General features: G+C 72.5%; 44 protein-coding genes and 1 pseudogene. 29 read left to right on the forward strand and 16 right to left on the reverse strand.

The window, feature by feature from the left end; translation table 11 throughout:
• Positions 1-132: 132 nt before the first annotated feature.
• Complete coding sequence (locus ABZU74_RS29575; protein WP_355430603.1) at positions 133-1,353, reverse strand: MFS transporter; 1,221 nt, start codon at positions 1,351-1,353, stop codon at positions 133-135.
• Positions 1,354-1,488: 135 nt separating this feature from the next.
• Here ABZU74_RS29575 and ABZU74_RS29580 point away from each other — a divergent pair, with 135 nt between their 5' ends.
• The 4 genes from ABZU74_RS29580 to ABZU74_RS29595 all read left to right on the forward strand — a co-directional run bounded on the left by ABZU74_RS29580 (position 1,489) and on the right by ABZU74_RS29595 (position 5,077).
• Positions 1,489-1,938 (forward strand): MarR family transcriptional regulator, encoded by a 450-nt coding sequence (locus ABZU74_RS29580; RefSeq protein WP_355430606.1) that lies wholly within the window; start codon positions 1,489-1,491, stop codon positions 1,936-1,938.
• Between the two features lie 78 nt (positions 1,939-2,016).
• The gene (gene paaK, locus ABZU74_RS29585) at positions 2,017-3,339 is read left to right on the forward strand and encodes a phenylacetate--CoA ligase PaaK (protein ID WP_355430609.1); all 1,323 of its coding nucleotides are present in this window, start codon (positions 2,017-2,019) and stop codon (positions 3,337-3,339) included.
• A 10-nt stretch (positions 3,340-3,349) separates the two neighbouring features.
• Positions 3,350-4,456, forward strand: a complete 1,107-nt coding sequence (locus tag ABZU74_RS29590; RefSeq protein WP_355430612.1) for a nucleotide disphospho-sugar-binding domain-containing protein — start codon at positions 3,350-3,352, stop codon at positions 4,454-4,456.
• Positions 4,457-4,510: 54 nt separating this feature from the next.
• Positions 4,511-5,077 (forward strand): dienelactone hydrolase family protein, encoded by a 567-nt coding sequence (locus ABZU74_RS29595; protein WP_355430615.1) that lies wholly within the window; start codon positions 4,511-4,513, stop codon positions 5,075-5,077.
• A 39-nt stretch (positions 5,078-5,116) separates the two neighbouring features.
• Here the strand turns inward: ABZU74_RS29595 and ABZU74_RS29600 are convergent, their stop codons facing one another.
• A complete protein-coding gene (locus tag ABZU74_RS29600) occupies positions 5,117-6,046 on the reverse strand; it encodes an NADP-dependent oxidoreductase (protein WP_355430618.1) in 930 nt (309 codons plus the stop codon).
• A 50-nt stretch (positions 6,047-6,096) separates the two neighbouring features.
• On the opposite strand from ABZU74_RS29600, the gene ABZU74_RS29605 reads away from it, so the two are divergent.
• Positions 6,097-6,744, forward strand: coding sequence for a helix-turn-helix domain-containing protein (locus ABZU74_RS29605; protein WP_355430621.1), 648 nt, complete (start codon positions 6,097-6,099; stop codon positions 6,742-6,744).
• A 114-nt stretch (positions 6,745-6,858) separates the two neighbouring features.
• Here ABZU74_RS29605 and ABZU74_RS29610 read toward each other — a convergent pair whose 3' ends face one another.
• Positions 6,859-7,551, reverse strand: coding sequence for a hemerythrin domain-containing protein (locus tag ABZU74_RS29610; RefSeq protein ID WP_355430624.1), 693 nt, complete (start codon positions 7,549-7,551; stop codon positions 6,859-6,861).
• 90 nt (positions 7,552-7,641) lie between these two features.
• Entirely contained in the window at positions 7,642-10,926 is a 3,285-nt protein-coding gene (locus tag ABZU74_RS29615) for a BTAD domain-containing putative transcriptional regulator (RefSeq protein ID WP_355430627.1), read from the reverse strand.
• A 346-nt stretch (positions 10,927-11,272) separates the two neighbouring features.
• Between ABZU74_RS29615 and ABZU74_RS29620 the strand changes: the two genes are divergently transcribed.
• Positions 11,273-11,818, forward strand: a complete 546-nt coding sequence (locus tag ABZU74_RS29620) for a YciI family protein (RefSeq protein ID WP_355430630.1) — start codon at positions 11,273-11,275, stop codon at positions 11,816-11,818.
• Between the two features lie 26 nt (positions 11,819-11,844).
• On the opposite strand, the gene ABZU74_RS29625 is transcribed toward ABZU74_RS29620, so the two are convergent.
• A complete protein-coding gene (locus ABZU74_RS29625; RefSeq protein WP_355430633.1) occupies positions 11,845-14,106 on the reverse strand; it encodes an adenylate/guanylate cyclase domain-containing protein in 2,262 nt (753 codons plus the stop codon).
• 194 nt (positions 14,107-14,300) lie between these two features.
• On the opposite strand from ABZU74_RS29625, the gene ABZU74_RS29630 reads away from it, so the two are divergent.
• From ABZU74_RS29630 to ABZU74_RS29650, 5 genes are all read left to right on the forward strand, one after another.
• Positions 14,301-17,198 carry an AAA family ATPase gene (locus tag ABZU74_RS29630; protein WP_355430636.1) on the forward strand — a complete coding sequence of 966 codons (2,898 nt, stop codon included), beginning with the start codon at positions 14,301-14,303 and terminating at the stop codon, positions 17,196-17,198.
• Positions 17,199-17,336: 138 nt separating this feature from the next.
• Positions 17,337-18,107: a DUF5995 family protein gene (locus tag ABZU74_RS29635; protein WP_238670692.1), complete on the forward strand. Its 771-nt coding sequence runs from the start codon at positions 17,337-17,339 to the stop codon at positions 18,105-18,107.
• A 375-nt stretch (positions 18,108-18,482) separates the two neighbouring features.
• Complete coding sequence (locus ABZU74_RS29640; RefSeq protein ID WP_355430639.1) at positions 18,483-18,884, forward strand: hypothetical protein; 402 nt, start codon at positions 18,483-18,485, stop codon at positions 18,882-18,884.
• Between the two features lie 87 nt (positions 18,885-18,971).
• Complete coding sequence (locus tag ABZU74_RS29645) at positions 18,972-21,068, forward strand: amino acid transporter (protein WP_355430642.1); 2,097 nt, start codon at positions 18,972-18,974, stop codon at positions 21,066-21,068.
• A gap of 175 nt (positions 21,069-21,243) precedes the next feature.
• A complete protein-coding gene (locus ABZU74_RS29650) occupies positions 21,244-22,746 on the forward strand; it encodes a hypothetical protein (protein ID WP_355430645.1) in 1,503 nt (500 codons plus the stop codon).
• Positions 22,747-22,860: 114 nt separating this feature from the next.
• Here the strand turns inward: ABZU74_RS29650 and ABZU74_RS29655 are convergent, their stop codons facing one another.
• On the reverse strand, positions 22,861-23,820 hold the full coding sequence (locus tag ABZU74_RS29655) for a TIGR03557 family F420-dependent LLM class oxidoreductase (RefSeq protein WP_355430712.1): 960 nt from the start codon (positions 23,818-23,820) through the stop codon (positions 22,861-22,863).
• Positions 23,821-24,483: 663 nt separating this feature from the next.
• Entirely contained in the window at positions 24,484-24,690 is a 207-nt protein-coding gene (locus ABZU74_RS29660; RefSeq protein WP_007460667.1) for a hypothetical protein, read from the reverse strand.
• Positions 24,691-24,942: 252 nt separating this feature from the next.
• Here ABZU74_RS29660 and ABZU74_RS29665 point away from each other — a divergent pair, with 252 nt between their 5' ends.
• Positions 24,943-25,770, forward strand: coding sequence for a hypothetical protein (locus tag ABZU74_RS29665; RefSeq protein WP_355430648.1), 828 nt, complete (start codon positions 24,943-24,945; stop codon positions 25,768-25,770).
• A gap of 44 nt (positions 25,771-25,814) precedes the next feature.
• The gene (locus ABZU74_RS29670; protein ID WP_355430651.1) at positions 25,815-26,525 is read left to right on the forward strand and encodes an Asp/Glu racemase; all 711 of its coding nucleotides are present in this window, start codon (positions 25,815-25,817) and stop codon (positions 26,523-26,525) included.
• Between the two features lie 29 nt (positions 26,526-26,554).
• Here ABZU74_RS29670 and ABZU74_RS29675 read toward each other — a convergent pair whose 3' ends face one another.
• From ABZU74_RS29675 to ABZU74_RS29685, 3 genes are all read right to left on the reverse strand, one after another.
• Complete coding sequence (locus tag ABZU74_RS29675) at positions 26,555-27,763, reverse strand: low temperature requirement protein A (RefSeq protein WP_355430654.1); 1,209 nt, start codon at positions 27,761-27,763, stop codon at positions 26,555-26,557.
• A gap of 154 nt (positions 27,764-27,917) precedes the next feature.
• Entirely contained in the window at positions 27,918-28,850 is a 933-nt protein-coding gene (locus ABZU74_RS29680; protein WP_355430657.1) for a 5'-3' exonuclease, read from the reverse strand.
• 60 nt (positions 28,851-28,910) lie between these two features.
• Entirely contained in the window at positions 28,911-29,138 is a 228-nt protein-coding gene (locus tag ABZU74_RS29685) for a hypothetical protein (protein ID WP_355430660.1), read from the reverse strand.
• 165 nt (positions 29,139-29,303) lie between these two features.
• Between ABZU74_RS29685 and ABZU74_RS29690 the strand changes: the two genes are divergently transcribed.
• Complete coding sequence (locus ABZU74_RS29690; RefSeq protein WP_355430663.1) at positions 29,304-30,197, forward strand: winged helix-turn-helix transcriptional regulator; 894 nt, start codon at positions 29,304-29,306, stop codon at positions 30,195-30,197.
• A gap of 68 nt (positions 30,198-30,265) precedes the next feature.
• Here ABZU74_RS29690 and ABZU74_RS29695 read toward each other — a convergent pair whose 3' ends face one another.
• Complete coding sequence (locus ABZU74_RS29695) at positions 30,266-31,633, reverse strand: glycosyl hydrolase family 18 protein (protein WP_355430666.1); 1,368 nt, start codon at positions 31,631-31,633, stop codon at positions 30,266-30,268.
• A 202-nt stretch (positions 31,634-31,835) separates the two neighbouring features.
• Between ABZU74_RS29695 and ABZU74_RS29700 the strand changes: the two genes are divergently transcribed.
• The 3 genes from ABZU74_RS29700 to ABZU74_RS29710 all read left to right on the forward strand — a co-directional run bounded on the left by ABZU74_RS29700 (position 31,836) and on the right by ABZU74_RS29710 (position 34,705).
• Positions 31,836-32,951 (forward strand): Xaa-Pro peptidase family protein, encoded by a 1,116-nt coding sequence (locus ABZU74_RS29700; RefSeq protein WP_355430669.1) that lies wholly within the window; start codon positions 31,836-31,838, stop codon positions 32,949-32,951.
• Complete coding sequence (locus ABZU74_RS29705; RefSeq protein ID WP_355430672.1) at positions 32,948-34,090, forward strand: acyl-CoA dehydrogenase family protein; 1,143 nt, start codon at positions 32,948-32,950, stop codon at positions 34,088-34,090. Before ABZU74_RS29700 ends, ABZU74_RS29705 begins: the two co-directional genes overlap by 4 nt.
• 108 nt (positions 34,091-34,198) lie before the next feature.
• Positions 34,199-34,705, forward strand: a complete 507-nt coding sequence (locus ABZU74_RS29710) for an Lrp/AsnC family transcriptional regulator (RefSeq protein ID WP_355430675.1) — start codon at positions 34,199-34,201, stop codon at positions 34,703-34,705.
• On the opposite strand, the gene ABZU74_RS29715 is transcribed toward ABZU74_RS29710, so the two are convergent.
• Positions 34,635-35,246: a histidine phosphatase family protein gene (locus tag ABZU74_RS29715; protein ID WP_355430681.1), complete on the reverse strand. Its 612-nt coding sequence runs from the start codon at positions 35,244-35,246 to the stop codon at positions 34,635-34,637. The genes ABZU74_RS29710 and ABZU74_RS29715 overlap by 71 nt on opposite strands.
• A gap of 157 nt (positions 35,247-35,403) precedes the next feature.
• On the opposite strand from ABZU74_RS29715, the gene ABZU74_RS29720 reads away from it, so the two are divergent.
• From ABZU74_RS29720 to ABZU74_RS29730, 3 genes are all read left to right on the forward strand, one after another.
• Positions 35,404-35,598 (forward strand): CsbD family protein, encoded by a 195-nt coding sequence (locus tag ABZU74_RS29720; protein ID WP_355430684.1) that lies wholly within the window; start codon positions 35,404-35,406, stop codon positions 35,596-35,598.
• A 74-nt stretch (positions 35,599-35,672) separates the two neighbouring features.
• Positions 35,673-36,014 (forward strand): YnfA family protein, encoded by a 342-nt coding sequence (locus tag ABZU74_RS29725; RefSeq protein ID WP_355430715.1) that lies wholly within the window; start codon positions 35,673-35,675, stop codon positions 36,012-36,014.
• 350 nt (positions 36,015-36,364) lie between these two features.
• Positions 36,365-37,105, forward strand: coding sequence for a polysaccharide deacetylase family protein (locus tag ABZU74_RS29730; protein ID WP_355430687.1), 741 nt, complete (start codon positions 36,365-36,367; stop codon positions 37,103-37,105).
• 22 nt (positions 37,106-37,127) lie between these two features.
• Here ABZU74_RS29730 and ABZU74_RS29735 read toward each other — a convergent pair whose 3' ends face one another.
• Positions 37,128-38,300 (reverse strand): low temperature requirement protein A, encoded by a 1,173-nt coding sequence (locus tag ABZU74_RS29735; protein WP_355430689.1) that lies wholly within the window; start codon positions 38,298-38,300, stop codon positions 37,128-37,130.
• Positions 38,301-38,483: 183 nt separating this feature from the next.
• Positions 38,484-39,875 carry a lysine 2,3-aminomutase gene (locus ABZU74_RS29740; protein WP_355430692.1) on the reverse strand — a complete coding sequence of 464 codons (1,392 nt, stop codon included), beginning with the start codon at positions 39,873-39,875 and terminating at the stop codon, positions 38,484-38,486.
• A 153-nt stretch (positions 39,876-40,028) separates the two neighbouring features.
• Here ABZU74_RS29740 and ABZU74_RS29745 point away from each other — a divergent pair, with 153 nt between their 5' ends.
• From ABZU74_RS29745 to ABZU74_RS29785, 9 genes are all read left to right on the forward strand, one after another.
• The gene (locus tag ABZU74_RS29745) at positions 40,029-41,078 is read left to right on the forward strand and encodes a zinc-binding alcohol dehydrogenase (protein WP_355430718.1); all 1,050 of its coding nucleotides are present in this window, start codon (positions 40,029-40,031) and stop codon (positions 41,076-41,078) included.
• Between the two features lie 4 nt (positions 41,079-41,082).
• Positions 41,083-42,648, forward strand: coding sequence for an amidohydrolase (locus tag ABZU74_RS29750; protein WP_355430695.1), 1,566 nt, complete (start codon positions 41,083-41,085; stop codon positions 42,646-42,648).
• Positions 42,645-44,207, forward strand: coding sequence for a lysine 5,6-aminomutase subunit alpha (locus ABZU74_RS29755; RefSeq protein WP_355430698.1), 1,563 nt, complete (start codon positions 42,645-42,647; stop codon positions 44,205-44,207). Before ABZU74_RS29750 ends, ABZU74_RS29755 begins: the two co-directional genes overlap by 4 nt.
• Positions 44,208-44,287: 80 nt before the next feature.
• Positions 44,288-45,022, forward strand: a complete 735-nt coding sequence (locus ABZU74_RS29760; protein ID WP_355430721.1) for an OAM dimerization domain-containing protein — start codon at positions 44,288-44,290, stop codon at positions 45,020-45,022.
• Positions 45,019-45,426 carry a hotdog domain-containing protein gene (locus ABZU74_RS29765; RefSeq protein WP_355430701.1) on the forward strand — a complete coding sequence of 136 codons (408 nt, stop codon included), beginning with the start codon at positions 45,019-45,021 and terminating at the stop codon, positions 45,424-45,426. Before ABZU74_RS29760 ends, ABZU74_RS29765 begins: the two co-directional genes overlap by 4 nt.
• Positions 45,427-45,466: 40 nt before the next feature.
• A complete protein-coding gene (locus ABZU74_RS29770) occupies positions 45,467-46,804 on the forward strand; it encodes a glutamate mutase L (protein ID WP_355430704.1) in 1,338 nt (445 codons plus the stop codon).
• A 552-nt stretch (positions 46,805-47,356) separates the two neighbouring features.
• Positions 47,357-49,042 carry an apolipoprotein N-acyltransferase gene (lnt, locus tag ABZU74_RS29775; protein ID WP_355430724.1) on the forward strand — a complete coding sequence of 562 codons (1,686 nt, stop codon included), beginning with the start codon at positions 47,357-47,359 and terminating at the stop codon, positions 49,040-49,042.
• 34 nt (positions 49,043-49,076) lie between these two features.
• Positions 49,077-49,886: a polyprenol monophosphomannose synthase gene (locus ABZU74_RS29780; RefSeq protein WP_355430706.1), complete on the forward strand. Its 810-nt coding sequence runs from the start codon at positions 49,077-49,079 to the stop codon at positions 49,884-49,886.
• Positions 49,887-49,979: 93 nt separating this feature from the next.
• Complete coding sequence (locus ABZU74_RS29785; RefSeq protein WP_355430709.1) at positions 49,980-50,522, forward strand: FxsA family protein; 543 nt, start codon at positions 49,980-49,982, stop codon at positions 50,520-50,522.
• Between the two features lie 78 nt (positions 50,523-50,600).
• Here ABZU74_RS29785 and ABZU74_RS29790 read toward each other — a convergent pair whose 3' ends face one another.
• Both ABZU74_RS29790 and ABZU74_RS29795 read right to left on the reverse strand, forming a co-directional pair.
• A complete protein-coding gene (locus tag ABZU74_RS29790; RefSeq protein ID WP_030327608.1) occupies positions 50,601-50,942 on the reverse strand; it encodes an RNA polymerase-binding protein RbpA in 342 nt (113 codons plus the stop codon).
• A gap of 231 nt (positions 50,943-51,173) precedes the next feature.
• Positions 51,174-51,404 (reverse strand): annotated as a pseudogene (locus ABZU74_RS29795) (hypothetical protein); the annotation flags it as partial.

Genomic DNA, 51,404 nt, shown 5'->3' on the forward strand with positions numbered 1-51,404 from the left:
GCTAGTTTCGCCCCGCGAGGGTTGACCAGAGCTGTTGGCACAACTTCTCCAATGGCGGGAAGATGGCAGAGCGATCATCAGTGTGCCGCCGGGCCGGGCGACCGCCCGGCCCGGCGTGCTCCTCCCGACGGGTCAGACCGTGCTGTCCACCAGGCTCGCGTCGGCCCGGGTCGGCTCGTCGCGCCGGGCCATCCGCAGCGCCCCGAGGAGTACGCCCAGCCCGATGAGGGTGAGCGCGGCGCCGGCCCAGATCGGCGAGGTGTAGCCGAGCCCGGCGGCGATGGTCACCCCGCCGATCCACGCGCCCAACGCGTTGCCGAGGTTGAACGCGGCGATGTTCGCCCCGGACGCCAGGGTCGGCGCCTGGTGGGCGTACAGCATGATCCGCATTTGCAGCGGCGGCACCGTGGCGAAGCCGAACCCACCCATCAGCACCAGCGCGATGATGGTCAGCACCGGGTTCGTGGCGGTCAACGCGAAGCCGACGAGCACCACGGTGAGCACCGCCAGGACGGTGACCAGGGTGCGCGACAGTGACCTGTCCGCCGCCCGGCCGCCCAGCAGGTTGCCCGCGAAGAGCCCCACGCCGAAGAGGACCAGCAGCCACGGCACGGTGCTGGTGGCGAAGCCGCTGACCTCGGTGAGCGTGTAGGCGATGTAGGTGAACGCGCCGAACATCCCGCCGAAGCCCAGGACGGTGATCACCAGGGAGAGCCAGACCTGCGGGTGGGTGAAGGCTCGCAGCTCGCCACGCAGCCCACCGGCCGGGCGGTCGGCGTTCGCGGTGTCGCCGGCCGGGATGAGCAGGGCCAGGCCGACCAGGGCGACCACCCCGATGGCGGTGATCGCCCAGAACGTCGACCGCCAGCCGAAGTGCTGCCCGAGGAAGGTGCCGAACGGCACGCCGAGCACGTTCGCGATGGTCAGGCCGGCGAACATCATGGCGATGGCGCCGGCCCGGCGGGCCGGCGCGACAAGGCCGGCGGCGACCACGGCCCCGATGCCGAAGAACGCGCCGTGGCAGAGCGCGGCGACGATCCGGCCGGCCATCATCACGGCGTAGTCGCCAGCGACGGCGGAGAGCAGGTTGCCGATGATGAAGAGCACCATCAGGCCGAGCAGCACCGGTTTGCGCGGCAGCCGGGTGACCGCCGCGGTGAGGGCGACGCCGCCGCCGGCCACGCTGAGCGCGTAGCCGGAGATCAACCAGCCGGCCACCGGCTCGGTGACCGCGAAGTCGGCGGCCACCTCGGGCAGCAGCCCCATGATCACGAATTCGGTGAGCCCGATGCCGAAGGCGCCGATGGCCAGAGCGATCAGGCCGGGCGGCAGGGACTTGTGGCGTACGGACATGGTCTTCCCATCGGGAGAGGGCAGATATGCGGCGCGTGCAACTACACGCGCCGGCAACGAAATACTTGCACGCGCTTCATATCGGCGCAAGCGTGGTAATCTGGGCCCCGTTCCGATCACACCGAGGAGGCCGCGATGGGCATCGCCGACGACGCGGTCGAGATCCGCGCGCAGGGCTGGCGCACCCTCGCCGCCCTGCACGGGCTGATCGAGACCGCCCTGGAGCGGGCCCTGCAGGCCGGCCACGACCTCTCCGTCGTCGAATACACGGTGCTCGACGCGCTCTCCCGGCAGGACGGTTGGCACATGCGGATGAGCCAGCTCGCCCGCGCCGCCGCGCTCTCCGGCAGCGCCACCACCCGGCTGGTCACCCGACTGGAGCAGCGAGGCCTGCTCACCCGCATCCTCTGCGCCGACGACCGACGCGGCATCTACACCGAGCTGACCCCGGCCGGCTCCGAGCTGCTCGCCCAGACCCGACCGACCCACGACCGGGTTCTCACCGACGCGCTCGCCCGGGCGGAGGCCACCCCCGAGCTGGCACCACTGGTCGACGCCCTGCACCGGCTGCCCGCCACCCGCTGACCGCCGCGACGGCCCGTGCGACGGCGGGCGTACGGTACCCGCAGCCCCACCGGGACCGCCGCGCCAAGGAGGCAGCCGATGCAGGACCGCACCCCTCGCCCGGAGGAGCTGGAGCCGATCGAGCGCGCCGGCATCGACGAGCTGCGCGCCCTGCAACGCGACCGACTGCGCTGGTCGTTACGGCACGCGTACGACAACGTGCCGCACTACCGAGCGGCGTTCGACGCGGCCGGGGTGCACCCCGACGACTGCCGGAATCTCGACGACCTGGCCCGTTTCCCATTCACCGGCAAGGCGGAGCTGCGGGAGAACTACCCGTTCGGCATGTTCGCCGTACCCCGGGAGCGGGTCGCCCGCCTGCACGCCTCCTCCGGCACCACCGGCCGGCCGACAGTGGTTGGCTACACCCGCGACGACCTGCGCACCTGGGCGCGCCTGATGGCCCGCTCGATCCGCGCCTCCGGCGGCCGTCCCGGCGACCGGGTGCACGTCGCGTACGGCTACGGGCTCTTCACCGGCGGTCTGGGCGCGCACTACGGCGCCGAGGAGCTGGGCTGCACCGTCATCCCGGTCTCCGGGGGCATGACCGAGCGTCAGGTCATGCTGATCCGCGACTTCGAACCCGAGGTCATCATGGTCACGCCCAGTTACCTGCTGGCGATCGTCGACGAGATGCGCCGCCAGGGCGTCGACCCGCGTGCCACCTCACTGCGGGTGGGCATCTTCGGGGCCGAGCCGTGGACCGAGGACATGCGCCGCGAGATCGAGCAGCAGCTGGACATTCACGCCGTCGACATCTATGGGCTCTCCGAGGTGATGGGTCCCGGCGTGGCGACCGAGTGCGTCGAGACCAAGGACGGTCTGCACCTCTGGGAGGACCACTTCTACCCGGAGATCATCGACCCGGTCAGCGGGGCCGTGCTGCCCGACGGCGAGCGGGGTGAGCTGGTGTTGACCTCGCTGACCAAGGAGGCGATGCCGGTCGTGCGCTACCGCACCCGCGACCTGACCCGCCTGCTGCCCGGCACCGCCCGGCCGATGCGCCGGATCGAGAAGATCACCGGCCGCACCGACGACATGATGATCCTGCGTGGGGTGAACATCTTCCCCACCCAGATCGAGGAGCTGATCCTGCGCACCCCGCAGCTGTCGCCGCACTTCCAGTGCGTCTTGGATCGGCAGGGCCGGCTGGACACCCTGACGGTGCGGGTGGAGCGGCGGGCCGGCGTCGCCGTGGACGCCGCCGAGCGGGCCGGTGGCACGCTGGTGCAGCTGGTAAAGAACACCATCGGCGTCAGCGTGGCTGTCGACGTCCTCGCCCCGGACACTGTGGAACGGTCGATGGGCAAGATGCGCCGCATCGTCGACCAGCGGCCTGCCTCGCTGTCGTCGTCGACATAGGATCCGGCGCATGCGCGTGCTGGTGGTCTCCGCCCCGCTCGTCGGGCACGTCTTCCCGCTGGTGCCGCTCGCGGTCGCGCTGCGCGACGCCGGCCACGACGTGCTGGTCGCCGCCGGCGGCGGTGGTCTGGCCGCCGCCGACGCCGGCCTGCCGGTGCACGACATCGCGCCGGGCTTCGACTTCGGCCGGATCGCGCTGCGGGTCTTCCCCCGCCATCCGCTGATCGCGCGCGCGGAGCTGGCTGGCACCGCCGGCACCCGGGGCGCCGGCCTGCTGTTCGGCGCGCTCAACGACCGGCTCACCGACCCGGTGGTCGCGCTGGCCGCCCGGTGGCGACCGGATCTGGTGCTGTACGAGCCGTTCGCGGTCGCCGGTGCGGTGGCCGCCGCGCGCCTCGACGTGCCGGCCGTACGCCAGGAGAACGCCCTCTTCGACGGCCGGGACCTGGTCCGCGCCACCGTCGCCCGACTCGGCGGCGCGCTGCGCCGGCATGGCCTCACCGAGCTGCCCGCGCCGGCCGCCGCCCTCGCCGTCGCCCCGCCCAGCGTTGCCGCGCAGGACGGCTGGCCGATGCGCTACACGTCCTACGTGGGCGGCGGTGAGCTGCCGGCCTGGCTGCGCGAGCCGGGTGAGCGCCCCCGCATCCTGGTCACCCGCAGCACTCTGACCGGCCCCGGCGAGCGGGGGCCCATGCCCGCCGTGGTCGCCGCCGCCGCCGAGGTGGACGCCGAGATCGTGCTGGTTCGCCCCGACGAGCGGTCGGCCCGCTCGGTGCCCGGCAACGTGCGGGTGGTCGACTGGATCCCGCTCGACGAGGCGTTGCCGGCGAGCGCGGCGCTGGTGCATCACGGTGGGGCGGGCAGTGCCCTCGGTGCCCTCGCCGCCGGCCTGCCCCAACTCGCCACCACGGGCCCGGGGGACCGGCGGCACAACGCCGAGCTGGTGGCCCGCCGGGGCGCCGGTCTGGCGTTGCGCCCCCGGGACATCACCGCGCGGGCGCTGACCCAGCTGCTCACCGACGAGCGCCTGCGTACCGCCGCCGTGCAGGTCAGCCGCGAGATCGCCGGGATGCCGGCGCCGACCGACCTGGTCGCGCGGCTGACGGCACTGGTCTGACGCCCACCCGCGTGGCCACCCCGGATGGACGGTCGGCTGCGGCAGGATGACCGGATGCGACACGTCGTGCTCTTCCACTCCGTGTACGGGCTGCGGCCCGCCGTGCGCGCCGCCGCCGACCGGTTGCGCGCCGCCGGGCACCAGGTCAGCACCCCCGACCTGTACGGCGTCCCGGCCACCGACACCGTCGAGGACGGCTTCGCGCTGCTCGACAAGATCGGCCAGGAGGTGGTGCTGGACCGGGCCCGGGCCGCGCTGCGTGACCTGCCGCCCGAGGCGGTGCTCGCCGGCTTCTCGATGGGCGCCGGTGTGGCCGGGGCGCTGCTGGTCGAACGCCCCGACGCCGCCGGTCTGCTCCTGCTGCACGGCACCGGCGGCGCCCCGGACGCGGTCCGACCCGGGTTGCCGGTCCAGCTGCACCTCGCCGACCCCGATCCGTACGACGCGCCGGACGAGGTCGACGAGTGGCAGCAGGCCCTGACCGACGCCGGCGCCGACCTGACGGTCTTCCGCTATCCCGGCGTCGGTCACCTGTTCACCGACCCGGACCTGGCCGAGCACTCCCGGGACGCCGCCGCGGCTGCCTGGCCGCGCGTGCTGGCCTTCCTGGCCGCCTGCTGAGAGCCCGGCCAGCGGACCGCAGTGGCTGGGTGGGGCACCCTACGGCTTCAGCACGATTTTGCCTCGCGCATGGCGGGACTCACTCAACTCGTGGGCGGCGGCCGCCTCTTCCAGAGAGAACACGGCTGCGACCGGCACTGTGAAACGACTCCGCTCGGCGAGTTCGCCGGCGGCGGCGATTCCTTCGAGAGCTGGTGTGTCAGCGCCGGGGCCAGAGCCGCGCGACAGGTGCACGCCGTAGGCAGCGGCGTCGATGTCGGCGATGCTCACCACCCTGTCCGGGCTCGCCACCAGGCCGACCAGGTCCGGTATTGAACCAGAGCCGGCACAGTCGAGTACGACATCCACCCCGCCGGGCACCAGCGTGTGGACCCGCTCGGCCAGCCCGGGGCCGTAGGTGGTCGGGATCGCCCCGAGCGAGGCGACCAGATCATGGTTGCGGTCGCTGGCCGTACCGATGACGGCCGCGCCGCGAGCGACCGCGAGCTGGATCGCGGTCGTACCGACCCCGCCGGCCGCGCCCTCGATCAACAGCGTGGTGCCGTCCTTGACGCCCAGCCGGTCGAGCACTCGGGTGGCCGTCTCGATGTTGCCCGCCGCGCCACCGGCCTGCTCCCAGGTCAGGGCGGCCGGCTTCCGTGCCCACGCGGCCAAGACGGCGTATTCGGCGTTCGCTCCGCCCATCTGGGCGTAGTCCGTGATCCCGAAAACCTCATCGCCCACCCGAGCCGTGGTCACCCCGTCACCGACCTCATCCACCACGCCGGCAGCGTCGACGCCGGGCACGTGCGGCAGACGGAGCGGAATCCAGTCCTGGAATCGGCCGGCGCGGACGTACGTGTCGGCCGGATTGACACCCGACGCCCGAACCGCCACCCGTATCTGGCCGGGTCCGGCGTGCGGTTCCGGTGCCTCCGAGACCTCAAGGACACTCGCGGGACCGTACTTCGAAAATTGCAAAGCCCTCATGCACACGGACGCTAACGCGCGCTGCTGTCCGCCTCGCTAAAGTGAGAGTCGTGACCGATCGTTTGCCTCATGCTCTTCGCTCCGACGCTCTGGACAACCGCGAACGCATCCTCGAGGCCGCCCGCGCGGTCTTCGCCGCTGACGGCCTGGACGTGCCGATGCGGGAGGTTGCCCGGCGCGCCGGGGTTGCACCCGCCACCCTGTACCGGCGATTTCCGACAAAGGAGATACTGGTCACCGAGGCATTCGCAGAACAGATGTACGCGTGCCGAGCCGTTGTCGACGAGGGCCTTGCCGATCGGGATCCATGGCACGGTTTCTGTCTCGTGATCGAGAAAATGTGTGAACTGCACGCACGCGACCGAGGCTTTACCGCAGCTCTTGTTTCGACCTTTCCCAATGCGGTTGATTTCGAGGCGCGCCGTGAATACGCGCTCAGAGCGATCGACGAAATGGCCCGCCGTGCCAAGGAAGCGGGTCGCCTGCGCCGCGACTTCGTCCTGGACGACGTCATCCTCGTGCTCATGGCCAACAGCGGTATCCACGCGACCTCGCCGACCACCCAGGTCAGCGCCTCCCGGCGCTTCGCCGCGCTCGCCATCTCGGCATTCCAAGCCTCCCCGGATGTCACGCCGCTCCCGCCCGTGGCGCGGTTGGCGCCGCCGGCATCGGTAACCAGAGGCAGCCAGGTGGGCTAGTAATGCAGTGACACTTCGCGACCTGGATGACTGGTAGTCGGACGGCGAGCCGCCGACTCAGCTGGGCCGGGCGGGTTGCCGACCCAGCTGAATCGGGCGGGTTGCCGACCTCGCTCAGCGGGCGCTGGCACCGATGCGCGGAGGCGTGGCGGTGCCGTGCACCCGCCTGGCGTGGCTGGCGAAGAGCCGGGGCGCGATGATCGGCATGAGCAGTCGCGCCGGCAGCGGGGCGTGCGCCAGCACCGCCTTGACCACCTCCGGGTCGCCCTCGTACATGGCCAGACCGAAGGCCAGCGGCAGCTGCTTCTTCGGGGACTTGCTCATGCCGTGTTCGCCGAGCTGCATCCACTCCCGGGCCGTGACGTGCCGTTGCGCCAGCGGCAGGATCTCGTTCTCCTCCAGGGTCATGTGCTCGATCAGCGCGGTGCGGAGCTGCTCCAGGGCGTCGGTGAGCTGATCGCCGCCGCGTGCGGTGCGGCGCCACTGGGGGAGGAGGGCGACCACCGCCGCGTGGGCGTCCTCGATGGCGTGGTGCTGCGCCTCCATGGTGGGGACGATCGCCGCGGCCTCCGCGCCGCCGCGCTCCAGCAGCCGGGGCCACAGCAGCAGGTCCTCGCCCTCGTGGTGCAGGTGCAGGATGTGGCAGAGCATCTCGGCGTGGGCGCCGACGACCTCCGCGCGCTTGGCGTCGCCCGGTGTGACGTCGCGGACGAGCTGTGGCAGCAGGCTGAACTCGCGACGGAGCGCCGAGTGCGCCATGTACATGTCGCGCACGTCGGCCATGGCTTCGCGGTGGTTCTGGTTCACGGGGACCTTTCCGAAGGATCAACTGGCACAGATGTGTTGATCATGCTCGGTGTCGCTTGGAACCGGCTTGGAATCCACCAACCGTGACGGTCAGTCGGCCAGGGCCGCCGTCGCCTCGGCCAGCCAGTGCGGCGACTCCCACCGGCGGGCCACCCGGGCCGCGAGGGTGAAGTGCCGAGCCGCCTCCTCGGCGCGGCCCACCAGCCGGAAAAGCTCACCGAGCGTCAACGCGACAGGCCGCACCACGGCCGCCGTGGTGGAGAAACCGGCCAGTTGGTCACGTACCGGGAGCAGCGCGTCGATCACCGGCTGGGCCAGGTCCCGTCGACCCAGCGCCACGACGACCATCCCGCGTACGGTGAGCAGCGCCGACTCGAAGTAGTCCGGACGGTAGGTGTGCCGCCCGATCGGCATGGCCCGCGCCTCGTCCACCCGTCCGCTGCCGATCAGCGCCAGCGCCAGCAGGTCGTCCACGATCGGGCCCAACGACCCCCGTATCCGCCGGGTCGCGTCCAGGTGCTCCCCGAACCGTCCCTGGCTGATCAGCAGGGTCCCGGTGGAGAAGTAGTGGAAGGCCTCGGCGTGCAGCGAACCCTGCCGCCTCATCTGCACGGCCACCTGGTCGTAGTGCCGCCGCGCGGCGGCGAAGTCGCCGGCGACGTGCGCCAGGGCGCCCAGCGAGCACAGGTTGATCGTCTGCGCCTCGTTCAGCTGGTACGTCTCGGCCAGCCACCCCTGCCGGGCGACGCTGAGGCGCAGCTCGTCCGGCTCGTTGAGCGCGGCAGCGCAGTGGCCCAGCGCCTGCTCGGCGACCGACCGGTAGGTCACCAGCCCGTGCTCGTCCGCGAGGTCGCGCAGCTCCAGGGCGAACTCCCGGCGGTCCGGCGCCTCCCGCTCGTAGCTCATGGTGCGCAACCGCGCGGCCAGCCCGAGGGCACGCAGCTCGGGGTCGCCCAGCCGTCGCGAGAGGGCCAGCGCCTCCCGGCCGGCCGCCACGCCTCGCGGGTCCGATTCGCCGTCCAACTCGGTGGCCAGCGCCTCCAACAGCCGACAGCGGACGACCGGGTCCAGGTCGTCGGCGCGCAGCAGCCGGGTGAGCAACTCGACGACCCGGTGGTCCACCACGCCGTACTCGTGGGTCAGCCACGGGGTGGGGACGGTCCACGCGGTGAACGCCGCGACCAGCAGCTCGTCCCGGCCGGACGCCGCGGCGACGTCGATCGCCCGGGCCCGGGTCTGCCGGGCGGCGGCCACCGCACCGGCCCGTGCCTGGGCGCGCAGCAGCCGTCCGAGCAGGTCGACCCGGAGCGCGTCGCGGTCCCCGGTGATCGTGGCGGCGGCCTCGACGGCGTTGCCGAGCAGCTCGATCGCGGCGTCGTACGCGTACCGCCGCTCGGCCAGTTCGGCGGCCCGGACGGCGTAGTCGACGGCGAGCGGCGCGGTGTCGGCCGACGCGGCGCGGGCGTACTGGTGGGCCAGGGCCGGATAGTCGTCGGGCCGCAGCCGGCGGGTGGCGGCGGCGATCCGGGCGTGCAGGCGGGTGCGGCGCAGCTGCGGCAGGTCGGTGTAGATGGTGTCGCAGACCAGGCCGTGCACGAACCGCACCCGCCCGGGCGCCGGTTCGGTGAGCAGCCCGGCGGTCAGCCCGGCTTCCAGCGCTCGCAGAACGGTGCCCTCGTCGGTGCCGGCGGCGTCGACGAGGGTTCGCACCTCGGCCTCCCGCCCGACCGCCGCGGTGAGGCGCAGCACCGAGACGGCAGTCGCGGGGAGGCGGGACAGTCGTCGGCGCAGCACGTCGCGGACGCCCTCGGGCACCTCGGAGGTGGCGACCAGCGTGCCCTCGGCGGCGAGCAACCGCGCCGACTCCCGGACGTAGAACGGGTTGCCGCCGGTCCGCTCGGCCAACGCGGCGACGGTGTCCGGGTCGACGGTGGTCCGGGCCAGCGCGCCGAGCAGCCGTTCGACCTCGGACGCGGTCAGACCGCCCAACGGGATCCGCCGCGGTGACCGGCGGGCCAGGACGGCCATCGTGTCGGAGAGCCGCTCGGCGTTGTCGGCGGGCCGCAACGCCGCGACGAACAGGACGGCGCCGGTGGTCATCTCGGTGACGCTCTGCAGCAGCAGCAGGGTCTCCGCGTCGGCGGCGTGCAGGTCGTCGAGGATCACGGCGACCGGTCTGCGGGCCGCGGCGGCGTCCAACCAGGCGCCGACGGCGCGGTGCAGCCGGAACCGGCCGGCGGTGACGTCACCGCCGGGCTCGCCGTCACCCCCGCCGAGCAGCGGGGCGAGCGCGGGTGCGAGGTCGCCCGGGGGTGCCTGCTCGGCGAGTTGCCGCAGCGCCTCGACCCAGGCCCAGGCCGGCGGGGCGCCCTCGACCTCGGGGCAGCGGCCGACGGTGACCAGCCAACCGTGCGCGGTGAGCCCTTCCCGCAACCGGGTGAGCAGGCTCGTCTTGCCGGCCCCTGCCTCACCGCTGAGCAGCGCGACGCGGGGCCCGCCCGCCACCGCGTCGGCGGCTGCCTGCCGGAGCGCCTCCAGCTCGACCACCCGGCCGACGAAGACCTCCTCCGACACCTGTCGCTCGACGCGGACCGCTGTCGCCGGCACGGGTGGCAGCAGGTCGAGCCGCTGGCCCAGGATGGCGGACTCCACCTCGACGAGCGCCGGGCCCGGGTCCAGTCCGAGTTGGTCCGCCAGGGTGGCCCGGGCCCGGCGCAGCGCGGCGAGCGCGTCGCCCTGCCGACCGGTACGCCACAACGCCAGCGCCAGCAGCCGCCAGCTCTCCTCCCGCAGCGGCGCCTGCCGGGTCAACAACTCCGCCTCCGGCACCGCCTCGGCCGCGTCGCCGCAGCGCACCGTCACGTCGAGCAGGAGCTCCCGGGCGGCGAGCCGCAGCTCCTCCAGCCGCAGCACCTCCGGTTGCGCCCACGGCTCACCGGCGAATTCGGCGTACGCCCGCCCCCGCCACAGCTCGAGCCCGCCGCGCAGCAGCTGCCGTGCCCGGCCCGGGTCGGCGGGGCCGACGGCACGCGCCTCGGCGAGCAGTGTCTCGAACCGACCGGCGTCGACGGCGTCGGCGGGCAGCCGCAGCGCGTAGCCCGGTGGCGCGGTGATCAGGACCCGGGCCGGTGCCCGGGGCGCGCGGGCCGGCTCCAGAAGCCGGCGCAGATGCGAGACGTACGCCTGCAGGGAGGCGATCGCCCGCGGCGGGGCGTCACCCCGCCACAGATCCTCGATCAGCTGACCGACGGAGACGACCTCGCCGCGGGCCGCGAGCAGGAGCGCGAGCACGGCGCGTTGGCGGGGGCCGCCGAGGTCGACCGGCCCGCCTGTGTCGACCTCGACCTCAAGCGGCCCGAGCACCCGTAGCAGCATGACGGGCCAATCCTAGTCACGCCGGTGGGCGGCTCACCCGCTCCCGCTGGACACCGGTCGGCCAGCTCACCGCGGGTGCGACCGGCGAACCGCCACGTCGCGGGCACCGCCGGAGGCACCTCCTCCGATATCGTGGCGCCACCATCAAGATCCTCGAAGGGGGCGTGGCGATGACCATGATCACCCGCATTCGTGCCGCGTACGACGAGGTGACCGCCCCCTACCGTGGCCCCGACGGTCTGCTCGCGCTGCCCACCGCGGCGCTGCTGGCCTCGGCGTCCGTGCCGTAGGCGGCCGGCGACGAACCGGCTCGAAGAAGCGGGCCGGGTTGTCGAGAATGCGGGGCATGGAGTTTCTGTGCTACCACAGTGACCGGCCCGGCTCGGCGACGTTGCGCGACGAGTTGTTGCCCGAGCACTGGTCCTACATGGACCGGTACGCGGCGGGGATGATCGCCCGTGGCCCGACCTTCGTCGGCGACACGCCCACCGGCAGCGTGCACATCGTCGACGTGCCCGACCCGGCCGCCGCGCGGACGTTCGCCTTCGAGGAGCCGAACTACCAGGCCGGCGTGTACCGGGACGTGCTGCTGCGCCGGTGGCACAACACGCTGGGCCGCACCATGTGGGACTTTCCTGGCGGCCGGACCGGCGGCAACCGTTATCTGGTGCTCGGCCTCGGCGCCGGGCAGGCCGTCGACCTGGCCGTGCCGCCCGAGCCGGACGAGCTGATCGCGTACGGGCCCCTGCTGGCCGACGACGGCGTCACCTGGCTCGGCACCGCCGCGTTGCTCCGAGCGCCGAACCCGGACGCGGCGCGCGCCATCCTGACGGTGGACCGGTACGCCGACATCGAGGTGCACAACTGGCAGTTCGGCGGCCGACCGTCCTGACCGGTCCGGAACCGCAGTGATCCCAGTCAGGCGGTGGCGGGCAGGCCATCCAGTCGACGGATCAACGGAGGGCGGGGTAATGCCCGCACCGTGCCCGGCGGAGTGCCGGCGTCGGCGAGGGTCAAATGCCCAGCTGAACCCGCGGGCGTGGTGCGGATCGACGGTGCGAGCCGCCCGATGCTCCCGGGGGAGGCACCGCCCGTGCTGGGCGCAGACGGGGACGCCGCTGTCGTCGGCGGTACGTCGCCTGCCGACGCGACGGCTCGGAGCCGGCGTTGGCCCGCCGCGCGGTTGGCGCCGGGACTGGACGCGGCTGGACGGGCGGCCATCGTCGGGGTGGGGCTGCCTCGCCTCAGCGCCGTCGGGGTGGTGGCACCGCCCGGCCCCGCCGGGGCCAGCGCCGCGAAGACGGCGTCGAGGCGCCCGGCCCGAGCGCCAACGGTGTCGAGGCGCACGATCTCGGCGCTCCTCGCCGTCGCGCCGTTGACCGCACCAGCGCGAACGGCGCCAGCGCGCTGGTCGGACGGGTTGGCGTCCCGGTGCCCGGTGTCGAGGTGCGCGACGCCTGCCGTCCGGCGCTGGAAGACGGCCCGCAGGGCGCGGGGCAACCGCTCGGCGGCGACCTGGCGCAGCGCGGGCGCGGCGAACGCGTACCCGTCGACACGGTGAGGGAGCAGCAGTCCGACGGCGACCAGCCCGCGCAGTGCGCGGGCGGACCGGCCGGGCATCCAGCCGAGTGCCCGGTCCACGGCCGCGCCGGAGATCAGGCCGCCGAGGGTGCCGGCGGCCATCAGCACCGCCCGCCGCTCGCCGTCGAGGTGGTCCAGTTCCGCGCCGACAGCGCGGCGTACCGCCTCGGGCAGCGGGAGCTCCGCCGGATCGGCACCGTCCACCAGCGACGTGACGTACGCCGCCGCGTGCCCGGGTCGGCCTCCCACCAGCGGCAGCAATCGGTCGACCAGGGCCACCGGCTGCCCGGCCCGGGTGAGCAGGTGACGCAGCAGCCGTCCGGACTGCACGGTGGCCAGCGGCCCGATCGTCACCCGTCGGGCTGGACCGGGCCGGGTGTCGGCCCACTGCGGCTGGTGAACGGTGAGCAGGGCCAGAGGCAGCCCGCGCTCCGTCGCCGTGCTGAACAGCGCGTGCAGGAACCGGCTCACCGCCGGCGCCGCCCGGTCCAGGTCGTCGACAGCCACGATCAGGGGCTGGCGGGCGGCCAGGCGCAGTAGGACCTCCCGGCAGATCGCCGCGCCGGCGAGGGCGGCGGCCGAACCGTCCGGGGTGCTCATCATCCGCTGGAGCGCCGGGACCGCGGTGGCCACCCTGGTCGGCGGGAACAGCGGCGTCAGGGCGGCGACGAGCCGGTCGTGGGCCGCCGCCGGGCCGTCGCTGTGCCGGATCCCGGCGACGCCGCGCAGCAGGTGCGCGATCGGCGCCAACACCTGATCGGGGTACGGCTGGCAGGTCGCCACGCACCAGTGGACCGGCAATCCGTCCACGGTGGTCAATCCGCGGGTCAACTCGTGCAGCAGTCGGCTGCGACCACTGCCGGTGGGGCCGACCAGGGAGATCCAGCGTGGCGTCCGGTCCCGGATGGCCGAGCTCAGCTGGTCGCGGATGGTGGCCAGCTCGCGGCGTCGACCGATCAGTGGGCCGTCGTGCCGGTTGGCGCTGGGGCGCACCGGGCCGAGTGCGTGCCAGACCGGCACCGGCGGCACCCGGCCGGCGACCGGCACCGATGTCAGCTGACGCTGGGTGATCAGACCGGCGGTGGCGCGGGCGGTGGCCGCGCAGAGCGCGACGGCGCCGGGTGCGGCGTACTCCTGCAGTCGGGCCGCTGTGGTGATCACCGCGCCGCTGGCCATGCCGTGCCCGCCGGTGACGGCGTCGCCCAGGTCGACCACGACCTCACCGGTGGCGACGCCGACCCGGACGCGCAGCCTGATGTCGTCGACCATGGGCCGCCGGTCCAGCGCGGCCTGGATCTCGAGCCCGGCGCGCACCGCCCGGTACGCGTCGAAGCCGTCGGAGTGCCGAGCGCCGAAGAGCGCCATCACGGCGTCGCCGATGTACTTCTCCACCACCCCCTGCCAGCGGTGCAGCACACCGGCGACGGTGTCGAAGTAGGCCCGCTGCAACGCTCGGACGTCCTCCGGGTCGAGCCGGTCCACCAGGGCCGTGGAGCCGACGATGTCCGCGAAGAGGACGGTGACGACGCGCCTCTCCTGGGGTACCGGCCAGAGCGGGGTGACGATCCGTTGCGTGTCGACGATGATGCTGGTGGTCATGGGTTTCGCACCGGCCTTTCTTCCCGCTGTTGCCTGATCACCTCCGGAGATTGGCATTCCTGGGCCGACGGGGGATCTGCAGAACGACGTATGTCGGCCACCTGCAACCTTTAGTCGCAAAGTCGACGCGAGGAGTACCACAAGCGGCCGGCGGCCGTAGAACGGTGTGGGGCCCTGTGATTAGGCTGCGGGGCATGGCCAGCGATGTGGACACCGCACCGCTCGTGGGCCGGGCCGAGCTCGTGCAGACGGTTCGGTCCGCGTTGCTCGGTGACGCCGCGCACGGGCAGACCGCAGCGGTCTTCCTGACCGGCGAGAGCGGTGTGGGAAAGACCCGGCTGTTGGGCGAGATCGGCAACCGCCTACGGGAGCGGGGCGCTGTGGTGCTCACCGGCAGTTGTCTGGACATCGGCGACGCCTCCCCGCTGCATCCGCTGTTGCAGGCGCTGCGCCGGTTCGACACCGAGGTCTCCACCTCGCCCGCCCGCACCTCCTCGGCGGTGCGGGGGCTGTTGCAGATGTTCGCCGACGAGACCGCCGGCCCGGACGGCGCGGGCGCGTTGCTGGAGCGGGTCTCCCGCGGCCTGCACCTGATCGCCGAGGGTCGCCCGCTGGTGCTGATCCTGGACGACCTCCAGTGGGTCGACCGCAGCACCCGGCAGCTCCTGCTCTACCTGCTCGCCGGCCTGGGTGATCTTCAGCTGTCGGTGCTGGCGGCGGTACGTGCCGAGTCGTTGCAGGGCGCGCACCCGCTGCGCCGGGTGCTCACCGAGCTGCGTCGGCTCCGCACGGTGCGGGTGCTCGACCTGGCGCCGCTGGGCCGGGCCGACACCGAGACGCTCGCCGCCGCGGTGGTCGGCCGGACGCTCACCGCCGACGCGGCCGAGCAGGTGTGGCAGCGCAGCGGTGGCAACCCGTTCGTCATCGAGGAGTTGGCCCGGGATCTGCGCGACGGCCGCGACGGCCTGTCCGAGACGCTGCGGGAGATCTTCCTCGACCGGGTCGACGCGCTGCCGCAGCACGCGCACGCCGTGGTGCACGCGGTGGCCGCCGGCGTCGAGCCGGTGCAGCACTGGCTGCTGGCCGAGGTGCTGCGGATGCCGGAGGACGAGCTGATCGCCGCGGCCCGGGCCGCTGTGGCGCACCGGCTGCTGGTCGGCGCCGACGAGGGCTACCGGCTGCGGCACCGTCTCGTGGCCGAGGTGCTGGCACACGAGTTGCTGCCGGCCGAGCGTTCCGGGCTGCACCGCCGCTACGCCGAGGCGCTGACCACGGCGCCGGGTGAGCTGCACCAGGCCAGGCTGGCGCACCACTGGCGGCTGGCCGGCGAGCCGGTGCGGGCCCTGCCGGCGGCGGTGGCCGCCGCCCAGGAGGCCGAGCGGCTGCACGGTTACGCCGAGGCGCACCGGCACTGGTCGGCGGCGTTGCAGTTGGCGGCCGAGCCGGGCCCGCTGACAGTGGACCGCGTCGAGTTGCTCGAGAACGCCGCCGAGGCGGCCCACCACTGTGGGGAGCACGCCCGCGCGTTGGCCCTGCTGGAGGAGTTGGCCACGCTGCGGGGTGGCGAGCCGAGCTGCGCGCTGCACATCCGCCGGGCCCGCTACCTGGCCGCCGCCGGTCGCTCCGCGCTGGCCGAGGAGGAATACCAGCGGGCCCTGAAGGCGGCGGACTGCTCCCCTCGGGACCGGGCGAGTGCCGCGGCCCGCCTCGCCGAGCTGCTGCTGCATCTGGGTCGGTACGCCGACGCCGGCGAACGGGCCCGTGAGGCGCTGGCGTTGGCCGAGAACGTGGCGGGCTCGGCCACCGAGGTGGTGCTGGCCAGTTCGGCGCTGGGCTTCAGCGAGGCCTGTCTGGAAGACCCGGACGCGGGCCTGGCGGTCATGCGCGACGCCCTCGACACCGCCGAGCGCGCCGGCCAGCCCGAGGACGTGGCCTGCGCGTACCTGCACCTGGCGGAGCTGCTGACCGGGCCACTGAACGTCCTCGAAGAGGGCGTGGTGGTGGCTCGGCGGGGCGCCGAACGAGTGGCCGAGCTGGGGTTGGGCCGCACCTGGGGCACCCGGCTGCTGGCCATCGCCATCAACGGGCTGTTCCGGGTGGGTCAGTGGGCCGAGGCGGAGAAGGTGGTGGCCGCGGCCCTGCGGCACCGACCGTCCGGTGCGGACGCCGTGGAGTTGCTGCTGGCCCGGTGCCGGCTGTCGGTGGGCTACGGCGACATCGAGGCCGCCGGTCGGGACCTCGACGCGGTGGCGACCCTGCTCGCCGGCGGCGGGGCGCGGCACGTCATTCCGCTGCTCACTCTGCGGTCCGGGTTGGCCATGTGGGAGGGCCGGCACGACGTGGCGCGGCAGGCGGTGCAGCGCGGCCTCACCGAGAGCCGTTCCGACGACGTGATGATCCTCTCCGCGTTGGTCTGGCACGGCCTGCGCGCCGAGGCGGAGGCGCACGCCAGCCGGACAGTGGTGGTGGACCCGACGGCGGTGCGCCGACTGCGGGACGTCGCGGAGCGGGTGGCCCGCAAGAGCGCCGGTGCGGCCCGGCCGGTGCGCTCGGTGGTGGAGGGCTTCCTGGCGCTGTGCGCCGCCGAGGTGAGCCGCCTCGACGGCAGCGATCCGGAGCTGTGGGCCGTGTCGGCCGCGGAGTGGGATCGACGCAATCACCCCTATCCGGCCGCCTACTCGCGGCTGCGGCAGGCCGAGGCGTTGCTGGCTCGGCGCAGCCGGGTGGCCACCGCCGGCAAGCTCCTGCGGGAGGCGTACCGGGTGGCGCAGGGGTTGGGCGCGGTGCCGTTGACCTCGGAGATCCGCGAGCTGGCCGGGCGGGCCCGGGTGTCGCTGGACGAGCGCGACACCACCACCGGCACGCGCAGCGTCCCGGTCGAGTCGTCCGACGACGAGTTGGCGGCGCTCACCGCCCGGGAGCGGGAAGTGCTCGCCCTGGTCGCCGAGGGGTTGACCAACAAGGAGATCGGGCAGCGGCTGTTCATCAGCGAGCGGACGATCGGTGTGCACGTGTCGCACATCTTCGACAAGCTCCAGGTCCGCACCCGCGTGCAGGCCAGCGCGATCCAGTTGCGCAACCAACGGGCCTGACCCACCACTGCGTACGTATCCCGGCGTGTGTGCGCGCCGGGATACGTCGTTCTACTGATCCGGCCGACCGGTGTCGGCTGAGAGGCTGGGCCGCGTCGACGACGGCACGGGGATGCCGCCGACCACGATGGAGGAGAAATGATCGAACCGGTCTGGGGGCCCGTGCACCGGGACATCGTCGACCTGCTCGCCGATCATCCCGCGGACGTGCCGGCCGTGGTCGATCACCTGACCAAGCTCCAGGACATGCTGGTCCGGCTGCCTCCGCTTGAGGCCAGTTGCCCGCTGGCCGACTTCAACAAGCTCTACCTGACCATCACCAGCAGTGTGCTGGACGGGCTGTACGACGACCGCTTCATCGACCCGGCCTTTCTCTCCCGCCTCGACGTCGAGTTCGCCGCCCGGTATTTCGACGCGATGCGGCTGTGGACCGACTCCAGCCCCGGCACCCCGAAGGCGTGGTCGTGCCTCTTCGAGCGGATGCGGGGGCCGGACGCCCGCCCGTTGCCCTCGGCGGCGGCCGGGGTGAACGCGCACATCAACTTCGACCTGCCGTTCGCCCTGGTGACCACTTTCGACCACCTGGAGTCGGAGCCGGTCGACGGCAGCGACCAGCACCACGACTACCTCGAGATCAACAACATCTTCGCGGACAAGATCCCCGGCCTGCGCCGTGGCTATCTGGAGCGGTGGCAGCTGCTCATCGACATGCTCAACGGCGACATCGACGACTGGTACCAGGGGGAACTGGTCGAGTACACGCGCGATGTCGCCTGGCGTAACGCACAGAAGATCTGGCGGTGCCGGCACGATCCGGACGCCCGCGAGTGTGAGCGCACACGGTTGGACGACAACGCCGCAGCGCTCGGCCGGCTGCTGCTCTCGCCCCTCGGGGCGTTCCTGCAGTAGCCGGGACGGGGGGTCCCCGCGCTCCGCCCCGTGGGGGGCGGCGGAGCGCGGGGGCGCGTCCCACCAGTTCCACCCCGCGTGGCCGCCCGAGGTCGGGTCGGTCAGGCAGGGGGACAGCCGGTCGGCCCGGGGGGTGTCGACCGTCTGCCACCGTCGGCCGGCCCGGGGGGTGTCGGCCGGCGGTGGGGGAGCGCCGGGCCGGGGCCACGTGGACGGCGTGCGGATCCGGGGGTGTCGGCGAGCTCAGATCGGGTACGCCCGCGCCATGACCGTCCTGGCCCGGCGTCGGCCCGCCGCCCGCCCCCGGCCCGCGCGCCCCGGCCCCCTGCGGCCGGGTGGCCCGGTGTCGCGTCCCACCGCTCGGCCCGGCGCCCGATGACCGGCGTCGCGACGCGGTTCCCGTTCCGCTTCGATCCGGTGTTCCGCCCGGTGTTGGCACTGCTGGGGGTCCGCCCGGCGACGGCCTGGGTCGCCGTCACCGAGCGGGACCTGATGATCCGGTACGGGCCGTGGCGGCTGCGGACCGACCGGGGCAACGTCACCGCCGTGGAGCTGAGCGGACCGTACCGCTGGTGGCGGGCCGTCGGCCCGCACCTGTCGCTGGCCGACGGCGGTGCGACCTTCGGCAGCAGTACGGCCGGCGGGATCTGCCTGCGCTTCGGCGTACCGGTGCCGGCGCTGGTGCCCGGCGGGCGGCCCCGGCATCCGGCGGCCACTGTGACCGTCGCCGACCCACCCGCGCTGGCCCGGCTGCTCGCCGTCCCGGACCTGTCCTGAGCAGGCCGTACAGGTCCCCCGTTCCGCCGACCGGGCACCGGGGCACCGCCTACCGTCGGATCAGGACCTGTGAGGGTGGGACTGGCGATGGGTGACGAGCACCGGGGGAAACCACGACGTTGGAACGGACGCCGCCACACGCCGACCGGGCCGGACCCGGCTCTGCGGGCGGCCCGCGATCCGGCACGCCCACACCGGGGCGGCCGGCAGGGGGTCGTGGTGCCGGAACGCGTGGCCACCCCGGCCCGCTCCGCGCCACCGGCCAGCCCGCTGCGCCGGTGGCTCTTCCAGCACCAGGTGCAGCCGCCCGGCCCCGAGGCGACCGAGGGGCAGAACCGTCGGCACGCCTGGTGGCAGGTGATGTGCCTGACCGGTGTCGACTACTTCTCCACGCTGTCGTACCTGCCGGGCATCGCGGCGGTGGCGGCCGGTGCGCTCTCTCCGCTGGCGACCCTGTTGATCGTCGTGCTCACCCTGTTCGGCATGCTGCCGATGTACCGGCGGGTGGCCCACGAGAGCCCGCACGGTCAGGGTTCGGTGGCGATGTTGGAGCGGTTGTTGCCGTTCTGGCGGGGCAAGATCTTCGTCCTCGTGCTGCTCGGCTTCGTGGCCACCTCCTGGATCATCACGATCACCCTCTCCTCGGCCGACGCCACAGTGCACCTGTTGGAGAACCCGTACCTGCCGGACGTCCTGCACGGGTCCCTGGTGCCGGTCGTGGTGACTGTGGCGCTGCTGCTCATCCTCGGTGGGGTGTTCCTGCTCGGGTTCCGCGAGGCGGTGGTCGTGGCCATCCCGCTGGTCGCGGTCTTCCTGGTGCTCAACGCGGTGATCGTCGTGGTCGCGGTGACCCGGATCGTCGGGGACCCGGGCATCGTGTCGAACTGGACGGCGGCGGTGACCACGACCGGTGGCGGACCGGGCCACGTGCTGCTCACCGCCGTGTTGGCGTTCCCGCTGCTGGTGCTGGGGCTGTCCGGTTTCGAGACCGGGGTCAGCATGATGCCGCTGGTCGCGGCCGACGGCCCGGACAAGCAGGCTCGGCTCGCCGCCCGGATCCGCAACACGCGTCGGCTGCTCACCACCGCCGCGCTGATCATGTCGGTGTACCTGATCTCGACGACATTCGTGACCACGGCGCTCATCCCGGAGGAGGAGTTCCGACCCGGAGGCGCCGCGAACGGGCGGGCGCTGGCGTTCCTGGCGCACACCTACCTGGGCGAGGTGTTCGGCACCGTCTACGACGTGAGCAGTGTGCTCATCCTCTGGTTCGCCGGCGCGTCGGCGATGGCCGGGTTGATCAACATCGTGCCGCGCTACCTGCCGTCGTACGGTATGGCGCCGGAGTGGGCGCGGGCGGTACGCCCCGTGGTGATCGTCTACACCGTCGTCAGCGTCGGCATCACGATTGCCTTCCGCGCCGACGTCAACGCCCAGGCCGGGGCGTACGCCACCGGGATCCTGGCCATGATGGTCTCCGGGGCGGTGGCGGTGACGATCTCCGCAGTCCGTCACCACCGGCGTGGTTCCGCGATCGGCTTCACAGTGTTGACCCTGGTGCTGCTGTACGCGCTGCTGGAGAACGTCATCGAACAGCCGGACGGAATCACGATCTCCGCGCTGTTCATCCTCGGCATCATCGTGGTCTCGTTGGTCTCCCGGGTCACCCGGACCACCGAGCTGCGCGCCGAGCGGATCGAGTTCGACGAGGCGGCCCGTCGGTTCATCACCGAGTCGCTGGCGCACGACGGGCAGCTGCACCTGATCGCGAACAAGCGGCAGAAGGGGTCGGTGAAGGAGTACACGGTCAAGGAGCGGGCGCAGCGCGGCATGAATCCGGTGCCCGGGGCAGCGGATGTGCTGTTCCTCGAGATCGATGTGGTCGACCCGTCGGAGTTCAGTCAGGTGCTACGTGTGCACGGGATCGAGGTGGGTGGCTTCCGGGTGCTGCGGGCCAACAGCCCGGCCGCCCCCAACGCGATCGCCGCGATCCTGCTGGCCCTGCGTGATGCGACCGGGGTCCGGCCGCACGCGCACTTCGAGTGGTCGGAGGGGAGCCCGATCGCGCACCTGGCGCGCTATCTCATCCTGGGTCGGGGGGACACCCCACCGGTGGTGCGGGAAATCATCCGCCGGACCGAACGGGACCCGCTGCGCCGGCCCGGCATCCACGTCGGCGGGTGACAGCGATGCCGGTCTGCCAAGCTTTGAAGATGAAAAAGGGCACTATTCACGTTCACACCTTCCTGTCCGTATTGCAGACCTATCGTGACGTTTGGTAGCCGACGAACACGTCGAGCCCCCCGCGCCCGAATCGGCGCGCGGTCACGTCACGTACGCAGGAAGGTAGGCACCGTTGATGTCCACGTACCGAGAGGGAGACCGCGCGACCCGACCCAGACGGCGGTCCCGATGGTTCTTAGCCAGCGGCTTGCTGGCGGGGAGCTTGGTCGTGGGAGCGGCCGGAGCGGCGGCCGCCGCCGACCGCGCCCTCACCCTCCCAGGTCTGGCCCGGCTGACCCCGGCGGCTGACGACGACCGACGCGTCGGCGACCGGCCGGGCACGCAGCCCGAGGCGGACGGCGAGGAGCGGGCCCGCCCGGCCACCCCGGGCACCGGCAAGCGGGGTGTGGTGTCGGTGCCGTGCGACGCCGCGAAGCTGGTGGCGGCGCTGGTCACTGCCAACGCCGAGGGCGGCGGCGAACTCCGCCTCGCGCCCAAGTGCCGCTACACCCTCACTGAGGCGTTCCACGAGACCGACCAGTACGACGGTGGGATCCGTGACGCCCGGGAAGCGGCCGACGCGGCGGAGACCCCCGGCGACGCCGATGCGCCGCCGCACAACCCGGCCGACGACACCGCTGGCCTGCCGGTGATCTACCAGGCCATCACGATCGACGGCGCGGGCGCCACCATCTCCCGGGCCGCCCAGGCCGCTCCGTTCCGCTTCTTCACCGTCCGCGACGGCGGCGAGCTGACCCTGCGCGACATGGAACTGCACAACGGCCGCTCCGCCATCGAGGGCGGCAGCGTGCACGTGGTGCACGGCGCCACCGCCGTGGTGGAACGGGTCACGGTCACCCAGAGCACGTCGCTGTCGCCCGAGGGTGGCGGCGGCGGCATCTTCAACGACGGCAACATGGTGGTCACCGACTCCACGTTCGTCGGCAACAGCGCCGCCGGCGCCGCGGGCAAGGGCGGGGGCCTGCTCAACGGCGGCGTACTGACGGTGAAGCGCTCGGAGTTCCACCGCAACAGCGCCAACGGGTACGGCGGCGGACTCGGCAACTACCGTGGTGCCGCCGACGTGGAGAGCGTCTCCTTCACCCAGAACAGCGCCGGCCAGGGCGGCGGCCTGGCCAGCTTCTCGGCCCGGACGAAGGTCTCCGACACCGAGCTGCTGAACAACACCGCGCAGGTCGGCGGCGGCGCCGCCAACTCCGACGCGGTGCTGGTGATGCGCACGATGACCATCCGCGGCAACACGTCCACAGTCAACGGCGGCGGTGTCTCGACAGTGAAGGGCCTGACGCCGATCGACGACAGCGTGGTCGAGGGCAACACCACCCACGGCCTCGGCGCCGGCATCTACGCCGAGAAGGCGAACCTGCTGGTCCGCGGCAGCGACGTGACCCGCAACGAGGCCGTCGGCGCCGCGTCGAAGGGCGGCGGCATCTACGCCAACGCGGGCTCGGTGGCGATCTACACCAGCAAGGTCACCCACAACGCGTCGACGGTGAAGCCCGGCGGCATCTTCGGCATGCACGCCCAGGTCAAGATCGACGATGAGAGCGTGGTCGTCGAGAACGAGCCGACCAACTGCGAGGGCAGCCAGGTGCCGATCGCGCACTGCTTCCGCTGAACCCACCCGCGTACCCATCCCGAGCGCACCGCCCGTCCGGACGATCGTCCGGACGGGCGGTGCTTCGTCGTCGCTTCTGACCTACTTTCGACACCTGTTCACGGGGGGCTGACGTCACCCCACAGCGCGCAGGCGGCCGGAGAGGTCGCCGGCGAAGAAGTCGAGGAAGCCGTCCGGGTCGGGGCCGGCATTCTGCAGGACGATGTGGTCGAAGCCGGCCTCGACGTACGACCGGACCTTGGCGACGTGCGGTTCCGGGTCCGGGCCGATGGCGAAGAGTTGCCGGATGTGCTTCTCCTCGACGTACGCGCTGGCCGCGTCGAAGTTGACCGGGTTCGGCAGCTCGCTCATCACCTTCCAGCCGGTGACCATCCATCGGCTCGTCTGCAACACCGCCTGCACCGCCTGTTGCTCGTCGGTGGCCCAGGCCAGTGGCACCTCGGCGTAACGCGGGCCCGAACCCTGGGCGCGGCGGTAGTGCTCGACGATCGACGCGTCCGGCTCGGTGGCGAACAGGCCGTCACCCAACTCGGCGGCGAGCCGCGCCGACAGCTCACCGCTGGCCGCCACCGCGATCACGGGCAGGGTGTCCGGCAGATCGAAGACCCGGGCGTCCTCCAGTTGCAGGTGCCGACCCTCGTACGACTGGTAGCCGCCCTGCCAGAGCAGCCGGATGATTTCCAGCGCCTCGCGTAGCCGCTCGTGTCGGCCCCGCACGCTGGGGAAGCCCTGCCCGACCACGTGTTCGTTGAGCCGTTCGCCAGCGCCCACCCCGAGGGTGAACCGCCCGTCGGAGATCAGTGCCATGGTCGCCGCCGCCTGCGCGATGATCGCCGGGTGGTAGCGGACGGTCGGGCAGGTGACACCTGTGGCCAGGCGCAGGGTGCTGGTCCTGGCCGCGATGGCGCCGAGCACGCTCCAGGTGAAGGACGAGTGCCCCTGGGCGTCCAGCCACGGGTGGAAGTGGTCGCTCATCTCGACGAAGTCGAAGCCGGCCCGCTCGGCCAGGACGGCCTGTCGGATGATCTCCTGGGGGCCGTACCCCTCCGAGGCCAACTTGTAGCCGATCTGCATGCCCACGCTCCCGATCCCGTTCGCTGACTGAGGCATCGGCGGTTCCCGGCCCTGGCGCGGACAAACGCCGCCGGACGGCAAACCAGCCTCCTAGGATGCCTTAGCCGGCGTGCGGTACGCCCAGTGTCGCGGCCCGGGCCGGCCTGCGGCACGGCTCGGGCCGGTCTGCCGGTTTCAGACGGTGAGCGGGTGGCCGGCGGCGAGCCAGGTGCGCGCCGGCAGTAGGTCCCTCATCAGGACGGGGGTGAGGGCGCACTGGAGGGTGCTCGGGTGTGTTCCGAGGGCCACTTGCGGTGCCGCGGGAACCGACCTGTGTGGCTGGTGGACCGCACCCCGGTCGAGTGCGCTCGCTGTCGACCCACTGTCGAACGCTGGCAGCGGGCCGGCTGGGACCGGCGCAGCTACGGCGTCCGGGGGAGCGACCTCCAGCGTTCGCTGTGGCTGGCCCGCCATGAGGTATACCGCTCGATACCGCATCCGCCCCGACGGAAGTGACCGACGGTCACCCCCGACCCCCCGACCCCCCGACCCCCCGACCGCCGGCTGCGCCCACGGCCCCCGCCAGGGTTGGGCCCTACTCGTCCAGCGCTCCTGCGCGACCTCGCCGAAACTGCGCCGGCCCGTGCCCCGCAACGGGGGCACGGGCCGGTCTGCGTCTGTTGTCTACTTGGACGGCTCGGGCAGCTTGCAGTCGACCTTCGGGTTGGCGCCGATGTAGTTCAACGGCCCGGCCACGATGGTGACCAGGATGGTGCCGGCCTCGGCGCAGTTGGTGTCGTCGCCGCTGTAATAACCGCGCTGGCCACCGGCGATCGCGCCGATCACCAACCAGATCACGACGATGACTCCGAGAATCGAGGTGCCGCGCATCGCTGCCTCCTGAGGTATGTGGTGGATCTGAGGTGCAGCCGTTGTACCCAATCGGGTCGCGCGGCTAACGGTTGCGTGCTAGGCCCCCCGGGGGATCCCCCATCCGGCCAATGCGATCCGTCGTTGTGTACCGCCCGGGTATCCGCCACCCGCACGGGGTAGTGCCTGTCGGCTATCGGATCGACGACCGACCTCGCCGTCATCCGGGTGGGTGGACGTAGAACTGCCTCACGGCCCCGCCGAGGAGGACTCATGGACGCCCCGACACCGCCCCTCTACATCGACCGCCCCGAGGACGTCGCGGTCGCGGCCCGCGCGCTGGCTGGCGGCGCGATCGTCGCGGCGGCGTTCGCCAACTTCTACGTCATCGTCACGCGTCCCGACGCGGCCACCGTACGTCGGGTCAACCTGGCCAAGGGGCGACCGGTCCAACAGGTCGGCAGCATCACCACCGCGGTCGGCCGGATCCCGGGAATGTTCGACTGGACGCGGATCTCGCCCCGCCTGCCGGTCGGTCGGGTACGAGCGCTGATGGACGCCCTCTACGGGGCCGGGCCGTTCGGCTTCCGTGGGCCCGCGGCGGATCGGCTCCCCGAGCACCTCACCCAGGTCGACCAGGGGATGCGGACCACCCAGGTGATCGCACCAGGGCTGACCTGCCCGTCCAACGCCTTCTTCGAACGGGCGCTCGCCGAGACCGGATCGGATCACCTTTACATCACCTCGGCGAACCGGTCCCGGCATCTCACCGGCGCGGTGGAGGAACCGGCGCACTGGAAGGCGGGCGCCCTCGCCGCCGACTTCGCCCACCTCGACGATCTGGTGGTGCTGGTCCACCGGGACGAGGCAGCGGCCCGCGCCGCATACCCGGGCTACCTCACCACCTCGGTCACCCTGCTCTCGTTCCACGCGCCGGAGGGTGACCTCGAAGAACCGCCGGTGCTCACCGTGGACCGGCACGGATCGCTGCACCTGGACGACGTCCGCCGCGCCGCCGCGCCGCTCGGCCTGCAGGTGCGCCTGGCCGGCACGGCCCGGCAACGGTTGCAGGTCCGGGGGTACGCCGGGGCACTGGTGTGAGCGGCTATCGGATCGGCCTGGTGGTGCCCAGTTCCAACACCACAATGGAAACCGAGATCCCGGCGATGCTGCGCCGACGTGAGACTGTCGATCCGACGGTCCGCTTCACCACCCACGCCAGCCGGGTACGGCTGCGCCAGGTGACGCCCGACGAGTTGGCCCGGATGAACCGCTCCGCCCTGCGGTGTTCCGCCGAGCTGGCCGACGCCCGCTGCGACGTGCTCGCGTACGCCTGCCTGGTGGCGGTGATGTGCGAGGGTGCCGGCGCGCACGAGCGGGCTGAGCGGCGACTGGGCCGCGCGGCCGGTCGCGCCGGGCACGACATGCCGGTGGTGACAAGTGCCGGCGCGCTGGTCGCCGGGCTGCGGGCGCTGGGTGCCCGCCGGGTGGCCCTGATCGCGCCGTACCTGCCGCCGTTGACCGCGACCGTCGCCGCCTACCTCGCCGCGTACGGCGTACAGGTGACCGAGGCGGTGAGCCTTGGCGAGCCGGACAACGTGGCGGTGGGGCGCATCCCCGCGACGCGCCTGGTCGAGCTGGCAGATCGCCTGGACGTGACCGACGTGGATGCGGTGGTCCTCTCCGCCTGCGTTCAGCTGCCGTCGTTGGCGGCGGTGCCGCAGGTGGAGGCCCGTCTCGGTCGTCCGGTGCTCACCGCGGCGACGGCGACAGTGCATCAACTGCTCACCGGCCTGGGTGTCGAGCCGTACGTGCCCGACGCCGGCCGACTGTTGTCCGGCACGATTCCCCGGTGAGTGGCGGGGCCGACGGCGGTGGGGGTGCTTCAGTGCGGCGGTGAAGGGCTCTCCGCTGGCTTGCCGTGGCTACGCCGGAAGTCCGCGTAGGCCACGCCGGCCAGCACCAGCAGCCCACCGAGGGAGGCGAACCCCGGCGGCAGGTACAGCAGACCGGGGGCGATGGTCAGCAGCGCCAGGATCCCGCCGGGCCGGGACCACGACACCCGGCTGAACACCTCGTACTCGAACGCCGCCCGGCCGGCCAGGAACAGCGCTGGTCCGCCGAGGATCACCGCCAGCCAGGCCGGCGGGATCCGCCCGGTCGGCTCGTGCAGCACCAGGTGGAAACCGGAGGCCGTGGTCACCACGCCGGCGATCATCAACAGATGGGTGTACGGGGCGCTGAACAGGAACTTGCTGGGTGACTCGGCCGCCTTGATGGCGACCGGCAGCAGCTCGCCGGACTTGTGGACGTAGATCCGCCAGAGCAGCAGAGTGGTCAGGAACGTCACCGCGAACGCCCCGATGTTCTCGGCCTCGTTGTGCCCCATGCTGAACATGGTGCCGATGGTCAGGATGGCGTCACCGAGCGCGATGATGAAGAACTGCTGGTAGCGCTCGGAGAGATGCTCCGCCGTGACGTTGCGCTGCTTCTCAGGCACCACCCCGAGCCCTGGCACCGGGTACGCGAGCCGGAAGCCGAGGTAGTCGATGGAGAGCGCGATGGCCCAGCACGCGATCCGGGCGTCCCCGCTGACGAAGGCGCCGATGAGCCACGGGATCGCCGAGACCACGAACCAGAGGAAGATGCGGGCCGCCCGCCGCTGGGTCTGCGGTTCGCGGCGTACCGCCGGCATCAGGAACAGTCCGCGCCCCAGGTGGATCGCCACGTACGCTCCGGCGAAGACGAGCCCCCGGGCGTTGAACGCCTCCGGGATCGCCGTGGTCATCAGCAGCGCGCCGAACATCACGGCGCTGATCAACAGCTTGATCTCGGTGCGTTCCGGGTCGTACAGGTCGGTGACCAGCGTGGTGATCGCCCAGGTCCACCAGACGGCGGCCAGCATGATCAGTGCCTGGGCGGCTCGGTGCCAGTCGAGCTGGTCGACCATTCCCCGCGAGATGAGCGCGAGCGCGACCACGTACACCAGGTCGAAGAAGAGTTCGAGGAGGGTGACCCGGCGTGAGGCCTCCGGGTCGCGTACCGGTGGACCGCTGGCCTGCGGCAACCCGGGCTCCGACGCGGGGAGGTGCAAGGGAAACTCCTGCGGAACCGCTCGACTCGACGGACCTGTCCGGTCCACCTCAACGGACGGTAACGAGCGGGCGAACGTGAAACCCGCCGTTCGCGCGCTCGTCCCCCGACCGGGTTGATCGGTGCGGGTGTCCCTCCGTCTTTCTGGAGGTCGGCTAGATCTCCTGCCCACGGGGGGCGGCGAGGGCGTCGACCAGGCGGCGGGCCGAGCCGGCCAGGTTCCATCGTTGGGCGAGCTCGAGCAACCGGTCCGGGTCGGTCGGGGCGCTCGGCAGCGCGGTGGGCAGTTCCGGCAGGGGCACGTCCAGGGCGACCCGGACCACCCTCGGCGCTACGCCCAGGTAGTCGCGTGCCGCGACCAGCTTGGCGCGCAGCCCCGGTGCGAAGGACGAGTCCGAGTCGTCGAGCGCGGCCAGGATGCCGGCGATGCTGCCGTACCGCTCGATCAGCCGGGCGGCGGTCTTCTCGCCGACGCCGGCCACCCCGGGCAGCCCGTCACTCGGGTCGCCGCGTAGCGCGGCGAAGTCGGCGTACCGGTCGGCCGGCACGCCGTAGCGGGCCCGCACCGCGGCGTCGTCGCAGTCGTCGAGCTTGGCGACGCCGCGCCCGACGTAGAGCAGCCGGACCGGTTGGGCGTCGTCGACGAGTTGGAACAGGTCCCGGTCGCCGGAGACCACCTCGACCGGGCCCGGCTGGGTCACCGAGAGGGTGCCAAGCACGTCGTCGGCCTCGTAGCCGGTTGCGCCGACAGCGGTGATGCCCACCGCCGCGAGGACCTCCAGGATCATCGGCACCTGCGGGGAGAGGGTGTCCGGAACGATCTCGCCGCCCTGCGGGGCGACCCGGTGCGCCTTGTAGGACGGCAGCAGGTCCACCCGCCACGCCGGGCGCCAGTCGTAGTCCAGTGCGCAGACCATCCGGTCGGCGCCGCGCACCCGGATCAGGGTGGCGAGCATGTCGAGGAAGCCGCGCACCGCGTTGACCGGGGTGCCGTCCTCGGCCTTGGCGGCGGACTCCGGAATGCCGAAGTAGGCCCGGAAGTAGAGGCTGGCTGCGTCGATCAGCAGGATCGGGGGTCGGTGTGCCACGCCGGACAGCCTGGCACAACCGTCCGACGATCTGGCGTACGCCCGGCCGCGCCGGTGGTGTCAGCGTCGCTCGTCGGGCTGGTAGACGGTCTCCCGCCGGGCCAGGTGCTGCACGACGTAGCTGGTTACCAGCAGCAGGATCGCGACCACCACCTCGACCCAGGCGGCGATGCCGTCGGCGACGGTGAGGCCGATGACCAGGAGGACCAGGCCGACGAGGGCGAGCACGCCGGCCCACAGTTGGCGGCGACGGCGGGTCGCCGCCCGGCTCGCCTGGTTCGCTGCCACGTCGGTCCTCCCGGTCGGGGAGTCCGGGCGGCTCCCCGCTCCCAGGCTATGGCTCCCGGTGGCGTTCGATCAGGGAAACCGACGTGCGAACCGCTGTCGGTCGTCGATGCAAAGCGTTCCAATCCGGAACGGACTATAGTCTGACGGAACCAATGGAGGTAGCCGGTGCGGCGAGAGGATCTTGCCGATGCGGACTGCGGCATCGCGCAGGCGCTCGGCGTGCTGGGGGACTGGTGGACGTTCCTCATCGTGCGCGACGTCGCCGGCGGGACGACCCGCTTCGACGCGCTGCAACGCGAACTGGGCGTCAGCCGGCGGGCGCTGACCGAACGCCTCGCCGCCCTGGTGGAGCACGGTGTGCTGGAGCGCAGGCCGTACTCGCGACACCCACCGCGGTACGACTACCTGCTCACCACGAGGGGCGAGGGGCTGTTGCCGGTGCTGATCGCGTTGCAGGACTGGGGGACCAGGCATCTGATGGGTGACGGTGACGTGACCGCGACGGCCGACGCCGGTTCGGCCGAGGCGCGCCGCGCGCACGACCTGGTGGGCCGGCGGTTGCCCGAGGTCGTTCTGCCCGCAGCCGACGGGCAGCCGGTGGCGGTGGCCGCGACTGACGCGTGGACGGTGCTGTACCTGTTCCCCGGGGCGTACGCGCCGGGGACGCACGGCTATCCGCCCGGCTGGGCGGAGATTCCCGGCGCCCGGGGGTGCACCCTGGAGTCGACCACCTACGCCAAGCGTCATCCGGACTTCCTGACCGCTGGTGTCCGGGTGTACGGCATCAGCACCCAGCGGCCCGACCAGCTCGCCGACTTCGCCGCGTACGCCGAACTGCCGTTTCCGCTGCTGTCCGATCAGGACGGTCGTCTGGGGGCGGGGCTGCTGCTGCCGGTGTTCCGCGCCGGCGGGGTGACCCGGTTCAAGCGGCTGACGCTGCTGGTCGACCCGACGGCGGTGGTGCGGGCCGTGCAGTTCCCGGTCACCGATCCGGCCGGTTCGGTGCAGGAGATGCTCACCCTGGTCCGTGAAATTGCGGGGTCCCCGGCTGACGCCTGAGCGTCGACCGGGGACCCTACGAGCCGGCCGGTCCGAGGCCCCGACGGGCCTTCGACCGGGAGGCAGCGTCAGGCCGGGAGCGTCCAGCGCTGGTTGGCGCCGGCGAAGCAGTCCCAGATCTGCAACCGGGTGCCGTCGGCGGAGCTGTTGTCGCTGGCGTCGAGGCACTTGTTCGACTGCGGGTTGCGCAGCGTGCCGTTGGACTGCGCCTGCCAGACCTGCGCGCCGCTGCCGTTGCAGTCCCAGAGTTGGACCTTCGCGCCGTTGGCGGTGGAGCCGCTGGTGATGTCGGCGCACTTGCCGAGGGCGCGCAGCGTGCTGTCGCTGGCCACGGTCCAGGTCTGCGCGTTGGTGCCGTTGCAGCCCCAGAGCTGGATGGCGGCGCCGTTGGCGGTGCTCGCCGAGGCCACGTCGACGCACTTGCCGGCGATCCCGGTGATCGGGCCGGTACGACCGGTCGGCGGCGGGGTGGTGCCACCCATGATGGTGTCGTACATGGCGCTGAGCAGTGAGGTCGAGCCGCTGGTGTCCTGCGACAGCTCCCAGTTCATCACGCCGCCGGCGTTGGCCAGCGCCCACTGCGTCTTGCGCTTGACCGTCGGAATGCCGTTCCAGCACTGCTGGCTGCCGCCGATGGTGGCGCAGTCCCGGTTGGCGTTCGCCGGGTCCAGTCCGACCAGGTACGAGTAGTTGTAGTAGACGGGGCGGCTGTAGAACGGGATGCCGAGGACGGCCTTGCTGGCCGGGAGGCCGCGGGCCTTCCACAGGTTGATGCTGTTGATCGACCAGTCGTAGTTGGCGTGTGGGCTGCCGCCGTCGTACGCCATGATGTTGAGCCAGTCGACCTGGTTGAAGACGGCCGGCTGCACGCCGTCGACGGAGTAACCCTCGGAGACCACGGCGGCGGTGAGTAGCTTGCCGCGACTGTGCAGGGCGCTGCTGAGCTGGGTCATGAGCGCCGTGTAGTTGTTGGCCGAGGCGCCCGGGTCGGGGTACTCCCAGTCCATGTCGACGCCGTCGAGGTTGTACTGGTTGACGAAGTTGACCAGGTTGTTGACGAAGTTGGTGCGGCTGGTGGAGTTGGCGGCGAGCGCCTCGAAGGCCGAGTCGTTGCCGTCGTTCCAGCCGCCGACGGCGATGGAGACCTTGACGTTGTTGGCGTGCCCCTGCGAGACCAGCGAGGAGAGCCGAGCCCCGTCCACCCCCTGCAGGGTGCCGTTGCTGTTGGGCAGGACGAAGGCGTAGTTGATGTGGGTGAGCTTGTTGTACTGGATGGTGTTGATGTTGCCGGCCCAGGAGGGCATGTAGCCGACGCTCTTGAAGTTGTTCGGCAGCACGACGGCCTGCGCGGGGGCGCTGGTGACGGTGAGGGTGGCGCCGGCCGTGGCCAGCGCGAGTAGGCCGGCGGCGAGGGCGCGGCGCAGTGGTGAGGACATCGGGGGCCTTCCCGTGGGCGGGGGACGACACCCGCCCGCGCAGGGTTGTCGCGGGCGGGGGATGCGGGGACGCAGGGACGGGTGGGCCTCGAGGCAGCCAAATCTTAAAGAGTGTTAACTGTCCGAGTCAATCAACATCAATGGATTTGTGGCCGGTCGGTGGGAATAGGGGGTTTGCCCAAACGACCGTTAAGCTGACGGGGTGGGAATCGACGAGCTGTATCCGCCCGACCGGCTGATCGCCGCGCAGCGCGCGACGGCCGCCGCCGGCCTGGACGCCCTGCTGCTCACCCCCGGCTCGGACCTGCGCTACCTGACCGGGTACGACGCTCACGCGGGGGAGCGGCTGACCTGTCTGGTGCTGCCCGCCGAGGGCGAGCCGACCCTCGTCGTGCCCCGACTCGAACGCCCGGCCGCCGAGGCATCCCCAGCGCCGGCGACCGGGGTCCGCATCGTCGACCACGTCGACGGCGCCGACCCGTACCCCCTGGTCGTCGCCGCCCTCGACGGCCCGGTCGCGGCGCTCGGGCTCGCCGACCGGATGTGGGCCGAGCAGGTTCTCGGCCTGCGCGCGGCGCTGCCCGACGCCACGCAACGGGTCGCCGGGGAGGTGCTGCGCGAGCTGCGGATCCGCAAGTCCCCGGCGGAGATCGCGGCGCTCGCCGAGGCCGGCGCGGCGATCGACGAGGTGCACCTGCGAATGGGCGAGTGGCTGCGCCCCGGGCGCACCGAGGCCGAGGTCGCCACCGACATCGCCGCGGCGATCCGCGCCGCCGGGCACGTCACCGTCGACTTCGTCATCGTGGCGGCCGGGCCGAACGGGGCCAGCCCGCACCACGGCACCTCCGACCGGCCGATCGGCGTCGGCGAGCCGGTGGTGGTCGACATCGGCGGAACGATGGCGTCGGGCTACCGCTCGGACTGCACCCGCACCTATGTGGCGGGCGGGTCGGCGCCGGCCGACTTCCTGGACTACTACGCGGTGCTGTGCGACGCCCAGCGCGCTGCCGTCGCGGCGGTGCGGCCCGGGATCACCGGCGCGGCGGCCGACGCCGCGGCCCGGGCGCCGATCGCCGCCGCCGGCTACGGTGCCGCGTTCCTGCACCGCACCGGCCACGGCATCGGTCTCGACGGGCACGAGGAGCCGTACCTGGTGGCCGGCAACGACCGACCCCTCGAGGCCGGCATGGCGTTCTCCATCGAACCGGGCATCTACCTGGCGGGCCGGCACGGCGCCCGCATCGAGGACATCGTCGTCTGCACCACTGACGGCGTGCAACGGCTCAACATCACCCCCACGGAGCTCATCGCGCTATGACTGTCGACCGGATCCTCCCCACCGACGAGGCCCACGACCTGCTGGGCCTCGCCACCGAGCTCGCCGACCGCGAGCTCGCGCCGAAGGCCGCGGCCTTCGAGGAACGCGCCGAGTTCCCCCGCGAGGTGCTGCGCACGCTGGGCCGGGCCGGCCTGCTCGGCCTGCCCTATTTGGAGGAGTACGGCGGCGCGGCGCAGCCGTACGAGGTGTACCTGCAGGTGCTGGAGATCCTGGCCAGCCGCTGGCTGGCGGTCGCCGAGGCGGTCAGCGTGCACACCCTGTCCTGCTACCCGGTGGCGGCGTTCGGCACCGACGAGCAGCGCAAGCTGCTGCCGGACATGCTCGGTGGCGAGCTGCTGGGCGCGTACTGCCTCTCCGAGCCGCAGGGTGGCTCGGACGCGGCGGCGCTGACCACCCGGGCGGACCGGGACGGCGACGCGTACCTGGTCTCCGGCACCAAGGCGTGGATCACCCACGCCCGGACGGCCGACTTCTACAACGTCTTCTGCCGCACCGGCGGGCCCGGCCCGAAGGGGATCTCCTGCCTGCTCGCCGACGCGGGCACGGCCGGTATCACCCCGCAGGCGGCCGAGCGGACGATGGGGCTGCGCGCCTCCCCGGTGGCGCAGATCGCCTTCGACGAGGCGCGGGTGCCGGCCGACCGGCTGATCGGCGGCGAGGGGATGGGCTTCACCATCGCCATGTCCGCGCTGGATTCCGGCCGGCTGGGCATCGCGGCGTGCGCGGTGGGGCTGGCCCAGGCCGCCCTGGACTACGCGGTCACCTACGCCCGGGAGCGGCAGCAGTTCGGGCGTTCCATCATCGACTTCCAGGGGCTGGGGTTCCTCCTCGCCGACGCGGCCACCCAGATCTCCGCCGCCCGCGCGCTGACCCTGGCGGCGGCCCGGCTGCGCGACGCCGGCCGCCCGTACGCGATCGAGGCGGCCAAGGCGAAGCTCTTCGCCACCGACATGGCGATGCGGGTGACCACCGACGCGGTGCAGGTGCTCGGCGGCGCGGGTTACGTGGCCGACCACCCGGTGGAGCGGTACATGCGCGAGGCGAAGGTGCTGCAGATCGTGGAGGGCACCAACCAGATCCAGCGGATGGTGATCTCCCGGGCCCTCGCGAAGGACTGACGACGGTACGTGATGGCGCGGGCCGCGGTGGGTGCGTCACCGCCCACCGCGGCCCGCCACCCGGGTACCTCGTCGCCGTGCGACGGTTTTCCCGGTAGGTTGCACGCCGTGGAGGAGATCGACCGCGCTATCGTCGCCGCGCTGACCGCCGACGGCCGTCTGTCGTACACCGACCTGGCCGAGCGGGTGGGGCTGTCGGTGTCCGCCGTGCACCAGCGGGTCCGCCGGCTGGAGCAGCGCGGGGTGATCAAGGGGTACGCCGCCCGGGTGTCGTTCGAGGCGCTGGACCTGCCGCTGACCGCGTTCGTGGCGATCCGGCCGTTCGATCCGTCGCAGCCGGACGACGCGCCGGAGCGGCTGGCTCACCTGCCGGAGATCGACTCCTGCTACTCGGTGGCGGGGGAGGACTTCTACCTGCTGCTGGTGCGGGTGGCCAGCCCCACCGATCTGGAGCGGGTGCTGCAGGAGATCCGCACCTCGGCGAACGTCACCACCCGCACGACTGTGGTGTTGTCGACCCCGTACGAGAACCGGCCGCCGAAGATCAGCGCTGCGGCACCGAGTCGGTCGCGGTCCCGGGCGCCGGAGGAGCCGGCTGGTTCCACCGCAGGATGACCTGTCGGCCGTGCTCGTGACCGAGCGCGCTGACCGTTGCGGTGTCCAGGCGTAGCCGTCCACCGGCGGACGGGGGCAGGCCGATCCAGCGGGCACCGAGCACCCGCAGGCTGTGCGCGTGCCCGACCAGCGCGACGGTGCCGCGGTCGAGCAGCGGGGTGACGCGGGCCAGCACCCGGTCGAGCCGTTCGCCCACCTGGGCGGGGGACTCCCCGCCGGGGCAGCCGTCGGTCCAGATGTTCCAGTGCGGATCGTCGTCGTGGATGTCGACTGTGGTGCGGCCCTCGTACTCGCCGTAGTTCCACTCGCTGAGGTCCTCGTCCACGGCGTCGACGGTGAGCCCGGCCAGCTGCGCGGTGCGCAGCGCCCGGGAGCGGGGGCTGGTCAGCACGGTGACGAAGCGCCGGCCGGCCAGGAACGCGGCCAGGGTGCGGGCCTGTCGTTCGCCGTCGGGGGTCAGCTCCAGGTCGGAGTACGAGGTGTGCCGCAGGCTGGCGCTCCAGGTGGTCTCGCCGTGCCGGATCAGCAGGAGCTCTCCCATGCGGTCAGTTAACCATCGCGGGGCGGGGCGGACAGGCGACCCACCTACAACCTATCTTCCTAGGATGCCTTAGCGGGTGTGCCGACCGGCACCGCCAGTTTCGGCACCGGGAGACCGGGCAAACGAGCCACGGCAACCGCCAGACCGAGGAGGCGCGATGAGCTTCACCGAGAAGGCAAAGAACAAGGTTGAGCAGGTGACCGGTGCCGCGCGGCAGCGCGTCGGCGACATGACCGACAACGAGTCGATGCGTGGTGGGGGCGCGAGCCAGCAGAGCGACGCGCGCGCCAAGCAGGCCGGGCAGAGCATGAAGGATGCCGGCAGCAAGATTAAGGACGCCTTCAACAAGTGACCTGAGCGGTCGTCGGGTCCCCGGGCAGGTGCTGCCCGGGGACCCGACACGTGTGGGCCGCTAGGGTCGGCGACCTGACGGTGCTGCGTTCCCTGGTGTTGTTCGTGCTGGCCGCGCTGGCCGAGATCGGCGGCGCCTGGCTGGTCTGGCAGGGCTGGCGGGAGCAGCGCGGGCTGTGGTGGGTCGCGGCCGGGGTGGTCGCGCTGGGCTGCTATGGCTTCGTCGCGACGTTCCAGCCGGACCCGAACTTCGGCCGGATCCTGGCCGCGTACGGCGGGGTGTTCGTGGCCGGGTCGCTGGGCTGGGCGATGGTGGTGGACGGCTTCCGCCCGGACCGGTGGGACCTCACCGGCGCGGCGCTCTGCCTGCTCGGCGTGGCCGTCATCATGTACGCCCCGCGCGGGGGATCCGCCTGAACCCGGGCGCGAGACTTGATCGGGTGGTGCTCGGTGGGCGGTGTGTCCGGCACCGCTCGGGCGGGGCTGAGACGCGCACCCGCGAGCCCTCACGACGGCACGTGGGGCAGTGAGAGGCTTTCGCGTCTGCGATGATCTGCGGCGTGATCCGAGCTCGGCTACGCCCGTCTCTTGGCGTACTGGTTGTGGCGGCCATCCTCGGCAGTGCCGGGTGTGAAGCGTCCCGGGTGCCACCCTCGGACCAGCCGGTCTTCGTCGGTTCGGCCGCCTCGTCGAGCCCGTCCACGCCATCCGTCGCGCCGTCGGTCGGTGCCTCTTCGGGGGCGCCTTCCGCAGGTGTCGGCCCAGCCGTGCCGTCGGTCGGTGTCCCGTCGCCGCCGGCGTTCGCCTCGGTGCCGGGGGCGACGCCGACCGGGACCAGGGCGCCGGTGGTGGATCACGGTCCGCGTACCGGTGCGAAGGTGGCGTTGACCTTCGACGCGGACATGACCGACGGGATGTTGGCCAGTTTGCGGGCCGGCCGGGTGAAGTCGTACGCGAACCTGCGCATCCTCGACCTGCTGGAGCGGGAGCAGGTGCCGGCGACGTTCTTCCTGACCGGCAAGTGGGTGCAGCGGTATCCGGACGTGACCCGGCGGATCGCCGGTAATTCGCGCTTCGAGTTGGCCAACCACACGTACGGGCACGCGGCGTTCACCGCTGACTGTTACGACCTGCCGCGGCTGCCGGTGGACGAGTTGGCCGCCGACGTGGCGAAGACGTTCGAGGTGATCGCGCCGTACGGGGGTCGGCAGACCAGGTACTTCCGGTTTCCGGGTTTGTGCCATGACGCGGCGGCGTTGGACGCGTTGGGGCCGTTGGGTGTGACGGTGGTCGACGGGGACGTGGTCAGCGGTGATCCGTTCGCGACGGCGTGGAAGCCGCTGGTGCGGGCGGTGTTGGACCACGTCCGCCCCGGGTCCGTGGTGATCATGCACGTGACCGAGGCGAACGCGGCGATGACCGATGAGGCGTTGCCGCACATCCTGGCCGGGTTGCGGGAGCGGGGGCTGGTGGCGGCGCCGTTGTCCGAGGTGCTGGCCGGCGCCTGAGCCGGCGCGGGCAGCCGGGCCGTCACGCTCGTTCCGTGCCGAGCGATGTGCGCTCGCCGTCACCGTGACGGAGGGACCGCCGGGCGTCGGTCACCAGCATCAGCACCAAAATGGCGATTGTGGTGACGAGCTGAATGGTCGCCGGGAGGCTGACGCCGATGGCGACGGTGGCCAGCGCTGCCGCCGCGGCGGCGAGTCGGGTCGGGGGGATGGCCACGCGTAGGGCGCGCCGCACGGCGGCGATGCCGACCAGGTAGAGCGCGGTGCCGCCGCCGAGGGCGAGGGCGGCGCCGGTGGTGGCCGGTTCATCGGGTCGGGCGACGGCGGCATGGAGGCCGGCGACTGTCGAGATGACGCCGAGCAGCAGCAGGAAGTGGGGGAACACGTAGGTGCGGGCGGCCATCCGGCTGCGTGCGGCGGGGGTGGCGGCGGCCAGGGCCGCGGTGGCGGGTCGGGTGTCGGTGAAGTAGGTCCACCACAGGGCGGCGGGTATGGCGAGGGCGAGCACGATCGCGGCGGCCGTTGCGGCGGTGAGCTGGTCGGCGGGTACTCCCATGCCGATGGTGACGACGGATTCGCCGAGGGCGACGATGACGAGCAGTCCGTGTCGTTCGACGAAGTGCGCGGGGCGCAGGTGGAAGGCGTCGGGGGCGCCGATCCAGGAGAGGCGGGGGAGCAGGTAGGGCAGGACGGACTGGGTGAAGACGGCGGCGGCCCAGAGGGCGGGTACGGCGGGGCCGGTGAACGCGGCGGCGACGAGGACGAGGAGCGCGGCTCCGAAGTTGTAGGGCGCGAGTCGCAGTGCGCCGCGGCGGGCGTTGGTGTGCAGGAACAGGATGAGGTGGACGGTGACCACGACGAGGTAGCCGACGGCGAAGAGCGCGCCGCCGCCGGTGAGGGCGTCGGGTAGGGCGACGGCGCTGAGCAGGAAGCCGGCCATGCCGGCGAAGAGCAGCAGTCTGGTGGCGTTCTGTCGGGGTGGCAGGTGGTTGTTGAGCCAGGCGTAGCCGGTGTAGAGGTACCAGAGCAGGCCGAGGATGAGGGTGATGCGGCCGAATCCGACCCAGTTGAGGTGGGTTTCGAGGGCGTGGGCCAGTTGGGTGACGGTGAGGACGAACACGACGTCGAAGAAGACTTCGTCGAGTGTGACCCGGTCGCCGGTGCCCGTGTCGGGGGCGGGCCGCGGGTGTCTCATGGTGGTGGACGCTAGTCGTCGGCGGTGGGTGGTGTTCCTGGGTTGAGGATTCGCCCGGGGAAGCGCCGTGGGTGGGCTGTTGCGGTCCGGGTACGTCGAGGGTCTGGGCTGCCGGTGACGGGAACGGCGGCACCCCGGGCAATCTCCCGGGGGTGCCGCCGTCGTGGGTCAGTCGTCGGTGGGTCAGTCGTCGCGGTGGTCGGCCCACCACTGCTGGCCGCCCTCGGGGAGGGTGTCGATCGGGTCGTAGTAGGCGTAGCGCTTGTTGAGCGCCTCCAGGTCGGCGGATTCGATGGAGGTGCGGTAGTTCTTGGTCCAGTAGGAGATGCCGCGTTCGCGGTCGTAGTCGGTGAGCATGTGCACCCAGCGTTTGCCGACGAAGGGGACGTCGCAGACGATGCGCGGGGTGGCGTAGCCGGGGAGGTAGCCCATGATGTCGTGCTGGAGCTGCTGGGCGTGCCAGACCGGGACCCGCCAGTGTTCGGCGTTGGGGATCATGTCGCACATGTAGAAGTAGTACGGCAGGATCCCGGCTTCGCCTTGCAGGGCGAAGCAGAGGTCGAGCAGTTCCGGGGTGGTGGCGTTGACGCCGCGCATGAGGACGCCCTGGTTGCGGACGTCGCGGACGCCGACGTCGAGGGCGGTCTGGGCGGCCTTGGCGACCAGTGGGGTGAGCGACTGGGCGTGGTTGACGTGGGTGTGGATGGCGAGGTTGACGCCGCGGCGGGCGGCGGTGCGGGCCACCCGCTCCAGGCCTTCGACGACGTCGGGCTGCAGCCAGTGTTGGGGCAGGCCCATGAGGGCCTTGGTGGCGAGCCGGATGTCGCGGACCGTTTCCAGTTCCAGCAGGCGCATGAGGTACGACTCGAGGTTGCGCCAGGGGACGTTGGCGACGTCGCCGCCGGAGACGACCACGTCGCGGACGCCGGGGTGGGCCTTGAGGTAGGCGATGTGGGCGTCGTAGCGGTCGACGGGCTTGAGGGTGAGTTTGAGTTTGTCGACGGCGGGGGTGGAGTTGCCGACCAGGTCCATGCGGGTGCAGTGCCCGCAGTACTGCGGGCAGGTGGAGAGCAGCTCGGCGAGGACCTTTGTGGGGTAGCGGTGGGTGAGCCCCTCGGCGACCCACATGTCGTGCTCGTGGAGGCTGTCGCGGCTGGCGTAGGGGTGTGAGGGCCAGTCGGTGCGCCGGTCGGAGGCGACCGGGATCATGTAGCGGCGGATGGGGTCGGCGAGCAGCGCCTCGGTGGTGAGGGTGGCGAACGGCACCATCGTGTTGATCATTTGTGGTGGCACCAGCATGGACATGGTGGCCATGGCCTTCTGGTCGGCCTCGAGGTCGGCGTAGAAGGTCTCGTCGATCAGGTCGCCGAAGACGGCGCGGAGTTGCTTGGTGTTCTTGACGCAGTTGACGCGCTGCCACTGGGCGGATTCCCACTGGTCGCGGGTGACGTGGCGCCAGCCGGGGAAGCGGGTCCAGTCCGGTTCGACCAGGGGGCGGCGGTGGTATTCGTAGGGCTGCCCGGCGGTCGGTACGGCGACCGGGGCGTGACGGGGGTGCGGGATGGTGTGGGTCACGGCCCCTCCTCGGTGGTGCGGTGGATCATCGGAGCCCGAAGGCTACTGGAAAATATTCGGTACAGAAACTAGTCTGCCGTAAGTTTTCCCGTTACGCGAGCCTTGACCGGGGCTTCGGGCGGCTGGGCAGGGGAGGTTGGCGTGACGTCACCGGTGGGACTGCACCGCGTCGTGCAACCGGCGGGGGTGCTGCCGCAGGCGGCCTGGCGCCTGGACACGTCGGCGGCGATCGCCCCGAACGAGGTGCGGATCCGGGTGCAGCGGCTCAACCTGGACGCGGCGAGCTTCCGGCAGTTGTCGGAGAAGCACGGCGGGAACGGTGACGCGGTCCGCGCCGAGGTGCTGGAGATCATTGCGACCCGGGGGAAGATGCAGAACCCGGTGACCGGGTCGGGTGGCATGCTGATCGGCACTGTCGAGGAGGCCGGCCGGCGGTCCCCGCTGGGGCTCAAGGCGGGGGAGCGGGTCGCGACCCTGGTGTCGCTGACGCTGACGCCCCTGGTGATCACCGACGGGCTGGCCCGTTGGGACGGGCGCAGCGAGCAGGTGCCGTGTGACGGGTGGGCGATCCTGTTCGCGCGGTCCATCGCGGCGGTGCTGCCCGACGACGAGGACCCGCAGTTGTCGCTCGCGGTGCTGGACGTGTGCGGGGCGCCCGCGTTGACCGCCCGGGTGGTGTCGCGCTATGTCGAGGAGCGTCGGCGTAGCGGTGATCCGACGCCGGTGCGGGTCGCGGTGATCGGCGGGGCGGGTAAGAGCGGGTCGCTGTCCCTGGCGGCGGCGCGACGCGCGGGTGCCGCGCGTACCGTCGGGGTGGTGCCGGTGGCGGCGGAGCGCGACGCGCTGACGGCCGCCGGTCTGGCGTCGGTGGTGGCGTTGGCCGACGCGCGCGACCCGGTGGGGTTGTCCACGGCGGTGACCACCGCGCTGGGGGCGCCGGCGGAGGTGACGGTGGTCTGCGTGGACGTGCCGGGGTGTGAGCACGGTGCGGTGCTGGCCACCGCGGACGGCGGCACAGTGATCTTCTTCTCGATGGCGACGAGCTTCGCCGCGGCCGCGTTGGGCGCGGAGGGGTTGGCGGCGGACGTGACGATGCTGGTCGGCAACGGGTACGTGCCGGGGCACGCGGAGTTGGCGTTGGGGCTGCTGCGGGCCGAGCCGGGGGTGCGTCAGCTGTTCGCGGCGCGGGTCGCGGCAGACTGAGGTCATGACGAACCCCTCGACGTTGTATCGCGGCGGCGTGCTGCACTGCCCCGCCGACCCGAGCGCCACCGCGTTGCTGGTGTCCGGTGGGCGGATTGTCTGGTTGGGGACCGACGGTGACGCACCGCCGGCCGACCGGGTGGTGGACCTGGGCGGGGCGTTGGTGACGCCGGCGTTCGTCGACGCGCACGTGCACGCCACCGACACCGGGTTGGCGTTGTCCGGCCTGGAGTTGTCTGCTGTGCGCTCGGCGGGGCATCTTCTCGACGCGGTGGCGGGGTTCGCGGCGGATCTGCCGGCGGACGCGGTGGTGCTGGGACACGGGTGGGACGAGTCGGGCTGGTCGGATCCGACGTTGCCGGACGCGGCGGCCCTGGACCGGGCCGCCGGTGGTCGGCGGGTGTACCTGTCGCAGGCGTCGATCCACTCGGCGTTGGTGTCGTCGGCGTTGCTGGCGGCGTGCCCGCAGGCGGCGCAGGCTGCCGGGTACGACGCGTCGGGCTGGTTGCGGCGCGACGCGCACCACGTGGTGCGGGCGGCCGCGCAGGGGTCGGTGAGTCGGGCGCAGCGGGTCGCGGCGCAGCGGGTGGCCCTGGCGCACGCGGCGTCGTTGGGGATCGCTGCGGTGCACGAGTGCGGTGGTCCGGACATCTCCGACGAGGAGGACTTCACGGGTCTGCTGGGGATCTCCGGCGCGGGCCTGCCGGAGGTGTACGGGTACTGGGGCGAGTTGGGTGGCGCGGCGCTGGCCCGGGAGTTGGGCGCGGTCGGCGCTGGTGGGGACCTGTTCGCCGACGGGGCGTTGGGCTCGCGCACGGCGCACGTGTCGCAGCCGTACGGCGACGGTGACGGTTGCGGGCACGGGTACCTGTCGGTGGAGCAGGTGCGTGATCACCTGCTGGACTGCGCGGCGCACGGCATGCAGGGCGGTTTCCACGCCATCGGGGACGCGGCGATCGGGACCGTCCTTGACGGGTTCGCGGCGGCGGCGCGGACGGTGGGGGTGGAGCGGTTGCGGGCGGCCCGGCACCGCATCGAGCACGCGGAGATCATGAACAAGGCGTTGATTGCGCGGTTCGTGGAGTACGGGGTGGTGGCGAGCATGCAGCCGGCGTTCGACCGGTTGTGGGGTGGCGCGGGCCGGATGTACGAGACGCGGTTGGGGTTGGACCGGTCGTTGGAGTCGAACCCGATGGGTGCGATGCACTCGGTGGGGGTGGCGTTGGCGTTCGGGTCGGATTCGCCGGTGACGCCGCTGGACCCGTGGGGGTCGGTGCGGGCGGCGGTGGCGCACCACAACCCGGCGCAGCGGATGGGTGTGCGTTCGGCGTTCGCTGCGCACACCCGTGGTGGGTGGCGGGCGGTGCACCTGGACGTCGAGGGGGTCCTGGCGCTGGGTGCGCCGGCGACGTTCGCGGTGTGGTCGACGCCGGCGGGGGTGCAGGGGGGTCTGCCGGTGTTGCAGGCCGAGGACCCGGAGGCGCGGGGTCCGGACGACCCGACGCCGCTGCCGGTGTGCCGGCGTCTGGTGTTGCGCGGTGAGGTCATCTATGAGGAAGGGTCGTCGTGAGCGGCAAGCTTGATCTTGATCCGGTGCTGGTGTCGCGGGCGCGGGAGTTGGCGCGTCGGGCCGGGCAGCCGGTGGTGGACCTGGCGCGCAGCCACACCACGGTGTCGGTGGAGCGGGCGGTCCTGCGGTTGGCCGGGGTGACCGGCGCCGACCCGGACGGCATTCCGTGGGTGAACCGGCTCGTCGACGCGGTCGCCGCGGATGTGGGGTTGGGGCACGGGGTGGCGGTGCCGGTGTTCGACGCCCTGGTCCGGGAGGGCAGCACCGACGTGACGTTGCTGGCGCAGAAGGCTGCCGCCGGGTCGGTGCGGTTCACCCAGCCCACCGGGCGGGCGGCGACGGCTGCCCGGTCGGCGGCGCGTAAGGCGGTCGGTGCGGGCATTCGGCGCATCGACCGGCGGCGCGCCGAGCGGGACCGTCTCATCAGGCGGCACGGTGACCCGAAGCAGCGGCCGTGGATCTACCTGATCGTCGCCACCGGTGACATCTTCGAGGACATTCCGCAGGCGCAGGCGGCGGCGCGGGCCGGCGCGGACGTGATCGCGGTGATCCGCTCCACCGGGCAGTCGTTGCTGGACTACGTGCCCGAGGGCGCGACCCGGGAGGGCTTCGCCGGCACGTACGCCACGCAGGAGAACTTCCGGCTGATGCGCGCGGCGTTGGACGAGTCGTCGAGGGAGGTGGGCCGCTACGTGCGGTTGACCAACTACGCGTCCGGGCTGTGCATGCCGGAGATGGCGACCCTGGCCGGGTTGGAACGCCTCGACATGATGTTGAACGACTCGATGTACGGGATCCTGTTCCGCGACATCAACCCAGTGCGTACGTTCGTCGACCAGCGGTTCTCCCGGCAGGTGCACGCCCGCGCCGGGATCATCATCAACACCGGTGAGGACAACTACCTGACCACCGCCGACGCGGTCGACGAGGCGCACACGGTGACGGTGTCGCAGCTGCTCAACGAGTTCTTCGCGCACGAGGCGGGGTTGGCGGACTGGCAGTTGGGGTTGGGGCACGCGTTCGAGATCAACCCTGAGGTGCCGGAGTCGTTCCGGTTGGAGTTGGCGCACGCGTTGCTGGCGCGGGAGTTGTTCCCGGACGCGCCGTTGAAGTGGATGCCGCCGACGAAGCACATGACCGGTGACGTGTTCCGGGGCAACCTGCTCGACGGGTTCTTCAACCTGGCCGGGGCGCTGACCGGTCAGGGCATCCTGCTGGTGGGGATGATGACCGAGGCGGTGGTGACGCCGTGGTTGTCCGACCGGGACATCGCCCTGCAGAACGTGCGCTACGTCCTGGGCGCGGCCGGTGGGCTGCACGAGGACTTCGTGCCCGCGCCGGGCGGGTTCATCCGCCGCCGCGCCAACCAGGTCCTCGGTGAGGCACTGGACCTGTTGGAACGCATCGGGGAACAGACACTGTTGACGGCGATCGCCGAGGGCACGTTCGGGATCATGAAGCGGCCCGCGGACCGCGGCAAGGGCCTCGACGGGGTCGCCGCGCACGAGGCCGACTACTGCAACCCGGCAACCGACATCCTGGAGGCGGCGGCGTCGTGAGCGAGCGCAGCGAGAGAACCGGCCAGCACAGCAGCCACGCGCTCGCGCCGTCGCTTAGCGACGGCGCGAGTAAGCAGATCGTGCGCCCGTACGGGGACACCACTGGTGACGGGATGGTGCAGGTGTCGTTCACCCTGCCGGTGGCCCACGACAAGCGCGCCGAGGGCGCGGCGGTGCAGTTGGCCAACAAGATGGGCATCGACCCGGCGATGGTGGTGCACGCCAAGCCGATGGGTGACGGTTTCACGTTCTTCGTCGTCTACGGGCGGGTCAACCACCTGGTCGACCTCGACGCCGTGCAGGTGGTGGAACGGGACTTTGCGCTGCTGTCGGCGAAGGACGTCAACACGGTGATCAAGCAGCGGTTGCGCCGCAAGCTGTCAGTGGTCGGGGCGTGCATCGGCACCGACGCGCACACAGTGGGCATCGACGCGATCCTCAACGTCAAGGGCATCGCGGGGGAGAAGGGCCTGGAGTACTACCGGGAGTTGAAGGTCACCAACATGGGCGCGCAGGTCAGCGTGCCGGAGCTGGTGGAGACCGCCCGGGCGGAGAAGGCCGACGCGGTGCTCGTGTCGCAGGTGGTCACCCAACGCGACGCGCACCTGCACAACACCCGGGAGATGTCCGCCGCGTTCCGGGAGGCCATGCCGGCGGGTAAGCGGCCGCTGCTGATCGTCGGCGGTCCCCGCTTCGACGAGTCGATGACCGACGAGTTGGGCGTGGACCGGATCTTCGGACGGGGCACCACCCCCGGCGAGGTGGCCAGCTACCTCGTGCACGCCCTGATCACGCAACGGAAGGCGATGGCATGACCGACGCACGGCTCGGGTTGACGGTGACGCACCGGCGGTACGTGCCGTACTCGCACGCCCACTACGCCGGCAACCTCGTCGACGGGGCGTACGCCCTCGGGTTGTTCGGCGACGTGGCCACCGAGGTGTGCATCCACACCGACGGCGACGAGGGCCTGTTCGCCGGGTACTCCGACGTGCGGTTCCACGCCCCCATCCACGCCGGGGACGTGGTGCAGGTGACCGCGCAGGTGTCGCGGGTGGGCACCCGCAGCCGCACCCTGGAGCTGAGCTGCGCGGTGGTGTGCCGGGGCCGCCCGGACCGCTCCGCGTCCGCCGCCGAGGTCCTCGACCCGCCGATCGTGGCAGTCACCGCGACCGGCACCGTGGTCGTTCCCGCCGCCAGCGTGAGTCGCGAGGAGTGAGCCGGGGTTGCGAGCCCCGCAGTCGCGAACAGGGAAACTCGTGACCCTGGCGGTCTGCGCCGACGTCGGCTCCACGTACACGAAGGTGGCCGTGGTGGACCTGTCCTCCGGTGTCCTGGCCGGCGCGGCGGCGGCGCCGACCACTGTGGGCACCGACGTGCTGCACGGCCTGGACGCCGCGGTCGCGGCGGCCACCGCCGGGCTAGGGGCCCGTGACATGCCGTGGTACGTGTGCTCGTCGGCCGGCGGTGGGTTGCGGCTTGCCGTGATCGGCTACGAGCCGCTGGTCACCGCGCAGGCGGGCCGGCGGGTCGGGTTGTCCGCCGGCGCGCACGTGGTGCACGTCGCGGCCGGTCGGCTCGGCGCCGCCGACCTGACCACGTTGCGGGCGGCCCGCCCGGACGTGGTGCTGCTCGTCGGCGGCACCGACGGCGGCGACGCCGACACCATCACCCACAACGCCACCCGCCTGGCCCGGGCCCGGTGGCGGCGACCCGTGGTGTACGCGGGCAACGCCGACGTGCGCGAACCGTTGACCGGGCTGCTGCGCGACGCCGGGGTGCCGGTCACCGACGCGGACAACGTCCTGCCGCGCATCGGGGTGCTCGCCCCGGCGTCGGCGCGGGCGGCGATCCGCGCGGTGTTCCTGCGCCACGTCATCGGTGGTAAACGGCTGTCGAGGGGTAGCCGGTTCGCGCGGCTGGTGCGGGCGGCCACCCCCGACGCGGTGCTCACCGGTGTGGAGGTGCTCGCCGACACCCTCGGCGGTGACCTGGCCGTGGTCGACGTGGGTGGGGCAACCACCGACGTGTACTCGGTGCTCACGCCCGACGAGCGGGCCACCGGGCCCGGCCGGGAGGTCGCCGGCAGCCTGTGGCGGGCCCGCACCGTGGAGGGCGACCTGGGCATGCGGTGGAGCGCCCCCGGGGTGGTGCGCGCCGCCGCCGAGGAACGGCTGCTCACCGCGGGCGAGTCCGACGACCTCAGCGCCGCCGCGGCGCGTCGGGCGGCCGACCCGGCGTTCCTGGCCGTCGACGACGTCGAGCGGGCCGTGGACCGGCGCATCGCCACCCTCGCCGCGACTGTGGCGCTGCGCCGGCACGCCCGGGGCGCCGCCACCGGTGAGCGGGCCGGGCGGGACCTGCGCGACGTGCGGCTGCTGGTGGGCTCCGGCGGGGTGCTGAGGCACGCGCCGGCGGACGTGTCCGGGCAGGTGCTGACGGCGGTCCTGGCCGACCACGCCGGCGGGTGGGCGCTGCCCCGCGCCGCCGCCGCGGTGGTCGACGCCGACTACGTGCTGGCCGCCGGAGGGCTCCTCGCCGAGGAGCACCGGACGGCCGCGCAGGCGCTGCTGCGTCACCATCTGCGTACGCATTGAGACTCGCCGACCCGACACGCCGTGTCGCAACACACGACAGGCCGGCTGTGGGTTGACAACCGACGGGGGTCGGCACGTACCGTCTTTGAGTCCTACCACGGGAAGCGGCTGTTGTTCGCTTCGTCCCTTCGTCCGCTGGCCGAGCGACATTTTTCAGCGTCATCGTCGCGGCGGCCAGGTCCAGCGGGCGGGGGTCGGCGGGGCGGCGCGAACCGGCCGCGGTTACCGGTGTACGGGCAGGGTGAGGTGCACGGCCAGTAGACAACGGCCCGGCGGGGGCAGCCAGTCCACGTCCGGTCGGTCCGAAGGTCGTCGTGCCCCATCCTCGCCACACCGGCCGGGAAGGGCCTGGGAGCATCGGGGCGCGGCGTCAGCCGCGCCCCGATTTCATGTCCCCCGGGCGGTTCGTGCCCGCACGGCCCGACGCGGCCGGTGCACCCGCCAGCCAGGTAACCTTCGCCCCGTGATCGAGGTGAAGCGGTGACGACCCTGGACCGGGATGAGACGCACACCCCGGCGGCGCTGCCCCGGCCGGTCGTTCCCGGCCGGCCGCTGCCGCTGCGGGTCGCCGCGCCGCTGGCCGTGGCCGCCGGGCTGGCCCTGCTGGTGGCATTCCCCCCGTACGGGGTGTGGCCGCTCGCGCCCGTCGGGGTGGCGTTGCTGGCCGCCGCCGCGCACCGGCGGCGGTTGCGCGCCGGCGCCGGCCTGGGCTTCCTGACCGGTGTGGCGTTCTTCGCCCCGCTGCTGGCCTGGACGAACCTGCACACCGGTTACCTGCCGTGGGTGTTGCTGTCGCTGCTGCAGGCCGGCTACCTGGCGCTGCTGGGCGTGGCCACCGCCTGGGTGTCGCCGCTGGTCGACCGCGTCCGCTGGGCGTGGCCGGCGCTGACGGGGCTGCTCTGGGTCGGGCAGGAGGCGCTGCGCGACCGCACCCCGTTCGGTGGGTTCCCGTGGGGGCGGTTGGCGTTCAGCCAGGACACCTCGCCGTTGTTGCGCCTGGCCGCGCTGGGCGGCGCCCCGCTGGTCACCTTCGCCGTGGCCCTCGTCGGCGGGTTGCTGGTCACCGCCGCCTGGCGGGGCTGGGTCACCGCCGGGCGCCACACCTCCCGGGACGCCTCACCGCACGCGGACGGTCCACCGGCCACCACAGCGGGCCCCGACGGCCCACCGGCCACCACAGCGGTCCCGGAGGCCCCACCGGCCGCCGCGGCGGGCCCCGACGGGCGGCGGGACGGTTCACCGGCGCGCCGGTGGGCGCCAGTGGTCGTACCGGCCGTCGTGGCCGTCGCGCTGACCGCCGGGGGTCTGCTGGTGCCGGTCGCCACCGCCGGGTCCGGCGCCACCGTCACCGTGGCGATCGTGCAGGGCAACGTGCCGAGGCTTGGCCTGGACTTCAACGCCCAACGGCAGGCGGTGCTCAACAACCACGTCGACGCCACCATCGAGCTGGCCGCCCAGGTCGCCGCCGGACAGCAGCGGCAACCCGACCTGGTGGTGTGGCCGGAGAACTCCAGCGACATCGACCCGCTGCGCAACCCCACCGCCGGGGCGCGGATCTCCCAGGCCGCCGACACCATCGGCGCGCCGATCCTGGTCGGCGCGGTGCTGCTGGGTCCCGGCGCCGGGCAGGTCCGCAACGCGGGCATCCTGTGGCGCCCCGGCACCGGCGCGGACCTCGGCCAGCTGTACACGAAACGCCACCCCGTGCCGTTCGCCGAGTACGTGCCGCTGCGCGACGTGGCCCGGATGGTCAGCAAGCAGGTCGACCTGATCCGCAACGACTTCGTGCCCGGAAGCACCCCGGGCGTGGTACGCGCCGGCCCCGCCGTGCTCGGTGACGTGATCTGCTTCGAGGTCGCCTACGACGAGGTGGTCCGCGACACCGTCAACGGCGGCGCGCAACTGCTGGTGGTGCAGACCAACAACGCCACCTTCGACGTGGCGGAGGCCCGCCAGCAGTTGGCCATGGTGCGGCTGCGGGCGGTGGAGCACGGACGGCCGGCGTTGATGGCCTCCACGGTCGGGGTGTCCGGGTTCGTCGCACCCGACGGGCGGGTAAGCGATGCCACCGGGTTCAACACCCGGGAGGTCGTGGTGCGGCAGTTGCGGCTCGACGACGGACGCACCCTCGCCACCCGCCTCGGCTGGTGGCCCGAGGTGGCGCTCGCCGCGCTGGCCGCGGCGGCCCTGGTCGGCGCGGCGGTGCTGCGCCGGCGGCAGCGGGTCAGGCCCGGATAGCAACAGCCGGTACGCCGGCGGGAGCGGAGGAACCGTGATCCAGGCGACCGATACGATCCGACGCGCGGACGAGGTGCCCGGCGTGGGCCGGGTGCTGGTGGTGATCCCCACCTACAACGAGGCCGACAACATCGCGGTGATCGTGGGCCGGGTCCGGCGGGCCGCCCCGGCGGTGCAGATCCTCATCGCCGACGACAACAGCCCCGACGGCACCGGTGCGATCGCCGACGCCCTCGCCGACGGCGACGCGCACGTGCAGGTGCTGCACCGCCACGGCAAGCAGGGCCTCGGCGCGGCGTACCTGGCCGGGTTCGGGTGGGCGCGCGAGCGTGGCTACCAGGCGGTCGTGGAGATGGACGCCGACGGCTCGCACGCCCCAGAGGACCTGCCGGCGTTGCTGGCGGCCGCCCGCGACGCGGACGTGGTGATCGGCTCCCGGTGGACCAGGGGCGCGCGGGTGCTCAACTGGCCGCTGCGGCGCCTGTTGCTGTCGCGCGGCGGCAACCTGTACGCCCGCCTGGCGCTGGGCATGCCCGTGTCGGACGCCACCGGCGGTTACCGGGTGTACCGGATCAGCGCGTTGGACGCCATCGACCTGGAGTCGGTGACCTCGCAGGGCTACTCGTTCCAGGTGGAGCTGTCGCGGCTGGCGCACCGGGCCGGGGTGCGGATCGTGGAGGTGCCGATCACCTTCGCCGAGCGGGAACGCGGCGACAGCAAGATGAGCCCGAAGATCGTGGCCGAGGCGCTGTGGCGGATCACCGCCTGGGGTGTGCGGGACCGCCGCCAGGCGGTACGCCGGGGCCTGCACGGCCCCGCCACCGGCCAGGCACGGTGGCCGTGAGCGGGCCAGGCACGGTGGCCGTGAGCGGGGCCGTGTCATGCTGGATGAGCGGAACACGTCCGGTGGTGTCCGCAGGAATGGCGATGAGGTGAGATGCGCCGAGGACTGAGGTTCGTGCCGTTGGCCCTGTTGCTGGCGGTGGTGCTGGAGCTGGCGGTGTTCGTCGGCGTGGGGCGGGCGCTCGGGTTCGGGGCGGCGGTGTTGCTGGTGTTCGCCGCGTCCCTGCTGGGGTTGGTGCTGCTGCGCCGCGAGGGGATGCGCGCCTGGCGTGGGTTCCGCGCCTCGGCGGCGGCCGGGCAGCCCCCGGGCGGGCAGGTGACCGACGGGCTCGTCGGGTTGGCGGGCGCGTTGCTGCTGGCCGTGCCGGGTCTGGTCAGCGGTCTGGTCGGGTTGCTGCTGCTGGTGCCGCCGGTGCGTCGACTGGCCCGCGCCGGGGTGCGACGGGCCACCGAGCGGCGGGTGTCGTCGATGGTCGCCGGTGACCTGTTCGGGCCCCGCACGGTGCGGGTGCGCCAGGGTGCGCCGCAACCGGCCCCGCAACCGGCCCCGCAACCGACGTCACAGCCGGAACAGCCGGTGGTGGTCGACGGCGGTCGGGCCATCGAGGGTGAGATCGTCGAACCCGGCCGGCACTGAGACCAGAGCACACACAGACAGACACGACGGCGCCCCCGGGGAAAACCCCGGGGGCGCCGTCGTCGTGCGTCGTGCGGCTCAGGCGCGGCCGCGGCGGGTCCGGACCTCCTGCAGGCGCTCCTCCAGGATGTCCTCCAGCTCGGCGATGGAACGCCGCTCCAGAAGCATGTCCCAGTGGGTACGCGGCGGCTTGGCCTTCTTCTGCTCCGGCTCGCTGCCGTCGACGAGTCGGGCGACGCTGCCGTCGAACTTGCATTCCCAGGTCGTCGGGACCTCGGCGTCGACGGCGAACGGCACCTCGAACTGGTGGCCCTTGGCGCAGAGGTACTCGCGGGTCTGACGCGGCGCGAGCTCCGTGTTGCGGTCGGATTCATAGCTCACCGCGCCAAGGCGGCTTCCGCGCAGCATACGCTCGCCCATGATCGACTTCCCCTCGTTCGTGGTGCTGGTCTTCTGGGTGTAACGGTGTGTCCCCGCCGAGCCATTCCCGCCCGAGGGCGTGAGGCGTCCACGGGTGGGCCGGGACCAAGGGTAGCCGGCCGGGACAGTCACCCGGTGAGGTGATCCCCAGGCGGGTCGCGACAACGGTGTGTGTCCGCTGCCACCGGGGAGGTTAACCGCCCGAGCCTACCGAAGGTTGCGCCACGATCATCAGGTGGCGTCGCCGGGAGTGGCGGCGCCGAGGCGGGCCAACGCCAGCGCCAGGTCGCTGACCTGGTCGCCGAGCTGCGCCACCCGCCGCTGGGCCAGGTCCCGGTCGGTCTCGGCGGCGTCGAGTCGTACCGCCAGGGCGGTGCGGTGACCCTCGGCGGTCGCCGCGGCCTGCCGGGCCACTGTCAGCTCGGCGGTGAGCGTGTCACGCTGGGCGGCCACGGCCGCCAC

It is taken from the genome of Micromonospora sp. NPDC005171 (genome assembly GCF_040608575.1).
Lineage (GTDB): Bacteria > Actinomycetota > Actinomycetes > Mycobacteriales > Micromonosporaceae > Micromonospora.

Bases quoted from the DNA above. Each gene is read 5' to 3' on its own strand.
- ABZU74_RS29575 (WP_355430603.1), bottom strand. From the start codon at position 1,353: ATGTCCGTACGCCACAAGTCCCTGCCGCCCGGCCTGATCGCTCTGGCC.
- ABZU74_RS29620 (WP_355430630.1), top strand. From the start codon at position 11,273: ATGGAGTTTCTGTGCTACCACAGTGACCGGCCCGGCTCGGCGACGTTG.
- ABZU74_RS29665 (WP_355430648.1), top strand. From the start codon at position 24,943: ATGGACGCCCCGACACCGCCCCTCTACATCGACCGCCCCGAGGACGTC.
- ABZU74_RS29695 (WP_355430666.1), bottom strand. From the start codon at position 31,633: ATGTCCTCACCACTGCGCCGCGCCCTCGCCGCCGGCCTACTCGCGCTG.
- ABZU74_RS29660 (WP_007460667.1), bottom strand. From the start codon at position 24,690: ATGCGCGGCACCTCGATTCTCGGAGTCATCGTCGTGATCTGGTTGGTG.
- ABZU74_RS29720 (WP_355430684.1), top strand. From the start codon at position 35,404: ATGAGCTTCACCGAGAAGGCAAAGAACAAGGTTGAGCAGGTGACCGGT.
- ABZU74_RS29625 (WP_355430633.1), bottom strand. From the start codon at position 14,106: ATGACCACCAGCATCATCGTCGACACGCAACGGATCGTCACCCCGCTC.
- ABZU74_RS29705 (WP_355430672.1), top strand. From the start codon at position 32,948: ATGACTGTCGACCGGATCCTCCCCACCGACGAGGCCCACGACCTGCTG.
- ABZU74_RS29765 (WP_355430701.1), top strand. From the start codon at position 45,019: ATGACCGACGCACGGCTCGGGTTGACGGTGACGCACCGGCGGTACGTG.
- ABZU74_RS29670 (WP_355430651.1), top strand. From the start codon at position 25,815: ATGGAAACCGAGATCCCGGCGATGCTGCGCCGACGTGAGACTGTCGAT.
- ABZU74_RS29635 (WP_238670692.1), top strand. From the start codon at position 17,337: ATGATCGAACCGGTCTGGGGGCCCGTGCACCGGGACATCGTCGACCTG.
- ABZU74_RS29590 (WP_355430612.1), top strand. From the start codon at position 3,350: ATGCGCGTGCTGGTGGTCTCCGCCCCGCTCGTCGGGCACGTCTTCCCG.
- ABZU74_RS29650 (WP_355430645.1), top strand. From the start codon at position 21,244: ATGTCCACGTACCGAGAGGGAGACCGCGCGACCCGACCCAGACGGCGG.
- ABZU74_RS29595 (WP_355430615.1), top strand. From the start codon at position 4,511: ATGCGACACGTCGTGCTCTTCCACTCCGTGTACGGGCTGCGGCCCGCC.
- ABZU74_RS29580 (WP_355430606.1), top strand. From the start codon at position 1,489: ATGGGCATCGCCGACGACGCGGTCGAGATCCGCGCGCAGGGCTGGCGC.
- ABZU74_RS29645 (WP_355430642.1), top strand. From the start codon at position 18,972: ATGGGTGACGAGCACCGGGGGAAACCACGACGTTGGAACGGACGCCGC.
- ABZU74_RS29630 (WP_355430636.1), top strand. From the start codon at position 14,301: ATGGCCAGCGATGTGGACACCGCACCGCTCGTGGGCCGGGCCGAGCTC.
- ABZU74_RS29790 (WP_030327608.1), bottom strand. From the start codon at position 50,942: ATGGGCGAGCGTATGCTGCGCGGAAGCCGCCTTGGCGCGGTGAGCTAT.
- ABZU74_RS29600 (WP_355430618.1), bottom strand. From the start codon at position 6,046: ATGAGGGCTTTGCAATTTTCGAAGTACGGTCCCGCGAGTGTCCTTGAG.
- ABZU74_RS29640 (WP_355430639.1), top strand. From the start codon at position 18,483: ATGACCGGCGTCGCGACGCGGTTCCCGTTCCGCTTCGATCCGGTGTTC.
- ABZU74_RS29615 (WP_355430627.1), bottom strand. From the start codon at position 10,926: ATGCTGCTACGGGTGCTCGGGCCGCTTGAGGTCGAGGTCGACACAGGC.
- paaK (WP_355430609.1), top strand. From the start codon at position 2,017: ATGCAGGACCGCACCCCTCGCCCGGAGGAGCTGGAGCCGATCGAGCGC.
- ABZU74_RS29715 (WP_355430681.1), bottom strand. From the start codon at position 35,246: ATGGGAGAGCTCCTGCTGATCCGGCACGGCGAGACCACCTGGAGCGCC.
- ABZU74_RS29655 (WP_355430712.1), bottom strand. From the start codon at position 23,820: ATGCAGATCGGCTACAAGTTGGCCTCGGAGGGGTACGGCCCCCAGGAG.
- ABZU74_RS29750 (WP_355430695.1), top strand. From the start codon at position 41,083: ATGACGAACCCCTCGACGTTGTATCGCGGCGGCGTGCTGCACTGCCCC.
- ABZU74_RS29785 (WP_355430709.1), top strand. From the start codon at position 49,980: ATGCGCCGAGGACTGAGGTTCGTGCCGTTGGCCCTGTTGCTGGCGGTG.
- ABZU74_RS29735 (WP_355430689.1), bottom strand. From the start codon at position 38,300: ATGAGACACCCGCGGCCCGCCCCCGACACGGGCACCGGCGACCGGGTC.